General features: G+C 69.0%; 52 protein-coding genes (2 of these 52 running past the window's edge). 16 read left to right on the forward strand and 36 right to left on the reverse strand.

Translation table 11 applies throughout. The annotated features are described in order from the left end of the window. The 16 genes from DEFCA_RS0111280 to tilS all read right to left on the reverse strand — a co-directional run. Positions 1–324, reverse strand: the start of a protein-coding gene (locus tag DEFCA_RS0111280) for a rhomboid family intramembrane serine protease (protein WP_025323125.1). The gene continues 414 nt to the left of window position 1, outside the view; the window shows 324 of its 738 coding nt (coding positions 1–324); it begins with the start codon at positions 322–324; its stop codon lies beyond the left edge, outside the window. After that, on the reverse strand, positions 321–1,928 hold the full coding sequence (cimA, locus tag DEFCA_RS0111285; RefSeq protein ID WP_025323126.1) for a citramalate synthase: 1,608 nt from the start codon (positions 1,926–1,928) through the stop codon (positions 321–323). Before cimA ends, DEFCA_RS0111280 begins: the two co-directional genes overlap by 4 nt. 170 nt (positions 1,929–2,098) lie before the next feature. Beyond that, entirely contained in the window at positions 2,099–3,130 is a 1,032-nt protein-coding gene (locus DEFCA_RS0111290) for an IS630 family transposase (protein WP_025323127.1), read from the reverse strand. A gap of 742 nt (positions 3,131–3,872) precedes the next feature. Further along, complete coding sequence (locus DEFCA_RS0111295; RefSeq protein WP_025323128.1) at positions 3,873–5,108, reverse strand: aspartate kinase; 1,236 nt, start codon at positions 5,106–5,108, stop codon at positions 3,873–3,875. Between the two features lie 4 nt (positions 5,109–5,112). Beyond that, positions 5,113–6,516: a dihydrolipoyl dehydrogenase gene (gene lpdA / locus DEFCA_RS0111300; protein ID WP_025323129.1), complete on the reverse strand. Its 1,404-nt coding sequence runs from the start codon at positions 6,514–6,516 to the stop codon at positions 5,113–5,115. Then, positions 6,503–7,018 (reverse strand): tRNA (adenosine(37)-N6)-threonylcarbamoyltransferase complex ATPase subunit type 1 TsaE, encoded by a 516-nt coding sequence (gene tsaE, locus DEFCA_RS0111305; protein ID WP_025323130.1) that lies wholly within the window; start codon positions 7,016–7,018, stop codon positions 6,503–6,505. The genes lpdA and tsaE overlap by 14 nt, the downstream gene beginning before the upstream one ends. Beyond that, positions 7,015–7,470, reverse strand: coding sequence for a CBS domain-containing protein (locus tag DEFCA_RS0111310; protein ID WP_025323131.1), 456 nt, complete (start codon positions 7,468–7,470; stop codon positions 7,015–7,017). Before DEFCA_RS0111310 ends, tsaE begins: the two co-directional genes overlap by 4 nt. Before the next feature lie 242 nt (positions 7,471–7,712). After that, positions 7,713–9,317, reverse strand: a complete 1,605-nt coding sequence (locus DEFCA_RS0111315) for a bifunctional ADP-dependent NAD(P)H-hydrate dehydratase/NAD(P)H-hydrate epimerase (protein ID WP_051463239.1) — start codon at positions 9,315–9,317, stop codon at positions 7,713–7,715. A 28-nt stretch (positions 9,318–9,345) separates the two neighbouring features. After that, positions 9,346–9,762, reverse strand: coding sequence for a holo-ACP synthase (locus DEFCA_RS0111320; protein WP_025323133.1), 417 nt, complete (start codon positions 9,760–9,762; stop codon positions 9,346–9,348). After that, the gene (locus DEFCA_RS0111325; RefSeq protein WP_025323134.1) at positions 9,759–10,490 is read right to left on the reverse strand and encodes a pyridoxine 5'-phosphate synthase; all 732 of its coding nucleotides are present in this window, start codon (positions 10,488–10,490) and stop codon (positions 9,759–9,761) included. The genes DEFCA_RS0111320 and DEFCA_RS0111325 overlap by 4 nt, the downstream gene beginning before the upstream one ends. Continuing rightward, entirely contained in the window at positions 10,487–11,854 is a 1,368-nt protein-coding gene (glmM, locus tag DEFCA_RS0111330) for a phosphoglucosamine mutase (protein WP_025323135.1), read from the reverse strand. The genes DEFCA_RS0111325 and glmM overlap by 4 nt, the downstream gene beginning before the upstream one ends. Positions 11,855–11,931: 77 nt before the next feature. Continuing rightward, positions 11,932–12,903 carry a CdaR family protein gene (locus DEFCA_RS20710; protein WP_025323136.1) on the reverse strand — a complete coding sequence of 324 codons (972 nt, stop codon included), beginning with the start codon at positions 12,901–12,903 and terminating at the stop codon, positions 11,932–11,934. Beyond that, positions 12,900–13,712, reverse strand: a complete 813-nt coding sequence (gene cdaA / locus DEFCA_RS0111340) for a diadenylate cyclase CdaA (protein ID WP_025323137.1) — start codon at positions 13,710–13,712, stop codon at positions 12,900–12,902. Before cdaA ends, DEFCA_RS20710 begins: the two co-directional genes overlap by 4 nt. Before the next feature lie 4 nt (positions 13,713–13,716). Further along, positions 13,717–14,922 (reverse strand): dihydropteroate synthase, encoded by a 1,206-nt coding sequence (gene folP, locus DEFCA_RS0111345; RefSeq protein ID WP_025323138.1) that lies wholly within the window; start codon positions 14,920–14,922, stop codon positions 13,717–13,719. 346 nt (positions 14,923–15,268) lie between these two features. Further along, entirely contained in the window at positions 15,269–17,197 is a 1,929-nt protein-coding gene (gene ftsH / locus DEFCA_RS0111350) for an ATP-dependent zinc metalloprotease FtsH (protein WP_025323139.1), read from the reverse strand. A 73-nt stretch (positions 17,198–17,270) separates the two neighbouring features. After that, positions 17,271–18,647 carry a tRNA lysidine(34) synthetase TilS gene (tilS, locus tag DEFCA_RS24200; protein WP_025323140.1) on the reverse strand — a complete coding sequence of 459 codons (1,377 nt, stop codon included), beginning with the start codon at positions 18,645–18,647 and terminating at the stop codon, positions 17,271–17,273. 92 nt (positions 18,648–18,739) lie between these two features. Here tilS and DEFCA_RS0111360 point away from each other — a divergent pair, with 92 nt between their 5' ends. Then, the gene (locus DEFCA_RS0111360) at positions 18,740–19,024 is read left to right on the forward strand and encodes a PxxKW family cysteine-rich protein (protein WP_025323141.1); all 285 of its coding nucleotides are present in this window, start codon (positions 18,740–18,742) and stop codon (positions 19,022–19,024) included. Positions 19,025–19,093: 69 nt separating this feature from the next. On the opposite strand, the gene DEFCA_RS0111365 is transcribed toward DEFCA_RS0111360, so the two are convergent. From DEFCA_RS0111365 to panC, 4 genes are all read right to left on the reverse strand, one after another. Continuing rightward, a complete protein-coding gene (locus tag DEFCA_RS0111365) occupies positions 19,094–19,792 on the reverse strand; it encodes a DUF502 domain-containing protein (protein ID WP_245693468.1) in 699 nt (232 codons plus the stop codon). 65 nt (positions 19,793–19,857) lie between these two features. Next, entirely contained in the window at positions 19,858–21,069 is a 1,212-nt protein-coding gene (locus tag DEFCA_RS0111370) for an amidohydrolase family protein (RefSeq protein WP_025323143.1), read from the reverse strand. Positions 21,070–21,071: 2 nt separating this feature from the next. Next, entirely contained in the window at positions 21,072–21,434 is a 363-nt protein-coding gene (gene panD, locus DEFCA_RS0111375; protein WP_025323144.1) for an aspartate 1-decarboxylase, read from the reverse strand. Next, the gene (gene panC / locus DEFCA_RS0111380; protein WP_025323145.1) at positions 21,431–22,297 is read right to left on the reverse strand and encodes a pantoate--beta-alanine ligase; all 867 of its coding nucleotides are present in this window, start codon (positions 22,295–22,297) and stop codon (positions 21,431–21,433) included. The genes panD and panC overlap by 4 nt, the downstream gene beginning before the upstream one ends. Before the next feature lie 162 nt (positions 22,298–22,459). On the opposite strand from panC, the gene coaD reads away from it, so the two are divergent. The 3 genes from coaD to DEFCA_RS0111395 are packed head-to-tail and all read left to right on the forward strand — an operon-like array spanning position 22,460 to position 25,726. Then, complete coding sequence (coaD, locus tag DEFCA_RS24205; RefSeq protein ID WP_084319119.1) at positions 22,460–23,638, forward strand: pantetheine-phosphate adenylyltransferase; 1,179 nt, start codon at positions 22,460–22,462, stop codon at positions 23,636–23,638. Next, positions 23,635–24,831 (forward strand): pyridoxal phosphate-dependent aminotransferase, encoded by a 1,197-nt coding sequence (locus tag DEFCA_RS0111390; protein ID WP_025323147.1) that lies wholly within the window; start codon positions 23,635–23,637, stop codon positions 24,829–24,831. Before coaD ends, DEFCA_RS0111390 begins: the two co-directional genes overlap by 4 nt. 7 nt (positions 24,832–24,838) lie before the next feature. Next, entirely contained in the window at positions 24,839–25,726 is an 888-nt protein-coding gene (locus DEFCA_RS0111395) for an SEC-C domain-containing protein (protein ID WP_025323148.1), read from the forward strand. Positions 25,727–25,821: 95 nt separating this feature from the next. Here the strand turns inward: DEFCA_RS0111395 and DEFCA_RS0111400 are convergent, their stop codons facing one another. The 8 genes from DEFCA_RS0111400 to DEFCA_RS20725 form a co-directional block, all read right to left on the reverse strand. Continuing rightward, positions 25,822–26,247, reverse strand: a complete 426-nt coding sequence (locus DEFCA_RS0111400) for an NUDIX domain-containing protein (RefSeq protein WP_025323149.1) — start codon at positions 26,245–26,247, stop codon at positions 25,822–25,824. Beyond that, positions 26,244–27,935 carry a diguanylate cyclase domain-containing protein gene (locus tag DEFCA_RS0111405; protein ID WP_025323150.1) on the reverse strand — a complete coding sequence of 564 codons (1,692 nt, stop codon included), beginning with the start codon at positions 27,933–27,935 and terminating at the stop codon, positions 26,244–26,246. The genes DEFCA_RS0111400 and DEFCA_RS0111405 overlap by 4 nt, the downstream gene beginning before the upstream one ends. A 193-nt stretch (positions 27,936–28,128) precedes the next feature. Next, complete coding sequence (locus DEFCA_RS20715; protein ID WP_025323151.1) at positions 28,129–29,679, reverse strand: cytochrome c3 family protein; 1,551 nt, start codon at positions 29,677–29,679, stop codon at positions 28,129–28,131. 3 nt (positions 29,680–29,682) lie between these two features. After that, complete coding sequence (locus DEFCA_RS20720) at positions 29,683–30,258, reverse strand: TlpA family protein disulfide reductase (RefSeq protein ID WP_025323152.1); 576 nt, start codon at positions 30,256–30,258, stop codon at positions 29,683–29,685. Positions 30,259–30,288: 30 nt separating this feature from the next. Next, positions 30,289–31,182 (reverse strand): NHL repeat-containing protein, encoded by an 894-nt coding sequence (locus tag DEFCA_RS0111420; RefSeq protein WP_035802905.1) that lies wholly within the window; start codon positions 31,180–31,182, stop codon positions 30,289–30,291. Between the two features lie 76 nt (positions 31,183–31,258). Further along, the gene (locus DEFCA_RS19520) at positions 31,259–32,008 is read right to left on the reverse strand and encodes a hypothetical protein (protein ID WP_025323154.1); all 750 of its coding nucleotides are present in this window, start codon (positions 32,006–32,008) and stop codon (positions 31,259–31,261) included. A gap of 70 nt (positions 32,009–32,078) precedes the next feature. Further along, the gene (locus DEFCA_RS0111430; protein ID WP_169709553.1) at positions 32,079–33,902 is read right to left on the reverse strand and encodes a TonB-dependent receptor; all 1,824 of its coding nucleotides are present in this window, start codon (positions 33,900–33,902) and stop codon (positions 32,079–32,081) included. A 197-nt stretch (positions 33,903–34,099) separates the two neighbouring features. Next, complete coding sequence (locus DEFCA_RS20725; RefSeq protein ID WP_169709554.1) at positions 34,100–35,857, reverse strand: LysM peptidoglycan-binding domain-containing protein; 1,758 nt, start codon at positions 35,855–35,857, stop codon at positions 34,100–34,102. Between the two features lie 255 nt (positions 35,858–36,112). Between DEFCA_RS20725 and DEFCA_RS0111440 the strand changes: the two genes are divergently transcribed. The 9 genes from DEFCA_RS0111440 (at position 36,113) to DEFCA_RS22280 (ending at position 49,033) form a co-directional block, all read left to right on the forward strand. Beyond that, positions 36,113–38,002 (forward strand): GspE/PulE family protein, encoded by a 1,890-nt coding sequence (locus tag DEFCA_RS0111440; protein ID WP_025323157.1) that lies wholly within the window; start codon positions 36,113–36,115, stop codon positions 38,000–38,002. Beyond that, on the forward strand, positions 37,999–38,571 hold the full coding sequence (locus tag DEFCA_RS0111445; RefSeq protein ID WP_025323158.1) for a GspH/FimT family pseudopilin: 573 nt from the start codon (positions 37,999–38,001) through the stop codon (positions 38,569–38,571). The genes DEFCA_RS0111440 and DEFCA_RS0111445 overlap by 4 nt, the downstream gene beginning before the upstream one ends. After that, on the forward strand, positions 38,571–39,203 hold the full coding sequence (locus DEFCA_RS0111450; protein WP_025323159.1) for a choice-of-anchor X domain-containing protein: 633 nt from the start codon (positions 38,571–38,573) through the stop codon (positions 39,201–39,203). The genes DEFCA_RS0111445 and DEFCA_RS0111450 overlap by 1 nt, the downstream gene beginning before the upstream one ends. A 2-nt stretch (positions 39,204–39,205) precedes the next feature. Continuing rightward, complete coding sequence (locus DEFCA_RS0111455; protein WP_035802909.1) at positions 39,206–41,401, forward strand: PilX N-terminal domain-containing pilus assembly protein; 2,196 nt, start codon at positions 39,206–39,208, stop codon at positions 41,399–41,401. Positions 41,402–41,411: 10 nt separating this feature from the next. Continuing rightward, a complete protein-coding gene (locus DEFCA_RS24210) occupies positions 41,412–47,201 on the forward strand; it encodes an Ig-like domain-containing protein (RefSeq protein ID WP_025323161.1) in 5,790 nt (1,929 codons plus the stop codon). A 225-nt stretch (positions 47,202–47,426) separates the two neighbouring features. Then, positions 47,427–48,128, forward strand: coding sequence for a DUF72 domain-containing protein (locus tag DEFCA_RS0111465; RefSeq protein ID WP_245693469.1), 702 nt, complete (start codon positions 47,427–47,429; stop codon positions 48,126–48,128). A gap of 43 nt (positions 48,129–48,171) precedes the next feature. Continuing rightward, a complete protein-coding gene (locus DEFCA_RS24700) occupies positions 48,172–48,408 on the forward strand; it encodes a DUF2281 domain-containing protein (RefSeq protein WP_407919189.1) in 237 nt (78 codons plus the stop codon). Further along, positions 48,392–48,784: a PIN domain-containing protein gene (locus DEFCA_RS0111470; RefSeq protein ID WP_025323163.1), complete on the forward strand. Its 393-nt coding sequence runs from the start codon at positions 48,392–48,394 to the stop codon at positions 48,782–48,784. The genes DEFCA_RS24700 and DEFCA_RS0111470 overlap by 17 nt, the downstream gene beginning before the upstream one ends. Positions 48,785–48,865: 81 nt before the next feature. After that, positions 48,866–49,033 (forward strand): hypothetical protein, encoded by a 168-nt coding sequence (locus DEFCA_RS22280; protein ID WP_169709555.1) that lies wholly within the window; start codon positions 48,866–48,868, stop codon positions 49,031–49,033. Between the two features lie 80 nt (positions 49,034–49,113). Here DEFCA_RS22280 and DEFCA_RS0111480 read toward each other — a convergent pair whose 3' ends face one another. The 4 genes from DEFCA_RS0111480 to DEFCA_RS0111495 all read right to left on the reverse strand — a co-directional run bounded on the left by DEFCA_RS0111480 (position 49,114) and on the right by DEFCA_RS0111495 (position 51,917). Beyond that, entirely contained in the window at positions 49,114–50,421 is a 1,308-nt protein-coding gene (locus DEFCA_RS0111480; protein ID WP_025323164.1) for an ammonium transporter, read from the reverse strand. Between the two features lie 28 nt (positions 50,422–50,449). Continuing rightward, positions 50,450–50,788 carry a P-II family nitrogen regulator gene (locus DEFCA_RS0111485; RefSeq protein WP_025323165.1) on the reverse strand — a complete coding sequence of 113 codons (339 nt, stop codon included), beginning with the start codon at positions 50,786–50,788 and terminating at the stop codon, positions 50,450–50,452. Between the two features lie 211 nt (positions 50,789–50,999). After that, positions 51,000–51,410, reverse strand: coding sequence for a hypothetical protein (locus DEFCA_RS20730; RefSeq protein WP_025323166.1), 411 nt, complete (start codon positions 51,408–51,410; stop codon positions 51,000–51,002). A 93-nt stretch (positions 51,411–51,503) separates the two neighbouring features. Beyond that, the gene (locus DEFCA_RS0111495; protein WP_169709556.1) at positions 51,504–51,917 is read right to left on the reverse strand and encodes a hypothetical protein; all 414 of its coding nucleotides are present in this window, start codon (positions 51,915–51,917) and stop codon (positions 51,504–51,506) included. A gap of 407 nt (positions 51,918–52,324) precedes the next feature. Between DEFCA_RS0111495 and DEFCA_RS0111500 the strand changes: the two genes are divergently transcribed. After that, complete coding sequence (locus DEFCA_RS0111500) at positions 52,325–53,032, forward strand: Crp/Fnr family transcriptional regulator (protein ID WP_025323168.1); 708 nt, start codon at positions 52,325–52,327, stop codon at positions 53,030–53,032. Between the two features lie 13 nt (positions 53,033–53,045). Here DEFCA_RS0111500 and DEFCA_RS0111505 read toward each other — a convergent pair whose 3' ends face one another. The 3 genes from DEFCA_RS0111505 to DEFCA_RS0111515 are packed head-to-tail and all read right to left on the reverse strand — an operon-like array spanning position 53,046 to position 54,599. Beyond that, on the reverse strand, positions 53,046–53,330 hold the full coding sequence (locus DEFCA_RS0111505; protein ID WP_169709557.1) for a hypothetical protein: 285 nt from the start codon (positions 53,328–53,330) through the stop codon (positions 53,046–53,048). A 12-nt stretch (positions 53,331–53,342) separates the two neighbouring features. Beyond that, positions 53,343–54,038, reverse strand: a complete 696-nt coding sequence (locus DEFCA_RS20735; protein ID WP_025323170.1) for a glycine/sarcosine/betaine reductase selenoprotein B family protein — start codon at positions 54,036–54,038, stop codon at positions 53,343–53,345. A gap of 30 nt (positions 54,039–54,068) precedes the next feature. After that, positions 54,069–54,599, reverse strand: coding sequence for a carboxymuconolactone decarboxylase family protein (locus tag DEFCA_RS0111515; protein ID WP_025323171.1), 531 nt, complete (start codon positions 54,597–54,599; stop codon positions 54,069–54,071). Between the two features lie 311 nt (positions 54,600–54,910). Here DEFCA_RS0111515 and DEFCA_RS0111520 point away from each other — a divergent pair, with 311 nt between their 5' ends. Beyond that, the gene (locus DEFCA_RS0111520) at positions 54,911–55,192 is read left to right on the forward strand and encodes a DUF4398 domain-containing protein (RefSeq protein WP_025323172.1); all 282 of its coding nucleotides are present in this window, start codon (positions 54,911–54,913) and stop codon (positions 55,190–55,192) included. Further along, positions 55,189–56,526, forward strand: a complete 1,338-nt coding sequence (locus DEFCA_RS23405; protein ID WP_025323173.1) for an OmpA family protein — start codon at positions 55,189–55,191, stop codon at positions 56,524–56,526. Before DEFCA_RS0111520 ends, DEFCA_RS23405 begins: the two co-directional genes overlap by 4 nt. A gap of 131 nt (positions 56,527–56,657) precedes the next feature. Here DEFCA_RS23405 and DEFCA_RS0111530 read toward each other — a convergent pair whose 3' ends face one another. Next, positions 56,658–57,381, reverse strand: partial view of an efflux RND transporter permease subunit gene (locus DEFCA_RS0111530; RefSeq protein WP_025323174.1) — the final stretch only. 3,725 nt of this gene lie beyond the right edge of the window; only the last 724 of its 4,449 coding nucleotides appear in the window; its start codon lies beyond the right edge, outside the window; the stop codon is at positions 56,658–56,660.

The following is a 57,381-nucleotide window of genomic DNA, read 5'->3' on the forward strand; positions in this document are numbered from 1 at the left end:
GGCGAACCCGACGTGGCCGAACCAGTCCTCCACGTTGTCGCCGAAGATCCACAGGGTCCACATGTTGCCAAGGATGTGGAGGAACCCGCCGTGGATGAACATGGAGGAGAAGAAGGGGATCACCTGGGCCACGGGGCCGAAGTGGACCCGCACCAGGGGGTCCGAGTACCGGGCCGGCACCAGGCCGTAGTGCATGAAGAACCGCTGGAGCCCGGTGGGGCCGAGCCTCAGCTCGTACAGGAACACCAGGGCGTTGAGCGCGATGATGGCGTAGGTGACGTAGGGGGTGCGCCGATGGGGGATCGTGTCCCGAATGGGGATCACGGGTCACCTCCCCGGACGGGGGCCTGCACGAGCCGCCCGGACTCCTGCTCGCGCATCAGCTTGAACTCGATCGAGTCCACCAGGGCCTGCCACGACGCCTGGATGATGTTCTCGCTCACCCCCACGGTACCCCAGGTGTCGGTGCCGTCGGTGGACTCGATCAGCACCCGCACCTTGGACTCGGTGCCGCCGCCCGAGGTGAGCACCCGCACCTTGAAGTCCACCAGCCGCACCGTACGGATCACGGGGTAGAACTTCTCCAGGGCCTTTCGGAGAGCCGCGTCCAGGGCGTTGACCGGCCCATTGCCCAGGGCCGCCGTGTGCTCGCTCACCCCGTCCACCCGCACCAGGATGGTGGCCTCGGCGATCGGCTCCTCGTCCTCCTTTCGTTTCTCGTCGATCACCCGGAACCCCACCAGGTCGAAGAACTTCCGGTGGCGGCCCATGGTCTTCTTCAAGAGCACCTCGAAGCTGGCCTCGGCCCCCTCGTACTGGTACCCGGCTGCCTCCAGGCTCTTGACCCGGTCGAGCACCCGGCGGGCCAGCTCGCTGCCCTCCTCCAGGGGAATCCCCAGCTCCTGGGCCTTGGACAGCACGTTGGACCGGCCGGACAGGTCCGAGACCAGGACCCGCTGCACGTTGCCCACCAGGGACGGATCGATGTGCTCGTAGGTCAGGGGGTTGCGCCGCACCGCGGACACGTGCACCCCACCCTTGTGGGCGAACGCGCTGTCGCCCACGAACGGCTGGTGCTTGTCGTGCTGGAGGTTGGCCAGCTCGTCCACGAACCGTGACACCTGCCGGAGGTTGCGCAGCCGGTCCATGGACACGCACGACCGCCCCATCTTGAGGACCAGATTGGGGATGATGGAGATCAGGTTGGCGTTGCCGCAGCGCTCCCCGAACCCGTTCACCGTGCCCTGGACGTGGCTCACCCCCGCGGTCACGGCCGTGAGGCTGTTGGCCACGGCCAGCTCCCCGTCGTTGTGGCAGTGGATCCCGAGCACCGCATCGGCGAACCGGGCCCGCACCTCGCCCACGATCCGGCCCACCTCCCAGGGCATGGACCCGCCGTTGGTGTCGCACAGCACGACCACGTCGGCGCCGCCCCGCACGGCCGCCTCCAGGGTGTCCAGCGCGTAGCCGGGGTTCGCCTTGTACCCGTCGAAGAAGTGCTCGGCGTCGTACACCACCTCGCGGCCCTGGGACTTCAGGTAGGCCACCGAGTCCTCGATCAGCTCCAGGTTCTCCTCCAGGGAGATCCGCAGCGCCTCGTCCACGTGCAGGTCCCAGGACTTGCCGAACACCGTGACCACCGGGGTCTCGGCCTCCACCAGGGCCTGGATGTTCACGTCGTCCTCGGGCGCCACCCCGGGCCGGCGGGTGCTCCCGAACGCCGTGAGCTTGGCGGTGCGCAGCCGGAGCCGCCGGGCCTCCCGGAAGAACTGAATGTCCCTGGGGTTGGACCCGGGCCACCCGCCCTCGACGTAGTGGATGCCCAGCTCGTCGAGCTTCTCGGCGATGCGCAGCTTGTCCTCCACGGTGAACGAAATGTCCTCGGCCTGGGTCCCGTCGCGCAGCGTTGTGTCGTAGATCCGGATCATGGTCGTCCTTGCTGGGAGCCTCGGCTGGAAGGCGAATGACTTCGGTCGTCGGTCTTCGGTCTTCGGTCCACGGTCGTGGGCCGGGCTTTGGGCCCCCTGGGGGGCTCAAAGGCTAGAAAGCTGGAAAGCTAGCCCGCATTACTAATACCTACAAAAGTATTGCCAGTTCCCTACGCGGCGTATCGGCAACTTGGGGCCAGGAAAAACCCTCGAATCTTGTCTGGCATCCGCTGCAACGAGCGCAGGGCGGAGAGGACCCGAGCCTTCAGGTCCTCCTTCGATTGCACCAACTCACGGGCCACTCGCCGCTTCACCTGCGACCACACCAGTTCGTCTGGATTGAGTTCCGGCGAGTACGGCGGAAGGAAAAACAGCGTGATCTTCCCGTCCATCTCCTCCAACAACTCCCGAACCCTTTTGGCACGGTGAATCGCATGCCGATCCACGATCAGGAAGATCTTCTGCTCCACCCCGGCGGCCAACCGCCTCAAGAACGTGCAAAACACCTCCGCCGTCACCGTACCCTCGTGCACCATGAACCGAAACTCACCCCGAGGGCTCACGGCCGAGAGCATGTTCACCGAAAAGCGCTTCCCCGTCGCCTTCACCACCGGCGTGCGCCCCGCCTCCGCCCACGTGTGCCCCTTGTGGTAGTCCGACCGGATCCCAGACTCGTCCGCAAAGAAGATCAGGGCGTTCTCCTTGCGCGCCCGTTTGCGGATCTTCGGGTACTCCTCCTCCCGCCACTTCTCCACCAAGGCCGGGTTCTGCTGGTACGCCCGGTGAAGCGGCCTCTGCGGCGTGAACCCCAAGGCCCGCATCACCCGCCCCACCGAGACTTCGCTCAACCGAACCCCAAACTTCCAGCGGATCAACTCTCGAATCATGCCCAACGTCCACAGGGCAAACGGAAAGCTCATCTGCTGCGGGTTCTTGTCTCGGACCGTGTGGGCGATCCATGCCATCTGCGCCGCCGTCAGCTTCGGAGGTCGACCCGTCTTGGGCTTGTTTCGAAGCGCCTCCTCGCCCCCGTAATGGAAGCGCTCGATCCAGCGGTAGATCGTCCGCGGATTGATGTCCAGGGTCTTGGCGAGTTGCTCAGGGCTGACCCCTTCGCGCACCTGGCGCACCACCCGGATGCGCAAGGCTTCCTGAGCTTTTTTGTCGAGCGATCGGTTGTCTGTTCTCCGTTTACATTTCATGCGCTCATACTAGCACATCCGGCAATACTTTTGAAGGTCTTAGTATTCATGAGCGTTCGTCGCGAAACCGTCGAGTGTGCGTCAGATCGGGGCAAGCACGAGCGCCGAGGGGCGCAGGCGTACTGGACGGTACGTCGAGCCCCGAGGCGCGAGCACGCCCCGAGATGGCGTGCAATCGGCGGTTGCAGCAGAAGGCTTCATGAATAATGCGGGCTAGAAGGCCAAAAGGCGAAGAACCTCTTTTTCTCCATGGTGGTTGCCGGCCCCCCAGAGGGGCAAAGGGCCCCCGGGCTTTGACCGCCGGGTCGGAAGCCAGTTGGAAGTAGACAGGGAACGGATCCCGTCCTCTGACTTCTGTCACCTGAATTCTGGCAAAGGGCGGAACCGTCGTCCCCGGATACGCGTGCGGGCGGATACGCGATCCGCCCGCTCCGAGCCGTTCCTTCCGCCCCGCGGAATCATACCAACTTGAGTTCAACGCTATCGGACCCCTGAACGGTGGGGCAAGGGGCCTGGTGGAGCGCCGGGCGTGGCTCCTACCGTCGCTGCATTCGGCACTCAGCCGATGCCTGCTTCACGATGATCCCGAGAGTGCCTTGTCAGGGTTCGCTGTTCCAACGCCCAATGAGCACCAGGGCTGAGTGCCGAATGCAGCGTACGTCGGATGCTGCACTCACGCACGGCCGGAATCAGGCCTCTTGCCCCGGTCCCCGGATCATCTCTGTTTGAACGCAACTTGGATTCAGGCGTTCGCGCCGTTCTCCCGGTCGAGCCCGAACGCGCTGTGGAGCACCCGCACCGCGAGCTCGGTGTACTTCTCTTCGATCACACACGACACCTTGATCTCGGAGGTGGAGATCATCATCACGTTGATGCCCTCGCGGGACAGGGCCTCGAACATCTGGGCAGCCACGCCGGCGTGGCTGCGCATGCCCACGCCCACGATGGACACCTTGGCGATGCCCGTGTCCGCCTCGACGTGGGTGGCCCCCAGCTCCTCGGCCACCGGCTCGATCACGGCCAGGGCCCGCTTGAGATCGGCCTTGGGCACCGTGAAGGTCATGGAGGCCCGGTCCCCCTCCCCCACGTCCTGGACGATCATGTCCACCACGATGTTTCGCTCGGCCAGGGCACCGAAGATCTTGGCCGCGATGCCCGGCCGGTCGGGAACCCCCCGCACGCTCACCTTGGCCTCGTTGCGGTCGTAGGCCACCCCGGCCACCACCACCTGTTCCATCTCTTCGCTCTCCTCCACCACCCAGGTGCCCTCGTCGTCCGAGAACGAGGAGCGCACGTGAATCGGCACCCCGAACTTCTTGGCGAACTCCACCGACCGGATCTGGAGCACCTTGGCGCCCACGCTCGCCAGCTCGAGCATCTCGTCGTAGGAGATGCGCTTGAGCTTCCGGGCCCGCTCGCACACGTTGGGGTCGGTGGTGTACACCCCGTCCACGTCGGTGTAGATCTCACAGGCGTCGGCCCCCAGGGCCGCGGCCACGGCCACGGCGCTGGTGTCCGAGCCCCCGCGGCCCAGGGTGGTGATGTTGCCCGTGGCCGGATCCACCCCCTGGAACCCGGCCACCACCACCACCTTGCCCTGGTCCAGGGCCCTTCGCAACCCCTCGGTCTCCACCTGGGAGATCCGGGCCTTGGTGTGGGACGCGTCCGTGAGCACCCGGCACTGGAACCCGGTCATGGACACGGCCGGCACGCCCATGGCGTTCAGGGTGATGGCCAGCAGGGCGATGGTGACTTGCTCGCCCGTGGCCAGCAGCACGTCCAGCTCCCTCTCGTCGGGCAGCTCGGCCAGGTCGTGGGCCATCTGGAGCAGCCGGTCGGTGGTTCCGGCCATGGCCGACACCACCACGACCACGTCGTGCCCCTCCTCGCGATACCGGGCCACCCGCCGGGCCACGTTGCGGATGCGGTCGAGATCCCCGACCGACGTGCCGCCGTACTTCTGGACCACCAGCGCCATCGGTCTACTCCCGACGACGCCGCGCCATGCGGTGGATCGACAGCCCCATGGTGTCCTCGCTGGCCTCCAGCACCACCTCGCTGATCGTGGGGTGCACGTGGATCGTGGTCACGATGTCGCCCGGCGACGCCTCCATGCGCATGGCCACGGCCACCTCGCCCACGATGTCGGAGGCGTGGGCCCCCACGATGGTGGCCCCCAGGATCCGGCCCGTGTCCTCGTGGGACAGGATCTTGATGAACCCCTCGGGCTCGCCCATGCACAGGGCCTTGCCGCTGGCGCCGAAGGAGAACCGGCCCACCTTGTACGGCACGCCCTTCTCTTTGAGCTCGGCCTCCTTGGCCCCCACCGAGGCCACCTCGGGCCGGGTGAACACCGCGTAGGGCACGATGGAGTAGTCCATCCAGTACTTCTTGCCCAGGCTGTTGTGCATGGCCACCAGGGCCTCGCTCGTGGCCACGTGGGCCAGCTGGTACTGCCCCACCACGTCGCCCACCGCGTACACGCCGGGCACCGAGGTCTCCATCTCGTCGTTCACCACGATCCGGCCCCGGTCGTCCACCTCGACCCCCAGGTCCTCCAGGCCGATGCCGCTGCTGGCCGGGATCCGGCCCACCGCCACCACGGCGTAGTCGCCAACCACCGGGTCTCCGTCCTCCAATGCCACGGCCACCTCCTCGCCGCGGGTCTCGGCCCCGGCCACCCGCACGCCCGTGCGGATCTCCACGCCGAGGGTCTCCAGGCTCCGCCGGACCGTGCGGGACGCCTCCTTCTCCTCGGTGGCCAGGATCCGGTCCAGGGCCTCCAGCACGGTGACCCGGCTCCCGAACGCCGCGAAGATGTAAGCGAGCTCGCAGCCGATCACGCCCCCGCCCACGATCACCAGCCGCCGGGGCAGGGTCTCCAGGTCCCACACGGCGTCGGTGGTCAGGATCCGGTTCCCGTCGGGGGTCAGGCCGGGGAGCCCGGCCGGCCGGGATCCGGTGGCCACGATCACGTTGCGGGCCCGAACCACCCGGCTCGACCCGTCGGGCGAGCGCACCTGGATCGCGTCGGGCGCGGTCAGGGTGCCCCGGCCCTGGATCAGGTCGACCCCGTAGCCCTGGAGGAGCTTCTGAACCCCGCCGACCAGGGTGCCCACCACCCGGTTCTTCCGGGCCACGCACGCCCCCATGTCGAACCCCTCCAGGGAGGCGCGCACCCCGAACTCGGCGCCGTTTCGCACGGCGAGCACACGGGCGGCGCTCTCGTAGAACGCCTTGGAAGGGATGCACCCCCGGTTCAGGCAGGTGCCGCCCAGGCTCGCCTCCTCGACCACGCACACCTTGGCCCCCAACTGCCCCCCGCGAATCGCGGCCACATACCCGCCGGGCCCACCCCCGAGCACCGCCACATCATAGCTCTCCATCGACAACCTCCCTCCGCAGAAGCGCCGCCGCCCGGGCCGAGACCTCCCGGAGTACGGCCGTACTCGATGCCCCGGAGGCTGAGAACTCCAGGGTGCGTTCCGTTTCCCCCGGCCCCTGCCACCGCAGGCGGACCAAGAGCCGATCTTCCGGAAATTCCGTAAGAAAAAGGTCGGGCCATTCTACCACGCACACGTCGGCCCCATACAACACCTCGTCGAGCCCGGCGGCCGCCAGGTCCTCGGCCTGCCCCAGGCGGTACAGGTCCAGGTGGTGGAGCCGCAGCCGGCCCTCGTACACGTTGTGCAGGGTGAAGGTGGGGCTCGTGACCCGCTCCCACCGGGGGCACCCGAGCCCCCGGGCGATCCCCTTGGTCAGAACGGTCTTGCCGGCGCCCAGATCCCCGGACAGCCCCACCACCAGCCCGGGCACGGCCGCCCAGCCGATCGCCTCGCCCAGGTCGAGGGTTTCTTCGGGCCCCAGGGACCGGAACTCCGCCCTCATCCTCCGCCCATGGCCCGGATCACGTCCACCTTGCCGATCACGCCCACCACGTTGCCCTCGTCGTCCAGCACCGGCAGGGTGTGGATGTGGCGTTCCGCCATGATCTGGGCCACCTCCTCCACGGGGGTGTCCTCACCGACCGTGACCGGGTCGGAGGTCATGATCTCCTCCACCGTGGTGGCCGCCATGCGACGGAGCTCCTCCTCGAGCTTCCGGGAGCTGCCCAGGAAGATGACCGCGTCGAACAGGGCGATGGTGGTGGGGATGTGAAGGCGCTGGTTCTGGTGGATCAGGTCGCTCTCGGTCACCACGCCCCGGAGGGTTCCGTCGGCGTCCACCACCGGAAACCCGCTCACCCGGGTCTCGGTGAACAGCCGGGCCAGGTCTTTGAGGGACGTTTCGGGGGTCACCGTCCGGACCTCCCGGGTCATGATGTCACGGGCTCGCTTCATGGGGATCTCCGAGGAAAAGGCGGTCTTTGGTTGTTGGGAGAACGGTCTGGGGTCGTCGGTCGGGCCTTCGGCCCGCTGGAAGGCTCAAAGGCTGGAAAGCCAGAAGGCCGAAAGGCCCCAAAAACCTCTTTAGCATCTCTCAGCGCTGCGCCGGAGGCAGATCCCTTGCCCCCCGATGAAGCGGGCCTCCTTTGCCGCCGGGCTAATCGTTTTCCGGCTCGATCGTGGGGTCGACGGCTGCCTCACTTTGGGCACAACCCGGTCTCGGTCGTTCTGCCGAGGGCCGGGAAGAGCCGGTCGTCGGGCGGCGGGGCCGTGGGGGCACCGGGCAGGGCCTCCAGGGCCTCCGGCAGCCGGGAGGCCAGGTCCCCGGCCAGGCGCCCCTCCATGCCGGAGGCCGCGGCCAGGTCTCCGGCCACCGCATGAACCCAGGCTCCCAGCCGGGCCGCATCGAACGGCCCCAGGCCCCGGGCCAGGAACGCCCCCACCACGCCGGCCAGCACGTCGCCCGTTCCGGCCGTGGCCATGCCCGGGTTCCCGGCCGGCACGAGCCACACGCGCTCCCCCGGGGCCGTGACCAGGGTGGCCGCGCCCTTGAGCACCACGGTCGAGCCGGCGCGGCGGCACAGCTCCCGCGCGGCCCCGACACGGTCGGCCTGGATCTCGGCAGTGGAGGCCCCCAGGAGCCGGGCCGCCTCCCCCGGGTGGGGGGTCAGGACCCTTGCGGGCCCCAGCTCCGGCAGCCCCTCGGCCGCCAGCAGGTTCAGGGCGTCCGCGTCCAGCACGACGGGACACGCCGCAACGGCCAGGAGCGCCCGAAGGAGGGCCGATGCACCGGAAGACGTGCCCATGCCGGGCCCCACCACCCAGGCGTCCGGACGGCCCGCCGACACCGAGGCCCACGCCTCCTCCGGCCAGTCCGGGCCCTCCCCCACAGGGTGGGTCATCACCTCCAGGGGCAGCCGGGCCTCGATCCCCAGCCCGCCGGGCGCGGCCACGGTTGCCAGCCCCGCACCGGCCCGGAGCGCCCCCAGGGCGGCCAGCCCGGGTGCCCCGGTCTTGCCCCGGCTTCCGCCGACCACCCACACGTGGCCCATGCGCCCCTTGTGGGCGTCCGGGGGCCGCCGGAGCCTTCCGGCCAGGTCCTGGGCCTCCAGCGCCACCAGGTCGGCGTCGACCCGGTTCACCCCGGCCGGCGGGATGCCGATGTCCACCACCACCAGTTGCCCCCGGAGGGCCGCGCCGGGGAACAGGAAGTGCCCCCGCTTCGGCCAGGCGAAGGTCACCGTGACCGCGGCCTCCACCGCAGCGCCCCGCACGGCGCCCGTGTCCGAGTCGACCCCCGACGGGATGTCCACGCTCACCACCGGCGCCGGCGCCTCGTTCATCCAGGCCACTGCCCGGGCCGCCATCCCCCGCACCTCGGCCCGAAGCCCGGTGCCCAGCACCGCGTCCACCACCAGGGCGGCCGCCCCCACGATCCGGGCGGCCTCGGCCTCGCCCCCCTCCGACACCTCGACCATCCGCCCTCCGGATCCCCGGAGCGCCTCGAGGTGCACGGCCGCGTCTCCGCGGACCCGGTCCCGGCTCCCCAGCAGCAACGCGGTCACGTCCACCCCGCGGTTGCGGAGGCACCGGGCCACCACGAACCCGTCGCCCCCGTTGTTGCCCCGGCCGCACACCACGACCACCGGCCCCTGGCGCAGGCGTGGGCCGAACCGCTGCCACAGGGCGCGCACCACCCCCCGGCCCGCGGTCTCCATGAGCACCGGCCCGGGCACCCCCACCTCCCGGATCGTCCAGGCGTCGAGCGCCCCCATCTCCTCGGCCGTGAGCAGCTCGATCATGTCGGTCTCCGGTCGTCGGCCTGGGGCCTCAGGCCCCTGATCCCTGAACCCCGGGCCCCGCGTCCGCCTCCTCCCCCTCGAGCACCGCGAACGCCAGGGCCAGGCCAGCGTCGTGGGCGAGGCTCAGGTGCACCCGCCGCACCCCCAGCGCCAACGCCCGCTGGTGCGCCACGCCGTGGAGCCTCGCGGCCGGGGGACGGCCCCGGCCCCCCACCACCTCCACGTCGGTCCACCGGGCCCCCGAGGCCCATCCCGTGCCCAAGGCCTTGAGCACCGCCTCCTTGGCCGCGAACCGGGCCGCCAGGGACTCGGCCGGCAGGATCCCCCCGGGCCCCCGGCACTCGGCCGGGGTGAACACCCTGCGCAGGAACCGCTCGCCGTGGCGCTCCACGGCCCGGGCAATCCGGGCCACGGGCACCAGGTCCGTGCCGACCCCACGGATCACCGCCGGGCCGCCTCCTCGGCCAGGATCTCCTTCATCTCGGCCACGGCCGCCTTGAGACCCACGAAGATGGCCCGGCCCACGATGGCGTGGCCGATGTTGAGCTCCTCCACCTCCGGAATCCGGGCCACGGGCCGCACGTTGCGCACGTTGAGGCCGTGGCCCGCGTGCACGGCCAGGCCCTTGTCGGCGGCCAGGGCCGCGGCCCGCCGGAGCCGCTCCAGCTCCTGCTCTGCCGCGGGCGTGCCCCAGGCCTCGCAGAAGGCTCCGGTGTGCAGCTCCACGGCCCGGGCCCCCGTTCGGAAAGCCGCTTCCACCTGGCCGGGATCCGGGTCGATGAACAGGCTCACCCGGATCCCGGCCGCGGCCAGAGCCTCGACGGCCCGGCCCACGGTCTCCGGCTGGCCCGCCACGTCCAGCCCCCCCTCGGTCGTCACCTCCTCCCTCCGCTCCGGCACCAGGGTGGCCGAGTGGGGCCGGCGGTCGGTGGCGATGGCCACCATCTCGTCGGTCACGGCCATCTCCAGGTTCACGGGCACGCTGGCCGTGGCCAGCACCCGGTCCAAATCGTGGTCCTGGATGTGCCGCCGGTCCTCGCGCAGGTGCAGGGTGATCTGGTCGGCTCCCCCCAGCTCGGCCAGCACCACGGCCCACACCGGGTCCGGCTCCCGGATGCGCCGGGCCTGGCGCACGGTGGCCACGTGGTCGATGTTCACGCCCAGGCGGATCATGCCGCCTCCTCCTGCCCGATCTCCCGGTGCACGGCCTCGCAGATCTCGTCCGCCAGGGCGTGGATGCGATCCTCGTCGTCCCCCTCGACCATCACCCGGAGCTTGGGCTCGGTGCCCGAGTACCGCACCAGCACCCGGCCGTCCCGTCCCAGCTCCTCCTTCGCCGCCTCGATCGCCCGACGGGCGGCCGGCAGCTCGTCCACCGGCCGTTTCTCCCGCACCCGCACGTTCTTCAGCACCTGGGGCACGGCCTCCATCACCCGGGCCAGCTCGGACAGGGGCCGGCCGGTGCCCACCACCACCCCCAGGAGCTGGAGCGCGGCCAGCACCCCGTCGCCGGTGGTGGCGTGGTCCAGGAAGATCAAGTGCCCCGACTGCTCGCCCCCGAAGTTGTACCCGTCACGGCGCATCCGCTCCACCACGTACCGGTCGCCCACCTGGGTCCGCACCAGGTCCAGCCCCGCCTGGGCCAGGGACCGCTCCAGCCCCAGGTTGCTCATGACCGTGGCCACGACCGCCCCGCCCTTGAGCCGGCCCCGCTCCGCCAGGTCCCGGGCGCAGATGGCCATGATGTGGTCGCCGTCCACCTCGTTACCGTGCTCGTCCACCACGATCACCCGGTCCGCGTCGCCGTCCAGGGCGATGCCCAGATGGGCCCCCCGGGCCCGCACCTCGTCGGCCACGCACTCCGGGTGGAGGCTGCCGCACCCGGCGTTGATGTTGGTGCCGTCCGGCTGGACCCCGATGGGGATCACCTCGGCCCCCAGCTCCTCGAACACCGCCGGCGCCACCCGGTAGGCCGCGCCGTTGGCGCAGTCCACCACGATCCGGATCCCCTCGAGGGTGAGCTGGGACGGGAAGGTACCCTTCAGGTACACCACGTACCGGCCCACCGCGTCGTCCACCCGGAACGCCTTGCCCACCTCCTCCGCCGTGGGCCGCACGTGGTCGAGCTGGCCGTTGAACACATGGGCCTCGATCTCGGCCTCCACCTCGTCGGGCAGCTTGAACCCGTCGCGGTCGAAGAACTTGATGCCGTTGTCCTGGTACGGGTTGTGGGAGGCCGAGATCACCACCCCGGCGTCGGCCCGCATGCTCGAGGTGATGAACGCGATCCCCGGGGTGGGCAGGGGGCCCACCAGAAGGATGTCCACCCCCATGGAGCAGATGCCCGAGGCCAGGGCGTTCTCGAGCATGTAGCCGGAGAGCCGGGTGTCCTTGCCGATCACGATCCGGTGGCGCCCCTCTCTGCGCTCCTTGAACACGTGGGCCGCGGCCCGCCCCACCCGCACCATGGTCTCGCTCGTCATGGGCTCCACGTTGGCAACCCCGCGGATCCCGTCCGTTCCGAACAGCTTTCGCACCATCGCCCCATCCTCCTGGTAAAAGGCGGCCCTTGGTCGTTGGTTGCCGGTTGTTGGCGTCCGGGCGCCCCGGCGCTTCACTCGCTCGTGGGAGCCGCGTCTTTTTCTGCCGGCGTCGTCCCGGAGCCCGGGGTCGGCACCTCCGGCGGTTCCGGGGCCAGCCGCTCCACCGACTGGGGGTCCACCTCCACCACCTCGACGGTGGACGGGGCCTCCACGAACACCCGGACCACCCCCGTCCCCCCCGGCTCCGGGTACACCCGTAGATCGTCCGGCGACAGCTTCGACACGATCCGCAACGGTCCCCGCACCTTGACCCGAACCTCGGGCGGGACCACCCGCCCCCCGCCGGGGCCGACCTCCACCGGCACCCCCAGGAACTCCCGCTCGGCCACCACCTCCCGCACGGACACGGACACCCGCACCGTGGCCACGTCGACCGGCCGCACGGTGGGGTCCGGCAGCGCCAGGCCCACCGGCTGCACCACCCCGCCGGTGGCGCCGGTGATGTCCACGGGCTCGGTGGGGATCTCCTTGCGGTCGCGCAGGGCCCGCTCGGCCCCCTGAACCCTGACCTCGGCCGGCTCGACCTCGACCGAGGCCACCTCGAACCCCTCGGCCGGGGCCCCCCGGATCCGGGGCTTGACCCGGAGCACCTTCTCCACCTTGCGGTCGGCCTCGAGGGTCACCACCGAAGGGGAGATGTAGGTCACGTCCACGCCCCGGGGCAGGTTCAAACGGGAGGGCAGGATCTCGAAGGCGCTGATACCGGGTTGGATCCCGTCCAGGTTCAGGGTGACCCGCAGCTTGTCCGGATCGATCGCGGCCAGCAGGGTGCGCGGCCCGTTCACCCGGATCCGGATCGCCTCGGGCACCGGGCTCACGATCACCCGGTCGGCCGGCATGCCGGTGAGCTCCAGGGGCACCGTAAGGCTGATCTCGCTGCGTTTCTCCCCCACCACGAACATCCACAGGAGGATCGCGAAGCCCAGGGACACGAGCTTCAACCCCCAGTTCTCGGTGAACCAGGCCTGCCAGCGCAGGGTCATGGCCGAGCCTCCGCCCTTCTGGGCCGACCCCGCACCCGGTCGGCCCGGCCGGCCTCGCCCACCCGGAACAGGTTCAGGAGCACCTTGCGCAGGGTCGCGCCGTCCAGGTCGCGGGTGACCCGGCCGTTCAGGGCCAGCGAGATGGCGCCCCGCTCCTCGCTCACCACGATCACCACGGCGTCGGTCTCTTCGGTCAGGCCGATGGCGGCCCGGTGACGGGTGCCGAAATCCTTGTCCAGGTCGGAGCGGGTGGTCAGGGGCAGGAGGCACCCGGCCCACAGGATCCGGCGGCCCCGCACCACCACGGCGCCGTCGTGGATGGGGGAGTAGGGCAGGAAGATCGCCTGGAGGAGCTCCCGGGACACCCGGGCGTCGAGGGTGACCCCCTTCTCCACGTGGTCGTCCAAGCGGGTCTCCCGCTCCAGCACGATCAGGGCTCCGATGCGCTTGTTGGCCAGGCTCACGGCCGTGCGCATCAGCTCCTCGATCACCGCGGCCTCTTGGGCCCCTTCCCGGGTGCCCAGGAACGGGTTCATGCCCACGTGGGCCAGGGCCCGGCGGATCTCGTTCTGGAACAGGACGACCACCACGAGGATGATGGACGAGAGGAACGCGTTGAGCAGCCAGTGGAGGGTGAACAGCTCGAACACCTGGCTCGCCACGTAGGCCACCACCAGGATGGCCAACCCCACCAGGATCTGGAGTGCACGGGTGCCCTTGAGCAGAAGAAAGATCCGGTAGATCACGAAGGCCACTAGCAGGACGTCCACCACGTCCTGCACCCGGATCCCGCCCAAGAGGCCTCCCACGCCCTTACTCCTCCGTGGCCCGGCCCGCCGCCCACGCCAGGTCGGCCGCCCGCCGGGTCGCCCGCACGTCGTGGACCCGCAGGATCCGGGCCCCGTTCCACACCGCCACCACGGCCGCGGCCAGGGATCCCTCGAGGCGGTCCTTGGGGTCCTCGATCCCCAGGGTCCTGCCGATGAACGACTTACGGCTGGCCCCCACCAACACGGGGCACCCCAGGGACCGGAACTCCGCCAGGCGCCGGAGCAGCACCAGGTTCTGCTCGGCGCTCTTGCCGAACCCGATCCCCGGATCCACCCACACCCGCGCCCGGTCCACCCCTGCCTCCACGGCCCGGTCCACGCTCTCCTCCAGGGCCCGGAAGATCTCGCCCACCAGGTCCGCGTACCGGGTGTCCGACTGCATGGTGCGCGGATCCCCCCGCATGTGCATCACCACGAGCCCGGCTCCCAGGCCGGCCACGGTCCCGGCCATGGCCGGATCCATGCGCAGCCCGCTCACGTCGTTCACCAGGGCGGCCCCTGCCTCCACGGCCCTCCGGGCCACCCCCGCCTTGTAGGTGTCCACCGAGATCGGCACCCCCACCCGGTGTGCCAGGTGCTCGATCACCGGCACCACCCGGCGCTCCTCCTCCTCAAGGGGAACCGGCGGCGCGCCGGGCCGGGTGCTCTCGCCGCCCACGTCCAACAGATCGGCCCCCTCCTCCACCATCTGAAGGGCCCGGTCCAGGGCGGCCTCCCGGTCGAAGTAGTCCCCCCCGTCCGAGAACGAGTCGGGGGTCACGTTCAGGATGCCCATGACCAGGGGCCGGCCGTCGAGGCGCAGCACTCCGCCGTGCCACCGGAACTCCCGGGGCTCCTCCCGGCCCAGCAGCTCCTGGAGCTCGGCCGCCAGGGCCTTGAGGCCGAACGGTTGGGGCCGGAGCTTCCGGACCAGCCGCCGAACCTGCTTCCGGGTGCCCAGGATGAGGGCGTCGGACCGGTCGACCGAAGCGTTCACCACCCCCCGGGCCACGGCCGCGTCCGCGCCCAGGGACAACATCTCCTGCTTGAGGATGTTGGCCGCCGGCGCCTTGAGCCCCTCGACCCGGATCGCCAGGAACCCGGCCTTGTCGATCATTCGGGCCACCCCGGCCGCGTCCGCCCCGATCCGCTCCAGCTCGGCCCGGGCCCGCTCGGGCTCGGAAAGGTCCATCACGCGAAGGTGGTACACGCTGCTGCTCCGCGATTCAGGCTTCTGCCCTTTCGAGGCTAGAAAGCTCGAAGGCTAGAAGGCTGGAAAGCTGAAAGGCTAGAAGGCTAGGAGGCTAGGAGGCTTGAAAACCTCTTTCATCTCCTAAGCGATTCCAGCAGGCCTACGTCACAGCGTCATGGTCCGGGGGCATGGGTTTCAGGGGCCAGAATTCAGCGGACAGTGGACAGGGGGAGGCTGCTCGTTGTCTCGAGTGGATCCATTCCCGCGGTCAATCCCACGGACCGCTTTGTTCGGGATTTCCTGTCTTCTGTCCTCTGAAATCCGACTTCTGAGCCCCCTGCCCCGCCGCCGAGAGCTCATGCCCTCACCCGAACAGCTCGACCTGGCGTGGGTCCTTCCCCGGGGTGTCGGACCGGACGTCCTTGGTCTCCGCACCCGAGTGCTCCTCCCCGGTGCCGCCGCCCCCTTCCGGGTCGTCTCCCCCCGGCACCTCCCCGAGGATCTTCTGGATCTCATCGGCCACCAGCACCTCCCGCTCCAGCAGGGCCGTGGCAAGGGCGTCGAGCCGGTCGCGGTTGTCGGCCAGCAGCCTCCGAGCCCGTTCCAGGTTCTCGCGGACGATCCGCTTCACCTCGGAGTCGATCTCCTCGGCCGTGCGCTCCGAGTAGTCCCGGTGGGCGGCGAGCTCCTTGCCCAGGAAGATCTGCTCCTCCTCCCGGCCGAAGGTGAGGGGACCCAGCCGGTCGCTCATGCCCCACTTGCACACCATGCGCCGGGCGATCTCCGAGGCCTTCTCGATGTCGTCCCCGGCCCCGGTGGTCAGGTGCCCCACCGACAGCTCCTCGGCGGCCCGGCCGCCCAGGAACACGGCGATCCGGTCCATCAGGTACTCCCGGGTGTAGGTGTGGCGCTCGTCGATGGGCAGCTGCTGGGTCACCCCCAGGGCCCGGCCGCGGGGGATGATGGACACCTTGTAGATCGGGTCGGCGTTCGGAAGCAGCATGGCCACCAGCGCGTGGCCGGCCTCGTGGTAGGCGGTGTTCCGCCGCTCCTCGTCCGACAGCACCAGGCTCCGGCGCTCGGCGCCCATCAGCACCTTGTCCTTGGCCTTCTCGAAGTCCTCCATGCCGACCCGGTCCTTGTCCTGGCGGGCCGCGGCCAGGGCCGCCTCGTTGACCAGGTTCTCGAGGTCGGCCCCGCTGAACCCCGGGGTTCCTCGGGCCAGGGTCTGCAGGTCCACGTCGTCGGCCAGGGGCACGCCCTTCACGTGGACCTTGAGGATCCCCTCGCGGCCGCGCACGTCGGGCCGGGGGATCACGATCTGCCGGTCGAACCGGCCCGGCCGCAGCAGGGCCGGGTCGAGCACGTCGGGCCGGTTCGTGGCGGCGATCAGGATCACCCCCTCGGACGACTCGAACCCGTCCATCTCGACCAGGAGCTGGTTTAGGGTCTGCTCGCGCTCGTCGTGGCCCCCGCCCAGCCCCGCCCCCCGGTGGCGGCCCACCGCGTCGATCTCGTCGATGAAGATGATGCAGGGGGCGTGCTTCTTGGCCTGCACGAACAGGTCTCGCACCCGGCTCGCGCCCACGCCCACGAACATCTCGACGAAGTCAGATCCCGAGATGGAGAAGAACGGCACCCCTGCCTCGCCCGCGATCGCCTTGGCCAGCAGGGTCTTCCCGGTCCCCGGCGGCCCCATGAGCAGAACCCCCTTGGGGATCCGGCCCCCCAGCTTGGTGAACTTCTTGGGGTTCTTGAGGAACTCGATGATCTCCTCGACCTCCTCCTTGGCCTCGTCGATCCCGGCCACATCGGCGAAGGTCACCTTGGTCTCGTCGGGGGTGAGCATGCGGGCCCGGCTCTTGCCGAAGCTCAGCGCCTTGCCGCCGCCCGCCTGCATCTGGCGCATGAAGAAGATCCACACCCCGATCAGCAGCAGCATGGGGAACCACGAGATCAGGATGGTCACGTACCACGGCGACTCCTTCTCCGGCTTGGCCGTGATGGCCACCCCGTTTTTCCGCAGGATCCGCACCAGGTCCGGGTCGTCGGGCCGGTAGGTACGGAACGCGGTGCGGTCGGTCATGACGCCCTGGATCTCCCGGCCCTGGAGCACCACCTCGCTCACCTGACCGGCCTCCACCGCCTCGAGGAAGTCCGAGTAGGTCACCGCCCGCTGCACGGGCTGGTTGCCGGGGAACATCTGGAACAGGAGAAGAAGCACCAACAAGATGAGCAGCCACAGGGCCATGTTGCGGAAAAACGGCCTCTGAGGCCGGGAAGCGATCGACATCCGGTACGACTCCGCTCGGTCTGGAAGAAAGGAGAAACGGGCTGGAAGGAAAAGGGAAACTTAGCACATCGGTTCACCAGGCAACAACGGATTTCCGCCCGCCGGCCCCCGAAGCAGGGCTCCCGTCCCCCGGACCACCGGCCCGAAACGCGACCCACGAGGGCCCCTCGTCCGGCCCCACCGCGACGCCGGGTCCGATGAGACCGAAGCTCCCCCCGCGGTCGGTGACCACCCAGATCCGATCCCGCCGCCACCGGGGAATGCGGGCCTCCATGAGCACGTCCTTCACCTTGACCCAACGGCCCGAGCGCAGGATCCGGTCCCCGGCCCGTCGGGGCCGCAGCCCCAATCCCCCCGCGCCCCGCCCGTGGGGCACGGCGATCCACCCGTCCGGAGCCGGCTCGCCCGTGCCCCACTCCAGCCGACCCAGGCCCGGCACGTCCAACCGATCGCCGGGCTCCGACAGGTGGACCTCGGGGGCCGGGGGCCCCGGGTCCCGCGCCAGGAACCACAGGTCCTCCCCGCTTCGGCACACCCGCAACGGCCCCGGCACCGGGGCCTGCCGGTGGGGCCCAGGGGGTCCGAGCAGCCCGTCCACGGCCTCGAGGTGCGCCAGGTCGAGCCGCGCCGGATCGCCGCCCAATCGCTCCCACAGCGCCAGGTACGCGCGGAACCGGACCGCCTCGGGCCAGGCCCCCACGTCCGAGACCCGCAGCCTCGCCCCCTCGGGCTCCACCACCACGGCGCGGTCCAGGGCCCGGCGGGCCCACGCCGTCAGGGCCTCCTCGTCCCGTCGGATCAGAAGGGCGGCCCGCACCAGGGCCCGCTTCGCCCCGGGGTGGATCCGCTCGAGCAGGGGAAGGACCTCATGGCGGATCCGGCTGCGGGAAAAACGGGGGCACGCGTTGGACGGGTCGTCCCGCCACGCCCAGCCCCGGCCCCGGGCCAACGCCTCCAGGTCGGCCCGCCACACCCCCAGGAAGGGGCGCACGAACGGAGGGCTCCACTCGGCCATGGCCGCCAGGCCCCGGGGGCCCGCACCCCGGATCAGCCGGAACAAGACGGTCTCGGCCTGGTCGTCGGCGTGGTGGGCCAGGGCCACGGCCCCGAGGCCCCGGCGGGCCCGCACCGCCTCCAGGAACGTCCGGCGTTCCCGCCGGGCCCAGGCGTGGAGGTTTCCGGTGCGGCCGGTCGGATCCAGCCGGGTCGAGTGGAACCGCACCCCCAGCTCCTCGGCGAGGCGCCGGCAGAACGCCTCGTCGCGGGCCGACTCCGGCCGCAGGCCGTGGTCCACGTGGGCGAGCTCCACCCGACCCAGCCCGCGGGTCGCCAGCTCCGCCGCGACCCGGGCCAGGCACACCGAGTCCACCCCCCCGGACACGGCCACCACGAGCCCCTTCCCCCACAGGCCGTGGCGACGGAGCACCCGCTCGGCCCCGTGGGCCACCATCGTTGACAAGTTCTCAGCGTCCGGAGTAGAGTTTCGCACTTTCGGGAATCCGCCGGCCCGGCCGGCCGCGAGCGTAGAGGAGGAACACCGCCATGTCGTGCCAGACGATCAAGAAGGACAAGGACTGCTTCTTCTGGGGTGCCGAGGGGTGCACCTTCCCCGGGGGCCAGTGCCGTCCCGTGGTGGAGAAGTGCGAGGGGTGCGGTCGGATCGAGGAGTGGCCCACCGGCAAGTACTGCTCCGCCTACCCCGCCCCTCAGAAGCAATGGGCCCTGGGCCTGTGCAACATGGCCACCCACATCAAGATCGAGGAGGAGCAGACCCAGAAGATGCTCAACCCCCTCAAGGCCAGCAAGCGGAAGGCCGCGGGGCGTTAGTACGAGTACAGACGCGACCGCCCCCCGGCCGGAGGCAGGTCCCTTGCCCCTACCTCCGAGGAGTCGCGTCTATTTTGTCGCCGGGTCAATAAAATCTGCGGACGCGGCCCGCCCCCCGGGGCGGGCCTTCGTTTCCAAGGGCTCCCAACCCACCATGCCCGCGCTCATGATCAGCTTGAACGCCTGCTCCACGCTGATCTGGAGGGGCACGGCGTCCTCCTCGGGCACCAGCAGGTAGTAGCCCGAGGTCGGGTTCGGGGTGGTGGGCACGAACACGTTCAGGACCTTCTGGGGGGTGCGGTTCTGGACCTCGCCCCGGCTGACCCCGGTGACGAACCCGATGCTGTAGATCCCCTTGCGGGGGTACTCCACCAAAACCACCCGGTGGAACCGGTCGGAGCGGGCGTCGATGAGCTGCTCCAGGAACTGCTTCACCGCCTGGTACAGGGTGCGGACCACGGGGATCCGGTCCAGCACCCGCTCGTAGGTGCGGACCACGCTGTGGCCCAGAAGGTTGGCGCTCAGGAACCCCACCACCTGGATGAACAACAGGGTCAGGATCACCCCCAGCCCCGGGATCCGGAACCCCAGGTAGGTCTCGGGCAGGAACCGCTGGGGCACCAGCTCCAGGAACCGGTCGGCCCAGTGCACGATGGCCGCCACCACGTAGAAGGTGAGCCCCAGGGGCACGATCACGACGAACCCGGCGATGAAGTTCCGCCGGATCCGGTCCCGCACGTACCGGATGACCCGCCCGATCCAGCCCACGACGCCTCCTCACCCCCATCCCCGAATCGAACTCATCCGGCGGCGATCAAACAGGAGCCCCCCAGTCATCCGGGGCGCGGGACCTGCTTCCGGCCCGGCACGGATCTCCCGCCGAGCCACATCCCCACCACCTGCCGATCCGCCAACACCGCCTCCCAGGGGTCCGGCCCCCGGGCGCGGACCGCCAATATATCAGCACCTGCGCCCGGCGCGAAACAGGCCGCCCCCCCGCCCAGGCCGAGGACCCCGGCCCCGCCGCGGGTGGCCGTCTCCAGGGCCTCCCGGGGGGTCCACCCGTAGTCCTCCACGGCCGCGGCCGCGTCGGCCCACAGGTCCAGGCTGCCCGACGACAACACGCTGTCGGTGCCCAGACCGACGGGCACGCCGGCGTCCAGAAGATCCCGGCCGGGGGCCGGCCGGTCCGACAAGCGACGGTTGCTCCGAGGGCACAGGACCACCCCGGCCCCGGCCCGGGCCACCAGGGCCACGTGCTCGGCCTCCAGGTGGACCGCGTGGACCAGGACCGTACCCGGCCGCAGGGCGCCGGCGGCGCGGAGCCACTCCACCGGATGGCGGCCCGGCGGCGGGGGCGGAGCGATGCCCAGGGCGGCGTACAGCTCGTCTCGGATCGGCCCGGTTCCGGTCAGGCAGAACTCGATCTCGTCCGGCGACTCGGCCACGTGCACCATGAGCCGCCGGCGGGCCAGGGCCCGGCGCAGCCCCTCGGCGCACACCGTGTAGGGCGAGTGCGGGGACACGCCCCAGAGGTGGGGGCGGCACCCCTCCTCCAGCTCCTCCACCGCGGCCCACGCCCTCTCCACCCCGTCGGGCGACGCCGCGATCAGCTCGGGGTACGCGAGGATCCGGGGGCCCCCCTCGGGATACCCTGGCACGGCGTCGGGCCGAGTCACCACGTCGGCCACCCACCCCTGCCCCCCTCGGGCGCACGCCCGGGCGGCCTCGGCCACGGCGGGTCCCCAGCGGCCGGGGGCGGCCGACCTCTTCCGCGCCACCACCTGGAGCACCCACCGGGCGAACCCGCCGGGGCCGGCGGGCGGGACCAGGCCCCATAGCTCCAGGTGGGCGTGGGCGTTCACCAGCGGCGGCATCAGGGCGCACCCGGGCAGATCCACCCGCTCGGCCCCCGCGGCGATGGGAGCCACCTCGGCCAACCTCCCCACCGCACGGATTACCGGCCCCTCCACGAGAACGGCCCCACCCTCGAGGGCGGGGCCGTTCATGGTCAGGACCCACGACGCGGTGTAGAGCCGGGCCACGGTCAGGCCGCCTTCTGGGAGGCGATGCGGTTGGCCGCGTCCACGAACACCAGGTGCGGCTTCCAGGCCGCCACCTCGTCCTCGGGGACCTGGGCGTAGGCGCAGATGATGACCAGGTCCCCGGGCGAGGCCTTGTGGGCCGCGGCCCCGTTCAGCCGGATCTCCCCCTCCCCCCGGGTGCCCGGGATGGCGTAGGTCTGGAACCGCTCGCCGTTGGCGATGTTGTAAATCCAGACCTCCTCGTAGGGCACGATGTCCGCCGCCTCCAGGAGCACCGGATCGATCGTCACGCTGCCCTCGTAGTGGAGGTCCGCACCGGTCACCGTGGCCCGGTGGATCTTTCCTTTCAGCATGGAACGGGTCATTTCGCACCTCCGGCATCTTCCCCCGCCACCACCACACGGTTATCGATGAGTCGCGTGTCGCCGGCGAACGCCGCCACCGCCACCACGGCCCGGGGCACCACCGTCTCCACCGGCTCCAGGGTCTCCGGGTGTCGAACCTCCACATAGTCGATCCGGAGGCCGGCCCCGGCGATGATCCCCTCGACCTCGTCCGCGATCCGTGCCGCCTCCACCACCCCCGAAGAAGCCAGCGCCTGGGCCCGGCCCAGCGCCCGGGAGATCGACAGCGCCTGGCGCCGCTCCTCCGGGCTCAGGTAGGTGTTGCGGCTCGACAGGGCCAGCCCGTCGGGCTCCCGGACCGTGGCCACCCCTTCGATGCGCACCGGCACGTCCAGGTCGCGCACCATCCGCCGCACCACCTGGAGCTGCTGGTAGTCCTTCTCGCCGAACACCGCCACGTCCGGCTCCACGGCGTGAAACAGCTTCAGCACCACCGTGGCCACCCCCCGAAAGTGTCCGGGCCGCGACGCCCCGCACAGCGGCCTCGACACCTCCTCCACGGTCACGTAGGTCTGATACCCCGGGGGATACAGCTCCGCCGGGGCGGGCGCGAACACCGCGTCCACCCCGGCCTCTTCGCACATCCTGCGGTCCCGCTCGGGGTCCCGGGGGTAGCGGTCGAAATCCTCGCCGGGGCCGAACTGGGTGGGGTTCACGAAGATCGACACCACCACCCGGTCCGCGCACTCCCGGGCCCGGGCCACCAGGGCCATGTGACCTCGGTGGAGGTACCCCATGGTGGGCACCAGCCCCACGGTCTCGCCCCGGGCCCGGCGTCCGCGGGACCAGGCGCGCATCGCTTCTACGGTCTCGAACCACTCCATGGAACGGCTCCCACGGCGCGCACGCCGTTTCCCGGACAAACAAAAGCGCCCACCGGCAGACCGGGGGCGCCAAGCCGCAGCGGTGCGGCGAAACGACGGTTCTCCTCCCTCCGGGCGGCCCGAAGGGCACATCGCGCTGGCGTTCTCCCGTCCCGGTCCGTCATGCGGATCCAAGCGGTGGCGCTTTTGCTATCATATCCGCACGACGCGTGTCAACGCCCGGCAGGAGGCAACTTTCGTTTGAAACGCGCAAGCTTGCCAGGAGCTTCGGTCTCCGATCGTGGGTCCCCGGTCGTTGGTGGGGGCCTTCGGCCCGCGGCATGCCCAAGCTTCCTGGTGGACGCCATGCTCGGCAACGTGGCCCGGGACCTTCGGCTTCTGGGGTACGACGCCGAGTTCCGGCCCGAGCTGCCCGATCCGGCCCTCCTCGGCCTGGCCCAGAGGCAGGGGCGGATCCTCGTGACCCGGGACCGCGCCCTACACCGCCGGGCCCGGGGGGTGCGGTGCGTGCTGGTGACCGCGGCCGACCCCCGCCGCCAGACCGCCGAGGTGCTCCGGGCCCTGCCCCCCCACCGCCCACCCCGGCCGTGGACCCGGTGCCTGGTGTGCAACGGCCGACTCGAGCCCGCCCACCGGGACCAGGTGCTCCAGCGGGTACCCGACCACGTGGCGGTGGCCCACGACCGCTTCCTCGCGTGCTCGGGCTGCGGCCGGGTCTACTGGCCCGGCAGCCACACCGCCCGGCTGGGGGCGCGGCTTCGAGCCCTCGCCGCCTTTACAGGCTCTTGGCGCTCCAGTATAAAGCAGGGCTCTCCCACAGGAGGCGACGTCGTGAGCGAATCGGTTGCCGTCTATCCCGGAAGTTTCGATCCCATCACCAACGGCCACGTGGACATCATCCAACGAACGGCCGAGGTGTTCGACCGGGTCGTGGTGCTCGTGGCCGTGAACCGGGACAAGCGCACCCTGTTCTCGGTGGACGAGCGGATGGGCCTGATCGGCCAGGTGTTCACGGACCATCCCCGGGTGGAGGTGGACGCGTTCCAAGGGCTGCTGGTGGAGTACATGCGCCGCAACGGCTACCGGGTGGTGGTGCGCGGGCTGCGGGCCGTCAGCGATTTCGAGTACGAGTTCCAGATGGCCCTGATGAACCGGAAGATCTACCCCTCGGTGGACACATTCTTCCTGGCGGCCCGGGAGAACTACAGCTATGTGAGCTCCCGGATCCTGAAAGAGGTGTTCGAGCTGGGTGGTTGCATCAAGGACCTGGCCCCCCCCGTCGTCATCGAGGCGCTCCAGGCCAAGTACGGGCGCTCCCCCACGAACGGAGGTGAACGGTGAGACTCAGTTCCCGCGCTCGCATGCTGAAACCCTCGCCCACCCTGGCCATCACGGCCAAGGCCAAGCAGCTCCGGGCCCAGGGGATCGACGTGATCGGGTTCGGCGCAGGCGAACCCGACTTCGACACCCCGGCCCACGCGGTGCGCGCCGCGGTCGAGGCCCTCGAGGCGGGCGAGACCCGGTACACCCCGGCCGGTGGAACCGCCGAGCTCAAGCAGGCCGTGTGCCGGAGGATCGCCGGCGACTACGGGATGGAGTACGGACCGACCGAGGTCACCGTGTCGTGCGGGGCCAAGCACACCCTGTACAACCTGTTCCAGGTGCTCCTGGACCCCGGCGACGAGGTGATCGTGCCGGCGCCCTACTGGGTGAGCTACCCCGAGCAGGTCCGGCTCGCGGGGGGCAGCCCGGTGGTGATTCCCACGCGGGAGGCCGACGGGTTCCGGATGCAACCCGAGGCCCTGGAGGCGGCCCTCACCCCCCGCACCCGGGCCGTGGTGATCAACAGCCCCTCCAACCCCACGGGGGCCCTGTACCGGGCCGAGCACCTGGAAGCGTTGGCCGATGTGATCCGCGGCCGGGACCTGGTGGTGGTGAGCGACGACATCTACCACCGACTGGTGTACGGAGACGAGCGGTTCGTCAGCATCCTGGAGGTGGCCCCGGATCTGCGCGACCGCACGGTGATCGTGAACGGGGTGAGCAAGACCTACGCCATGACCGGCTGGCGCATCGGGTATGCGGCCGGACCGGCCGAGGTGATCCGGGCCATGGAGGCCCTCCAGAGCCAGTCCACCTCGAACCCCACGAGCTTCGCCCAGAAGGGCGCCGTGGCCGCCCTGATCGGGGACCAGGCCTGCGTGGAGGAGATGCGCCGGGCGTTCGCGCGGCGCAGGGACCTGATCGTGGAGGCCCTGAACCGCATCCCGGGCGTGACCTGCCGCCGGCCCGAGGGAGCGTTCTACGTGTTCCCCAACGTGTCGGGCCTGTTCGGCCGCCGGTGGGGCGACCGGGGGATCGGGGCCCCTGCGGACCTGGCCGCGTTCCTGCTGGACGAGGCCCGGGTGGCGGTGGTGCCCGGCGAGGCGTTCGGCTCGTCCGAGCACCTGCGGATGTCGTACGCCACGTCCGAGGACGCCATCCGGGAGGGGGTGGGCCGGTTCGCCGAGGCCGTGGGCCGCCTGTCGACCTGACATCGCGATGGACACCCCCCGGTTCCGGAGCCTCACCGACGACGAACTCGTCGACCTACTGTACACGGCGGCGGACCGGCTTCCCCGCGAGGCGGTCGACGAGTTTCTCCGCCGCTCCCGGCGTCTGCTGCCCCGGCTCGCCGAGATCGTGTCCGACAAGCGCGCCTGGACCCAGCAGCTTCCCGAGTGGTGGGCCGTGGTCCACGCCACCTACATCCTGGGCGCCATGGAGAACGAAGAGGCGCTGATCCCCCTGCTCACCGCCCTGCGGTGGGCCGACGCGTTCGACTGCGACTGGGTCACCGAGGACCTGCCCAGCATGTTCGGCCGGATCGCCGAAGCGGCATACGGCCCCCTCATGGCCGTGGTCCACGACCCCACGGCCGGCCCCGGGGCCCGATCGGTGGCATTGGCATCCACCGTGGCCGCAGCCCTCGCAGCCCCCCGGCGCCAGGCCGAGGTGCTCGAAACCGCGGCCCGGATCCTGGCCGATCCGGCCGAACCGCTGTACCTGCGGCAGACCGCGGCCAACATCCTGGTGGACCTGAAGTCGAGCCAGCACCGGGATCTCCTGCTGGCCTTCGGCCGCGAGGAGGCGGCCCGCCACCGGGACGATCCCGAGTACCAGGGGGTGTTCTACGACTGGGAGGTGGACGAGCTCCTGTCCGACCGGTCCGGCAACGCGGGTCTCGACTACTACCGGAGGGACTGGCTCGTGTTCTACGAGCCGGAGGAGATCGAGAAACGCCAGGAGCGGTGGCGGCGTGAGGAGCAGGAGGCTGCGGAGCGCGAGGAACCCCCACCCGAGCGACCGGCCCGGCCGGACCTGGGCGCGCCGTGCCCCTGCGGCTCGGGCCGGCCCTTCGGCCACTGCTGTTACCTGCGAATGCATTAGAAAGGCTGGGAAGCCCCTCCGCTAGAGACTAGAAATTAGAGAAATCTGAGGGGCCAGGAGACCGACGACCGGCGACCGTAGACCGACGACCGAAGTTACAAGCCTTCCAGCCGGGGGCGTTCCCCCGTGGCCAGGTAGCGGCGCACGTCGGCCAGGATTCGGCCGTGGTCGAAGCACAGGGGTGGCAGGGCGTCCCACGGCCAGATCCGGGCCTGCCGGGCGTCGCTGCCCCCCAGGGGGGTGCCCTCCGCCCGGGCCAGGTACACCGTGGTGATCGTGTGGCGGCGGGGGTCCCGGCGGGGGTTGGAGTAGGTGAAGAACTGCTCCCGGAGCCGGACCTCCAGCCCGGTCTCCTCCCGGGCCTCCCGCACCGCAGCCTGCTCGAGTGACTCGCCCTCCTCCACGAATCCCCCCGGCAGAGCCCACCCCAGCGGGGGATTGCGGCGTTCCACCAGCACCACCCCCTCCTCCCGGAGGATCACCACGTCGACGGTGGGCAACGGGTTTCGGTACCGGCTCACCCCTGGGCTTCCTTGGTGCGTTCGTTGACGGCCGCGAAGAACTCCTCGGCGTTCGCCCCCTCCGCCCGACGGTACTCCCCCCACCCCGCGGCGAACCGCAACCGGCCCTCCGGCAGCGCCTCCTCGCCCGGGTAGGACTCCTCCTCGAGGGCCGCCAGCAGGTCGGCCGCCCGCTCCCGTGCGGTCTCGGCGTCGGCCCCCGGCATCAGCACGGCAAAGGTGGACCCGAAGCACCGGCCGATCACGTCCTTGGGCATGCTGCGCTCCCGGATGATCTCGGCCACCCGCCGTAGCACCTCGTCGCCGTGCTTGTGGCCCAGGCGCTCGTTGTACTGGGCGAAGTTGTCGATCCGGACCACCAACAGACCCAACGCGGTGCCGGCCAGCCGGGCCCGGTCGATCTCGCCCTGCAGCAGCTTCTTGAAGTGGAAGAAGGTGAACAGCTGGGTCAGGTGGTCCGTGACCTCCAGCTCGTCGGCGTAGAGCTTGAGCTGCTGGTACAGCCGGGCGTTCTCGATCGCCACCGCCGCCTGGCTGGTGAACAGCTCCACGGTCTCGATCACCTCCGGCGGGATCGGCCGCTTGCTGATCTGGTTGTCCACCGCCACCACCCCCACGCAGTCGCTCTCGACGATCATGGGGATCACGATGAAACTGCGGCTGCGCAGCGCGCGGATCTCGTCATAGGGGGGCTGCAGCCGCAGGTCGGGGGGCAGCTCCCGCGCGTTCTCCACCCGGTAGGTGCGTTTCTGCAGGAACGCCTGGGCGATCACCCCACCCCCCGGCCCCAGGGGCAGGCGAATCTCCTCCGGCGACTCGTCCTGGTTGCCGAACGCGCCCTTGCACTCCAGCACCGTGCGCTCCGGGTTGGGGAGGAACAGGAAGATTCGGTCGAGCCCCAGCACCTCGTGGGCCGCCCCCAGAATGGTCCGGATCCGGTCCTCCAGGGCCAGCGTCCGCTGCATGCCCACCGAGACCTCGTGGAGCTTTCTGAGGTTGCGGTTCGCCGCCTCCACCCGGGCCAGCAGGTCCAACCGCTCCCGGTAGAACGGCTTGATCACGAACGAGATGGACAGGGCCGTGCTAAGCAGAATGGACAACCCCAGCACCCCGCAGGTCAACAGCACGTACTTCTTGAGGCTCGCCGCCACGCTGCTCGAGGAGGCGTAGGGCTCGTCCACCGCCACCACCCACCCCCGGTCCCGGAGCACCCGGAACGCCACCATCCGGGGCTCCCCGAACAGGGTGGCCAACCCAATGCCCTCTTCGTAGTCCCCCACCGCCTCGGCGAGCCGGAGCCGGTTCCCCCGCCCCCGTTCCCCGAGGGTCTCCAGGGGCTTGCGGGCGGCCAACAGCTCCACCTCGAGCCCCCCCAGGTCCTGGGCGTCCCCCATGGCCGCGGGGGCCGCGATCACCCGCCCCTGCCGGTCGAGCACCCACGCCGAGCCGGCCCGGCGCAGCCGGTTGCGCAACACCACCCGCGACAGGTCGGACTCCGCCGTGGACGCCCCCGCCACCTCCTCCACGATCCGAGCCAACTCGGAGGCCTCGGCCCGCAGCCGGGCCTTCACCTCGTCCTCGCTCAGCTTCGTGACCACCGCGCCCACCACCAGCGCGGCCAGGGCCACGATGGCGGCGGACACGAGGATCAGCCGGACGCCCAAGCCCGTGGGAACCTTTTCGGCCATGGTTATTCCCTTCCCAGTAACTTCGGTCGTCGGTCTACGGTCAACGGTCCTCGGTCTGGGGCCTTCGGCCCGCTGGGCAGCCAGGGGGCCTTGAGCCTGATGGAGCGTGTGCCACCTAACGGGCCAGGCTACCCGGAATTTCTCTAGTTTCTAGTTTCTAGTCTCTCGCTTCTGCCTCGCGGCCCACCAGGGCTCACATCTGGTGGCATCCGGCACAGCCCCCCGGGACCGTGGCCATCCGGTCGCTGTCCGAGCCGTGGGGGTCGTGGCAGGTCAAGCAGGTCAGGTTCCCGTTCGGATCCAGCCGCATGCCCGGCACGAGGAACTTGGGCGGACGACCCACCGGGTGTTTGTGACGGGCCAAGGTCTCGTCGTCGTGGCACCGTCGGCACAGGGCCTCGCCCACGCCCTTCAAGAAATACTTGGGGTTGTCCGACGAATGGGGATCGTGGCATCCGGAGCAGTTGCCCTCGGCAAACGGCTTGTGGAGCACGAACCGGTTCATCTTCTCCTTCATGTTCTCGTGGCAGGACAGGCACAGGTCCCCCTGGGGGAGCCGCAGCTGGAACTTGAACGGCGAACCGTGGGGGCTGTGGCACACCGTGCAAAACCCCATCGCCACCGGCCCGTGTACGTTGGTCCGGGTGAACTGGGCCCGAATGTCGTCGTGGCAGGTGAAGCACAGGTCGGCCCCCTGGTTCAACAGGTCGTACTTGTGCGGCTTGCTCGTGAAGTCGTGGCAGGGGCTGCAGCCTCCGACCGGAATCGGACCGTGGACCCAGGTCTGGTCGGTCAGGTATCCGTGGCACCGCAGGCAGAACGTGGTGATCACCGCCACCTCGCCCCCGCCCTCGGGCTCCATCTGGTGACACCGCCGGCACCGGTCCTCGTGGTCCGAGGTGTGGAACTGGAACTCGGGGAACGGCGACTGGAGCCCCTCTCCCATCATCGGCTCCCGAAACAGCACGATCGCCAGGTTTCCCTGTCCCCCGTCCTCCTCGGGGTATCGGATCTCGATGTAGTTGGACCCCAGGCTCAACGGGGTGCGAACCCAGAACATCTTGCCGTAGTTCTTGGCCTCCCTCTCGCTTCCCCCGTTCAACCGCAGGATGAACGGCCCCTTGCGCCCTCCCGTCAGCCCGACCACCGAGATGGAGTCCTGGTAGGTCTTGGTGAAGTTGTCCGGCGTCAACAGCACCACGTTCTCCGCCGCCCCACCCATCTGGCCCGCGGTGGCCCCCTCCTCCACCACCCGGCGTACGGCCTCCTCCAGCTCGTTCCAACGGCCCTCGTTGTACCCCACCACGGTCTGGACGATCTCGCCGTTGCGGTCGACCAACACGTAGGTGGGCAGCGTCGTCACCTGGAAGGCGCGGCTGATCTTGAGGTTCAGATCCAGCACCACGGGGAACGACAGCATGTCCTTGAACTGGCCGTAGAACCGCCGCACCCGGGCCACGTTGTAGGTGTCCAGGTTGATCCCCACCACCCGAAGCTTGTCGGCCCCGTGACGGTTCTGCAGATTGACCAGGCGCGGGAGGGACTGCACGCAGCTGGAGCAGTAGATGGAGCCGAAGTCCAGCAGGATGGGAACCCTGCCCAGGTAGTCCCGGAGGTCAAACGTCTCACCGGGCAGCGTCATTCCTGTGAAAGGCTGCACTTTCTCGGCCGAAAACGCGGGCGTTCCCGCGGCCACGAGCAGCCCCAGGCACACCCACCCGACGGAACGACGCCACCGGCCCATCGATCACCGCCCCAGGGCTTTCCGGATCTCGTTCTCCAGCACTTCCTTGTCCGTGAGGCCCACCTCGGCAAAGGCGATCTTGCCGTCGCGGCCCACCAGGTACAGGGTGGGGGTGCCGGCCACACCGTAGGGGTCGGCCACCACGAAGGATTCGTCCGGGGCCAGTTTGTCGATGAACACCCGGAACTTGTACCCCTGCTGCTTCACGAGGCCCACGATGCTCTTCTTCATCGGCTCGCCGTCCAGGGCCACGGCGATCACCTCGAACCCCTTGTCCCGATACTCCTCGTAGAGCCGTTCGATCAACGGCATCTCGGCCTTGCACGGCTCGCAGAAGATCGACCAGAACACCAGCAGGTGCACCTTCTGTGGGACCTCTTTCGAGAGCTGAAACGAGCGGCCCTCGATGTCCTCCAACGTGAAGTCCGGGGCCTTGTCCCCGGGCTTGAGCATCTCGATGTCCCCGATCATGGGGATATCGAGGGGGGTCATCTTCTTCTGTTCCGCGATCGCGCCAGAGCTCCAAAGCGCCACCGCCCCGATCACGACGAGCAGAGTCTGCAGGGATTTCCGTGCCATGGTCCCCTCTCCCTATCCCATCCGTACGGTTCACTGCCGTTCGAACTTGAGTACGCGCCGGCCGGCCCGGTCCGCCACGTACACGTCCCAGTTCCGCAGTACGAAAAGCCCCGCCGGCTCGAACGCCTCCCCCTCGGCCGGCAGGATCTCGGCTATCTTCTCCCCCCGCCGGTCCAGGACCCAAATCTTTCCGGTGGCGCGGTCCGAAAGGAACATCCGGTAGAACGTGGGCTCCACCACGACATCCTCGACCTGCGCCCCCTCGGGAAGCCACGACGAGAGATCGAGGGTCTCCTCCCACTCTCCGTCCAGGTCGAACCGCTCCAGACGCCGCCATCCCCGGCTCAGCACCCACAGGCCGCCGCGGCCTTCCGGAGTGTAGGCCACGATCACCGGCTTGCCCAGGTGGTCACGCCGCCTCCCGGTGCGGCGGTCCCACGAGGCCAGGAACGTGCCGTCGGGCCGGAACACCTGGACCCGTTCGTTGCCCGGGTCCGCCACGTAAAGACGGCCGCGGCGGTCGAACGTTACGTCGGCCGGGTGCCGAAACCGTCCGTCGCCCCCCCCCAGGCTGCCCAGAACGAAGGCCTCGTTCCCGGCCTCGTCCACCACCACCAGCCGGTGGTTGCCCGTGTCCACCACCCACAGTCGACCGTCCGGCCCCCGGGCCAGGCGCTGGGGCCTCCGCAGACGCAGATCCCCGGAGCCCCGGCTTCCCCCGAAGGTCCCCTGCCACCGTCCCGATCGGGCGAACCGCACCAACGCTTCCCGCTTTCGGTCCAGCACGGTCACGGTGCCGTCCCGATCCACGTCCACGTCCACGGGCTCGCGCAGCTCGTTGCGACCCCGGCCGTGCTCGCCGAACCCCTCAGCCGCCCTCCAGGACATCACCCGGGCCGAAGCCCATCCCCCCCAAACGATCACGAGGAGTCCGAGGGTGGCTCCCAAGCGAAGACGCCCCCGCGATGTATGACGCATGCCCGGGCACCCCCTCGGCGGCCTACTTCGGCTTCACCTTGAGGAGGATCTCTTCCGTCTGCTTCTCTGGGGCCATCTCGGTCTCGGCGGGCTTTGCCTCCTCGGCCGCCGGTGCGCCCTCTTCTCCGGCCAGCTCCCGGGCCTTGGCCGCTTCCAGCATACGCTGGACCTCGGCCTCCCGAGCCTTGCGGAACTCGGAGTCCAGGCGGGCGACCAACCGGGCCACCCCCCGGGCCGCCACGGCGTTGGGGGACGGCCCCTGGTTCACCCCGAGGATCTCGCCCAGGGTCGTGCTGGACTTGGCATAGGTCCGGCCGCTCCACAGGATGTCCCCGTTCTCGGTGTCCACCATGTTGACCTGGAGCGCGAACTCCACGATCTCCGAGTTCTCCTCCCGGCCGTACACCAGGAGGTCGCCCAGGATCAAGGCCTGGGCCTGGAGCTCCTCACCGATCTTGCGCACGATCTCCCGATCGAGCCCCTCGGTGTTCCGCAGCTTGAGCTTCTTCATGAGCTCGTTCACGTACCGGGGCTCCTCCACCTGTTCGAAGGTGCCGCGGTTCAAGAGCTCTTGCAAAAACAGGTTTTCCGCAATCTTGGGCGCCTGCGCCCCCTCCACCACGCTGTCGAAGGGCAGCACCGCAACCTTCTTGATATTACCGTACTGGCGTTGGCCGGTGGGGGGCTTGACGTAGGTCTTCACCGACGCCCCCGCGCATCCCATCATGGTGGCCAGCACGATCGCGCCTGCCGCCCACAGTGTCCGACGCATGATGTCTCCTCCTCGTCTCATGGGGTCCTCGGATTCCTTCGTCTCACGCCGAGGAACTGGCGTCACCTTATCAGAACTGCCCCTGCACCTCAATCAGGTACCGGTGGGTGTCCCGCCGGTCCCCTTCGAGCTGTTGATCCAGCTCCCACTCAAAATTCACGGACAACAACCCCTCCAAGAACTCCGCCGACAGGGTGATCTGATGGTTCCGGGTGTCCTCCGCCTCGCTCTTCTTATCGAGCTGATACTCATAGCTCAGATCGTACTGATCAAAGATCGTCCAGTCGTAGGAGGCCGAGTACGTATAGTCGACCGTGGGACCCTGATCATCTTCGCTCTCGTCCGATGCCTTGCGCGTCAAACTGAGCTCCAAGCCCATTCCATCGAAAAAATCCGTAAAAGAGAGGGTCACATCGGTGTCGTCGTCCCGCCGAATCGTCGACTTTCCTTCCGCCGGGTCCGTATGCGTCCGGGTGTACGTGTGATCGAGGCTCAGCGTCGTCACATCGCCCAGGGTGAGCTCGTACTGGATGCCCACCTCCCACTGCCGCTCCACGTCTACCGTATCGGTCAGGAGATCCTCGTCCTCGGTGTAGGTGTAGTCCGGGGTGAGGGTGAGATTGGGCAGTCCCTCGTACGACAGGGTGAACTCCAGGTCCCAGTTGCGCTCGTTGGTGCTTCGCTCGCCGTTCTCGGTGGTCTGGTTCCAGGTCCGGGTGACGGTGAAGGCGACCTGATCGTTCCAGAACGAGCTGTCCAACTGGATCTCCCAGGTATCGTCCAGGGTGTCGTCGGTGGCCTGGGTCGGGTCCGCGAACCACTCGATCTGGTCGCTGCGATCGAACGAGGGAGAGATCGTGATGTTTTCGAGGGGGCTGAAGTCCAGGGCCGCCGAGTAGTCCCGCGTGATCGAGTAGGAACCGGGCTCGGCCCCCCGGGTGTCCTTGCGCTCGTCCGAGTAGTCCAGATCGATGTCGATCGTGTCCGTGAGGGACCGGCCGTAGGAGATCTCCCCGGTCCAGGTGTCGGTGACCTCCACCGGCGCCGCCTGCTCCAGGTCCTTGTCCCAATCGATCTCCCGGTCGAGGCTCAGCTCCAGATCGTCCAGCGGATCGAACGTGATCTGGGCCTGAACGTTGTTCTTCAGGCTGTCGTCACGCTGCAGCACGTCCCCGTCGTCGGAGAGCGTCAGGGACTGCTGGCGCTCGTTGGTCCACTGGGCCTCCAGCTTGAACCGGTCGCCGAACTCCCGGTCGAACGAGATGTCCACGCTGTAGTCCCGGTCTTCCGTGTCCGAGTCGGGGTTGATCTGGTCGTCGGTGGTGTCCCTGCGGACATCGAACGACAGATCGAGCAGGTCCCACAACGCGTAATCGAGGCTGGCCTCCCGCGAGGTGTCCACCGTCTGGGTCACCCCCCCCTCTTTGGAGAGGTCGCGTTGGAAACTCAGCTTGAGGTCGGGTAGGGCCTCGCCCGCGGGCTCCATGGTGAGCTCGGCCTGCCAGGAGTCGTCCCGGGTCGTCTCCACCTCGGGGTCGTGGGAGGACTTCTCGGAGGTTTCCCAACTCCCCGTGAGGGTCCACCAAGGCCCCTGCAGCTCCATCTCCACGGAGGGCTGGACCTCGCGGGTGTCGTAGTCGGGTTCGTTGATCTCGTCGGTGATGTCGAGACCGAGGTCGAGGGTGAAGGTGAGGGTGGGATGGATCTGGAGCTCGTAGGAGATGGAGTAGGACTGGTCCACCGTCTCGGTGGTGTCGCTCCCCTCCGCCGTCACGTCGGTTCGGCGCTCGTCCGAGACGGAGGCGTCCACGGACCAGGTCGCGGCACGGGAGACTCCCGGGGCCAGGGCGGCCAGGCACACAAGTGCAATCGCGGAAAGCCGGGGCTGGGGCATGCGTCCCGCCTGTCCCTCCAAGACAAGAGCGTGGCCGACCCAGCGGCCACGAGGTCCGTTGCGCTCCGAGCCCGCTCGCGGGGCCGGCCCCAAAAGGGAAAAGGAATGAAATGAACTCGCCCCAGGCCACCCCACATGGCCAAAAGTCCGGCGTTTTCTAGCAGAACGGTCCGGTTTGTGTCAACGAGGACATGGGCCTACCCCCCCGAACCCGACACCGGCACCCGAAGCTCGTCGCCGGGCCGCAACACATGGTCCGGCCGCAGGCCGTTGACCCGAAGAAGCGTCTCCAGGTCGACACCGTACCGGCGGGCGATGCCCCACAGGGTGTCGCCGGGCTCCACCACGTGTACGGTCCCCCCCTTGGCGACCGCCACCGGCTCCACCCGGAGCACCTGCCCGGGCCGCAGCACGCCCCGCCTGGGAAGGCCGTTCCACCGTTGCAACCGGGCCACGGTGGTGCCGAACCGGCGGGCGATGCCCCATAGGGTGTCGCCCGGTCGCACCCGATACTCCCCCATCCGAACTGGGGTATCGACCCGACGCCCGCGGGACTTGACCGCCCTTCCCCTTGGGACCGGGATCACCAGGTGCTGGCCGGGCCTGAGCCGGCGGGCGGACCGGACCCGGTTCAGGTCCCGGATCGCCGCCACCCGGGTGCCGAACCGCCGGGCGATGCCCCACAGGGTGTCGCCCGGTTCCACCCGGTACCGCTGGAAGGACAGCCGCCGGTCCGGCGGCAGCCGCTCCAGGGCGGCGGCCACCAACTCGCCCTTCCCCACCGGCACCCTCACGGGGTAGGCCGAAGATCCCGGCGGGGTGCAGCCGCGCAACAACGCAGGGTTCAACCCCTCGACCACGCGGCGGTCCACGGCCGCCAACCTCGCCACGGTGCCCACGTCCACCGGGGAGTCCACGAGAACGGTGTCGTAGACCCAAGGATCCGCCTCCCGCTTCCACGTGAGACCGTAGGCCTCGGGGTTTCTCGCGATGGCCACCGCGGCATAGAACTTGGGTACGTACCGGCACGTCTCCGACCGCAGCCCTCCGGCCGCCAAAAGCCCCCAGAAATCGGAGACGTTGCACCGGCGCAACGCCCGCCCCACCGCACCCGGCCCCGCGTTGTACGCGGCCAAGGCCAGGTTCCAGTCCTCGAACAGGGCGTAGAGCTCCTTCAGGTGTCGGGCGGCCGCCCGGGTCGCGAGCTCCGGGTCCAGGCGCTCGTCCACCCACCAGTCCACCCGCAGCCCGCTGGCCCGCGCGGTGGACTCGATGAACTGCCACATCCCCACCGCCCCTGCGGGTGAGCGGGCGTCGGGCTTGAAGTGGCTCTCCACCAGCGCCAGGTACGCCAACTCCTCGGGCAGCCCTTCGTCGCGCAGCACCCGGCGGATCATCGGGAGGTACCGCTCCCCCCGCTGGAACGCGAGGGTCAGGGTCCTGCGCCGGGGGCCCGAGAACTCCTCGAGCAGCGAGGTCACGGCCGGGTGATCGGGGATCGGAAGCCCCTCGGGCTCCTCTCGGGCCTGGTTGGTTTCCTCCGGCGCGGGGGAGCGGGGCTCCGGCGCCTCGGCAACCGGCTTCCGGGCCTCGTCCGGGACCGTCGCCGGAACGGGCGGGGGCGGAGGCTGGGCCGGCACGGCCGGCCGCTCCCCCTCCGTGCTCCCCTCGCGGCCCGCCCCGTCGGCGGGGGGGAGGGGTCCGACCGGTGGAGACGCATCGGCGGACGCCGGCGGCGGCTCGGGTTCGGGGGAGTCGGCAGGGATGGGGGCCACCGGCTCCGGGCGCGGCGGCGCAGGCCCGGCCGGCGCGGGGGCGGCGATCCCGGCACCCGGAGTCTCGGCGGCGGGCGGGGCCGAGCGCACCTGCGCCTCTTTGACGCCGGGTGCCACCGCACAGGCCCCGAGCCCCGTGGCCATCAGGGCCGTCCCCAGAAGCACTCCCAATCGCCTCAACGGCAGACTCCTTTCCTCGTCGTGGTCGACCAACTCCGTTGGTGCGCCTTGAGTTTTTCGGCCGGTGGGCCGATCCGGTTGGTACCTCGGAAGCGGGTCCTCGACACGATCCGGGGGGAACGGGAACGGGGGCCCCGCCGAACGAAGCCCCCCACCGGGGAGCCCCCGTCCACTGGAACCCGAGGGGAAGGGCCGGTAGCATGGCGGTTCCTACTTAGCAGACCCCCCTCTTCCGGGACAAGGAGAAAGCCCATCTTGCACGATCCGTGCACACCCGATCCCGACGTCCCCTTCCGGGGCGTCCTGGACGTGGATTTCCTTGCCCGCGTGTGCCTGCGCCGCGGCCTCCTGACGGAGTCGCAGGCCCGGTTCGTGCGGGAACGGGCCGGCATCCAGGCCGCGGCCCTCCGGCGCAGGGTGGGACCGGACCTCGCCTCGGACCCGGTGGAGCTCTTGCTGTCGTTCGAGCTGAAGCCCCCCGGCTCCGACTCCCCCCTCGACGCCGACCAGGTGCTGGCCGCGCTGGCCGATGCGGCGCGGGTGCCCAGGATCCAGATCGACCCGCTGAAGCTCGACGCGGCAGCCATCGTGCGGTCGCTGCCCAGGGCGTTCGCCCGGCGGCACGCCGTGCTGGTGCTCGACCCCGGGGCCGATCCGGTGCCGGTGGCGGTGGCCGATCCGTTCGATGTGGCCGCGCTGGAGACGGTGCGCCAACGGCTGGGCAAGCCCTTGCAGCCCAGGGTCGCGGCCCGGCGCGAGATCCTGCACCTGATCCGGGAGATCTACGGGTTCCAGACCTCCGTGGCCGCGGCCGAGCGGGACCTGGGGGAGCTGCACGATCTCCAGAACCTGGAGCAGTTCTTCCGGATGCGGCCCGAGACCGACCTGGACTCGACCGACAGCCACATTGTGCGCGCCGTGGACCACCTGCTGCGGTACGCCCTGGACCAGCGCGCCAGCGACATCCACATCGAGCCCAAGCGGGAGCAGTCGGCGGTGCGGCTGCGCATCGACGGGGTGCTGCACACCGTGCACCGGTTCTCCCGGCGGATCCACAGCGCCATCGTGTCGCGGATCAAGACCCTGGCTCGGATGGACATCGCCGAGAAGCGCCTTCCCCAGGACGGCCGGATCAAGACCGAGCACGAGGGGCGGTCCGTGGAGCTGCGGGTGTCCACCCTGCCCGTGGCGTTCGGCGAGAAGCTGGTGCTCCGGATCTTCGACCCCCAGATCCACGAGAACGACCTTCCCGACCTGGGCCTCCAGGGAGCCGACCTCGAGGCGGTGGAGGGGTTCCTGGACCGCCCCCACGGGCTGGTGTTGGTCACCGGCCCCACCGGATCCGGGAAGACCACCACCCTGTACGCGGCCCTGCGCCGGCTGGCCACCGAGGCCCGCAACGTCTCCACGGTGGAGGACCCCATCGAGAACGTGGTGGAGGCGTTCAACCAGGTGGGCGTGCAGCCCCAGATCGGGCTCACCTTCGCCTCGGCCCTCCGCACCCTTCTGCGGCAGGATCCGGACGTGATCATGGTGGGGGAGATCCGCGACGGGGAGACCGCCCGGATGGCGATCCAGGCCTCGCTGACCGGCCACCTGGTGCTGTCGACGGTTCACACCAACGACGCGCCGAGCGCCGTGAGCCGGCTCCTCGACATGGGGGTGGAGCCCTACCTCCTCTCGTCCACCCTGCTCGGCGTATTGGCCCAACGCCTGGTGCGCACCCCCTGTCCCCACTGCAGCCGCCAGGAGCCCCTTCTGCCGGCCCATGCCGAGGCCCTGCGGCTGCCGCCCAACACGCTGGAACGCCGGGGCAGGGGCTGCCCCCGGTGCCGCCGAACCGGCTACCTGGGCCGCACCGGCGTGTACGAGGTGCTTCGGATCACACCGGAGCTGGCCGAGGCGATCCACCAGGCCCGGCCCACCGCCCACCTCGGGGCATTGGCCCGGACCGCGGGGATGCGCACCCTTCGCCAGGCCGGAGTCGCCCTGGTGCTCGAGGGCCGGACCACCGCCCTCGAGGTGCTGGCGGTGACCCCGCCGAGCCCCGAAGACCCGTTCGTGACGCCTTCGGTGAAACGGAACGCGGCTTGCAGCGTATCCGAGGGGAACCACCCCACGGCTCGGGGAGGAACAACGCCATGAGGGCTCACCGCCGCCGGGGATTCACCCTGGTGGAGCTCATGATCACCATCGCAGTGATCGGCATCCTGGGGCTGGTCGTGACCCCGGGGATCCTCACCTACATCCCCCAGTACCGCGTAAACCGGGCCGCCAAGGCCCTGGCCACCGAGATGAACCTGGCCCGCATGCGGGCCATCGCCAAGAACCGCATCCACTACGTGGTGTTCGCGGCCGGCTCGGACCAGACGGTCAAGGTGTACGAGGAATCCACCAACGACACGTCCTGGTCCACCTCGGACACCTTGGTGAAGACCGTCGCCCTGGCGACCGAGTTCCCGAACGTGCGCCTCGATTACAATTCCGTGACCGGCCTGGACGGAACCACCCTCACGTCCGCCGTGACGTTTCCGAGCGGCCGCGCCGTGTTCCTGCCCAACGGCCTGCTGTCCACCCCCGGTGCCTTCTACCTGATGCCCGCCGGCGACAAAGACACCCGGAACGACCGCCTGCGGGCGGTGGAGGTGGGCCGCGCCGGTCAGGTCACGCTGTACCGGTACGACACGGCCTCGTCGTCGTGGGAGGAGATGTGATGCGGGCCCGGTCGGACGTCCGGACGGTGGGCCGTCGGGACGGGGGGTTCACCCTGGTCGAGACGCTGGTGGCGTTGGTGGTGCTGGCCGTGGGGCTTCTGGCGATCGCCAAGATGAGCATCACCTACGTACGGGCCAACTCCTACAGCCATCTGCTCTCCGAGGCCACCGTGGCGGCCCAGGAGAAGATGGAGCAGCTGCGCTCCTACGCCGCCTCGGAGCGGGGCGACCGATTCAGCGTGTTCGACTTCGACTACCTGATCAGCACCGACCCCGCGTTCACGTCGGTGGAGGACCCGCCGGGCAGCGGCACCTCCAAGACGGTGCCAGGCCTCTTGTCCGGATCCAATGGCGGATCCCCCGTCACCACCACCGGCGGCACGGTGTACGAGGTCCTGTACGACGACGGCAATCACGGCGACGGCGCGGCCGGCGACGGGGTGTACGGCGCCACCGACACGGTCACGATCGAAGGGACGGGGTTCACGATCGCTCGGACGTGGACCGTCGAACCCATCCCGATCAACGGCCAGACCAACTTCGCCCGCGTCACCGTGGAGTGCTCGTGGACCGACCGTTTCGGCCAGACCCGCACCGTGCACCTGGAGTCGCTGGTCCACCGGAGGCAATGAAGATGATCCCGCGAGGTTACGGAGAACACCGGCCGGGCACTCGGCACGGGCCGGCAGGCCGACACGCCATCGCGAACCGCCGACGCTCGAACCGGGGCACCGTGCTCGTGGCCGCCATGGTGATCCTGGCACTCCTGTCGCTGCTGGGGGCGGGCAGCCTCCTGAACGCCACCCTCGACACCCAGCTCGCCCGCAACCAGGCAACCAGCAAGGAGGCGTTCTACGCGGCCGAGGCGGCCCTGGAGGTGGGGGTGGGCCGGGTCATGGCGGCCTTCCGGGACGAGCTGCGGCCCTACACCCCGGGGACCACGGCCGACTGGACCGAGCCGTCCACGGCAGGCGGAGACCCCTACGACAACCCGTTCAACGGGTTCACCACCGAGTTCAAGATCACGAACTCCCTCGACCCCAACAACCCCGGCGCAGAGCCTGACCCGTTCCTGTTCACCACGGTCGAGAACAACCAGCAGATCATCCACTTTGCGTACGAGTACCAGGTGGAGGCCCGGGCCACCAGCGCCCTGGGCAGCGAGAGCATGGCCGAGACCGTGCGGGTGCTGGAGACCCCGCTGGTGCAGTACTACATCTTCTTCGAGGACGACCTCTCCTGGCACAACGGTCCCACCATGAACTCGTGGGGAAGGGTCCACACCAACGGGAACCTCTACTTTGCACCGGGGAGCGGCGGGATCTGGTTCCGGGACTATGACAACGCCGGGGCGGCCGCGCCCCACATCCTGACGGTGCACGGTGAGATCTACTCCGGAAAGTACCTGTTCGAAGGCAACACCATCGGCACGCGCTCGTCCGGGCCGGTGCGGGTGCGGGTGAGGAACCTGACCTCACCCCCAACCATACCGGTGACGACGGGGGACTGCGAGCAGATCAACACCAGCATCACGGCCACGAACGCCGGGGTCCAGGAGGCCCGCTTCGTGGACGCCAACGGCACCTACCACGTTCGCGTGGGCGTGGACCGGATGCCGAGCGCCTCGTACCAGACCCTCGCCCGCGACGGGTTCTACGAGGCCGCCGCCGACGACCCCAAGAAGCCCGACGTGGATGGCATAAAGATCGTGGTCGAGGGGGGCGCCCTGAAGATCTACTTCACCCCGAACGGCGGCGTGCAGGAGGACGTGACCGACCTGGTGCACAACTACTGGGTGGACGCCCTGGGGAACCCGGTGAACTTCGGAGCCTGGTCCACAGGGGCCAAGACCATGGCCGACGGCAACGTGGCGACCACCGTCACCCAGCTTCAGCCGGGAACCATGGTGTACTCGCCCGAGGCCCCCGTGACCACCGACGACACCGGGGCCGGATCGTACGACGGCACCCGGGGCAACATGAACCCCTGGTACCCCTGCATCCTCGAGCGTCGGGACCCCCGCGAGAACAAAGAGGTGGACTTCACCGTGATCGACCTGCAGAGGCTCGAGCTCTGGTACCGGGACTACCTGGACTGGTCGGACAACGGCTCGTTCGACGGCAGCGTGGATCCGTTTGCCGACGGCCGGAGCCTGCTCATCTACGTCTCGCGCTCCCTCTCCGGCGGCGGGTTCGCCTCGGGCACCGGGGCGGGGAACCTCCAGGCCGTGAAGATTATCGGGTCCCGGGCGGGCCGCACCCGCACCACCAACGACCGGCAGGACGGATCCTCCCCCACCCTGGTGACCCGCACCAGCGTTGTCACCGACAACCCCGTGTATTTGGACGGCGACCTGAACGTAGCGAGCCCAGGAGGGTCGGACGCCCCTGCCGGCCCGGGGGGGTTGGCCATCGTGAGCGATGCCGTGACCCTTCTCTCCAACAACTGGGGGCCCAGCCACAACGGCCAGACCGGGGGCACCTATACGAAAAACTCCGCATCGAACTCGGCTTTTAACGCGGCCCTGTTCACCGGCCGGTTCAACTTCCGCTCGGGCGGATCCGGCGAGGAAGCCGGGATCCACAACTTCCCTCGGTTCATCGAGAGCTGGTCGGGACGCGAGTGCCACATCACCGGATGCCTGATCAATCTGTGGTTCAGCCAGCAGGCCACGGCCGAGTTCCGGTGCTGCGGCACAGGCACCGGCGACGTGTACACCCCCCCGCAGAGGTTTTTCGGGTGGGACGTGAACTTTCAGAGCCAGGACTACTGGCCTCCCTACGTGCCGAGCATCTACAGCGTGGAACGCGCATCCTGGCGCGAGGATTAGGAGGACCGTCATGCGGTACCGGCGCGGGTTCACCCTGGTGGAACTGCTGGTCACGATGGCCGTGGCCCTGATCCTGATGGCGGGGCTGTACCAGTTCTTCGTGAGCCAGCAGCGCAGCTACTCCACCCAGGACGAGGTGCTCCGGCTGCAACAGGAGGCCCGGATGGCCGAGGACCTCATGGTCAAGGCCATCCAGCAGACCGGCGCGTTCGCGCCGTCGCTCGGGACCACGGTGTCGCTGCGGGGCCAGGTGATCCTGGCCGCCTCGGACCACTACCTGACGCTCCAGTACGACGACCCCTACCGTGACGCGGACAAAGGGGTGATCACCGCCCCTGAGATCGTGACCTACGCGGTGTCCAAGCCCTCGGGCTCGGCGACGGAGCGGGTGGGCGACGACCCCACGGTGGCCAAGGCCAGCCGGACCGTGCGGGTGTTCTTCGACGCGGACGGCGACGGCGAGGTGGAGGCCTCGGAGGCCTTCGACCTTGCGATTCCCCTCGCCCTTTCCGGGCCGCCGTACACGTTGTACCGGGTGACGCCGGACGACAACGGCACGCCGACGTTCGAGGCCGTGGCCGCCCGGGTCGAGAACCTGGTGCTGCGCTACTACGATCACAACGGCAACCCGCTGCCCCGCGACCCCACGACCGGGGCGGCCGTGGACCCGCCCTACGTGCTCGACGAAACCGAGCGGGCCCAGGTGCGAACGATCGAGATCGAGCTAACCCTGAGGACCCGCAACGACGATCCCCGTTACTCGGCCTCGTTCGTGTACCCGGCCGGCACGGTGGGCTCCTACGACACCTCGGGCGACCCCAGCTCCACCGACGTCACGGTCACCGACGGCTACCGCCGCCGCACCTTCACCACCCGGGTCTCCCCCCGCAACCTCTCGGCCAACACCTGCGGCCGGATCACAGTGAACGCCTCCCCTGCAAACCCCCAATGCCCGGCCTCTTCTACGGTAAAGGTCAACGTGGCAGATCAGTACGGCGACCCCGTAGCCGGCACCACGGTGACCTTGAGCCTGCCCTCCGGCTCCGGGGCATCCTTCATTAGCGGCGGGTCGGCCGTCTCGACCACGGCGACCACCGACACCAATGGTGACGTCTCGGCCACCGTGTACTACACCGGCACAGCCAGGGTGATCCCGGTGTCGGCGCAGGCCGTTGTGGACTGCCGGCCCAGCGGCCCCGCCAATTTCACTCTCATCGGGTCGGTACCCATCGAGTTCCAACCCGGCGACCCGGTGCGGGTGGAACTCACCGAGATCCCCCACGGCCCGGCCCACGCCACCTACCTGGACACCTCTGACGCCTCCTGCTCGGCGGCCGGATCGTTCACGTTCAAAGCCCAGGCCTACGATGCCTGCGACAACGAGGTAGACCCGCTCCCCGGGCTTTCTTTCCAGACCGCTGACGGCACCGGCTCGGCCTTCGGTTCGGTCAGTCCGTCCGCGTTCTCCTCAACCGGGGAGACCTTCACCGTGCAACTGCCCGCCTCCGGCCCGTACGGGGCTCCCCAAGACGCGAGCGGCTACTTCCACCAGTTCGTGCAAGCCGCCGGCACGCCTTCATGGCTCACCGGCGGCATCACAGCCACGGACGATCAGGGGCACACGCTGGGGTTTCCTTTCAGCGCGACCGTGCGTCCCTGGCCGCCGGCGAGCCTGGGCGCCCTCTCCGGGAACATCGCGGGCACCACCCATACCGACTGCCCGAGCCCGGCCGTGGCCGACACCTTTCGGGTGTACGACTGCTACCAGAACCCGATCTACTCCCTGGGCGGCGGGTACCAGGTGACCCCAACCCTCACCAACGACGCCTCGGGTCCCTCGGACCAGGGCTCGGTCTCGCCGACGTCCATCACCACGGCCGCGACCCCACCCGATTACGAGGTGACCTATACCCCACCAAACTGCACCCTGGGCCCCCAGGCGGGCAAGCAGGTGACTCCCCAGATTACCCTTACCCTGGAAAACGGAGGTACGCCCAAAGCCACCCTGGGCCCCACGAACCTGACGCTGGAGGCCTGCGTGGACTGCCAGCTCACAGCGAGCCCGGCCACCATGACCCAATGTTCCGGCTCCACCACCATTACGGTGTCGGGGTGCAACAAAGACGGTCAGCCGGTGCGGCTGACCGTTTCGAGCACCGGGGGCGATGCCTCGTTCAGCTCGTCTGGCATCGTGACCCAGACCACGGTGACACTGAGCGGGACTGCCCCCTCCACCGCCTCGGCCGACCTGTACCTGGGCAACGCCCAAAACGGCGACATCCTCACCGTGACCGCGGAGTATCTCGACCCCTCGACCGGCGACGTACTCGGCACCTGCGGGCCGGTGACGATCCCCGTCTCGAGCGCATGTGTGGACCTGAGGGTGTTCCCCGACAACACGTACACCACTGAGGTGGGCAACCTGCCGGGGCAGGTGAGCTGCATCTCCAATATCGACGCCCTGTACTTCGAGGTGGAGGACTGCCAGTGGCAGCCCCTCAGGCTCTACAAGGCTGTGCGGGTGTATGCATTGGCGGATACGAACGGGGACGGCAACGCCGACTACCTTGATCAAGAAGAGGTCGATCTCGATCCGTTCCCGGCCACTGCCACCCCCCCCCTGTACTTTCGCTCGGTCCTGGGGCTGCCCCTCCAGCCGAACCCCACGCCCACCGTGCTCGACGGAGTCCTCACCTACCCGTCAGGCAAAACCGTGCAGATCCTGGCCGCATACCGGGATCCCAACGATCCCGTGGGCGACGACTACTGGCGGAACCTGAACGCGCCAGTGCCGTCTTCGTTCTTGTCGAGCCTTTCGAGCGCGCTGAGGCAGTGCGAGAAGTACTTCACCCTAACGGTGCCCTTGCCCATCTGCTTCCCGAACGCGGTCACCTCTGGTGGCGGGGGCATCTGGCACGGGAACTTCAAGATCCATTGGGGAGACGTTGTGGTCCGAGGGGACGTGAAGCTGGCCCCCACCCCCAAGTTCCTCCTCAAAGAGTCCACCGCCCCCTTGAATGGAAGTCCATACACAGGCACCGGCAACCGAGACCGATTCTTCGACCTCTATGTGGGCAAGAACTACGATGGCTCAGGGGGGAACTACATCGAAAACAGCGGCGTCCCGGTCCCCAACAGCGATCCGTCCACGATCGACCGACCTTTCATCTCGGGGGGGGAAGGCGCATCTTTGGGGACGAGCTACGGAAACTACTTCCGGAACCTCTCTTACGAAAAGATCAGCGAGATGCTTCGGGAGCTCGATTACGACACCATGAAGACCCTGGCCCAGGACCGGGGGGTGTACTGGTACACGCTCCCCACAGGCCAGCTTCGCAACCCCGTCACCGGAGACGTGGTTGCCGATCTCGACACGCTCCTGGACATGCCCGGTCCGGGGCTTCCGGGCGCGTACCACGATGGAGAGTTCATCTTCGTCGACACCTTCGGAACAACAACGACGCCCCCCTCGACCACGGGGGTGGACATCGACAGCACGCCCTTGAGTTCGCTTCCGAGCTTTCAAATTAGGAACATCTACACCGAGGGGATCATCTACATCGCGGGCTCCCTAGACTTTAAAGGGGGAGGAGGGGGGTTCAACCTGAACGTCACGACCCCTCCGGAGTACGACACGCGCTACGACCACAACGACCCGGCGGCCACTTTCACGGCAGGGGACCTCCCCATCCGCCCCGATCCGGCCCAAACCCAGCAAGCCGTGACGCTGTCCTCCATCAACGTGAACGGCGGGATCTACTTGGACGGCGAGGCCCTTTTCTCTGGCAACCCATCGATCTTCGGCGCCATAACGGCCGAGCGGGGGTATCAAGGCAACGGGACCCCCGAGATCTGGTACAACTACACCCTGAACCAGAGCGGGGAGAACGAGTCCCTGTGCATCGCCTGCTGCACCCTCGAGATCTCACCGTCCGCCGTCCAAGTGCCTCTTGGGGGCGCCACCACCCTTGCGGCTGTTTCCGCGGCCGGCACGGTGCAATGGGTGAGCGAGAATCCCACCGTGGCGTCGGTGGACTCCTCGGGGATTGTCACGGCCAACGCCATCGGCGTGACCCGGGTCAAGGCCGTGGACACCAACAATTGCTTTGCCTGGGCAACGGTGGAGGTGACGGATCCGTGCACGCTCATGCGGATCAGCCCCCAGAACCCGTCGATCACAACGGGCGGAACCGAGTCGTTCAGCGTGGTGAACGCACCGGTCGGAGTGAGTATCGTGTGGGGATCCAGCGATCCCACCGTAGCCACAATCGATCCCGCCACGGGCCTGGCCACCGGGATCGGCGGCGGCACGACCGTCATTACCGCCCAGGACACGAGCGGAACCTGTCCCGATTGGACCGGCACCGTGGGCGGGTTCGCGGACGACGAGACCCTTCTGACCGTGAACTGCGGGCTCGCCATCTCGTCCGCACCCTCATCGGTGAACGTGGGCGACGACATCGTGCTCACCGCCACAGGCGGCTACGGCACGGTGACATGGACTCCGGACAATCCAACGTTGGTGACGCCGGGGTCGGCAACGGGCGACTCGGCCACGTTCACTGCGGATGCCGCCGGCACGGTGACGTTCACCGCCAAAGACTCGGCGGCGTGTGAAGACACAGTGAGCGTTGAGATCGTCTCCACGTGTCCGAGCCACACCGTGGCGACCACGATCCCCTCGGACGGTGCTTACTACGGGGTCTACACCCCAAACGGGAAAACTCTCACCTGGAGGGCGATCCCCGACGACAACGACGGATCTGCCGACTCGCTGGACAACATCGACCGGCTGGAGTTCGTCATCAAAGATCCAAGCGGCACGGTGATCCACACACAGACCGAAAGCCAGGACTGGTACTGTGGATTTGGCGGCAACGGCCCGTGCAACACCAAGGACGTGAGCACATGGGCGCAAGGAACCTACACGTTGGAAGTCACTGCTTACACTAAGGCATCTCACCCTTGCGGGGTGAGCACGGTCAGCGACTCGATCCAGATCAAAGTCGATAATAGCCCCATCGAGGTCGGACGGATCTCCGGCCTCACCGACTCCTGGCAAACCGTGACATTTAGCCGCCCGTTTTCGGATCCGGTGGTGGTGGCGAAGCCCCTGAGCCTCAACGACGGCGATCCAGCCACCGTGAGAATCCGAAACGTCACCTCCACCGGGTTCGAGATCCGCGTCGAGGAGTACGAGTATCAAGACGGAACCCACGGCGGGGAAACCGTGAGTTACCTGGTGGTGGCAAGGGGCCGCCACACCCTGCCGGACGGCACCGTGGTCGAAGCTGGTACCAGCTCGGCGCCCGGGGACGGCACTTGGACCTCAGTTTCGTTTGCTTCCGCGTTCCCTTCGACGCCCGTGGTGGCTACCTCGGTGATCACTGTGAATGAGGCCGACACCGTGGTCACCCGGAACAGGAACGTAGGCACTAGCGGTTTCGACGTCCGACTTCAGGAGGAGGAAGCGCTGCGCTACAACCATGCGGCCGAGACCGTGGCCTGGGTGGCGTGGGAACCCGGCTCCGGGACGGCCTGGGGCATCCGGTACGAGGTGGGCACCACGGGCGACTCGGTGACCGACGGCTTCACCACGGTGTCCTTCGCCACCTCGTTCACCGGCCCTCCCTTTCTCATCGCCGACATGCAGACCCAGGACGGAGGCGACACCGCGAACCTGAGGTACCAGAACCTCACGGCCACCTCATTCCAGGTGCAGGTGGACGAGGAAGAGTCCCAAAACCCCGAGACCAATCACATCACCGAGGTGGTGGGGTACATGGCCTTCGAGCCGTGAGCCGCTGCGGGCCGGTTCGACGCGCCCGGGCTCCCCGAGGGCCCGGGCGCTTTTCGTTCCCGGACCGGACTGGACGAACGACGCGGAGCCGTTAAACGTTTTCGGACTTCTGGTGCATGCCTTGCGAGACGGGATCCCCGTCTTCGGCGAGGCGAATGCAGGCTCCGAAAGGAACACGAGACACGAATGGGGAACCGGCCCGTTGTGGGATGCTCTGGCTTTCCCGTGGCCCGCGCCCGCTACTGGGAGCGGTTCCGGGCCGTGGAGGTGCAGCAGACCTTTTACCGCCCCCCACGGATCGCTACGTTGGAACGCTGGCGGGCCGAGGCGCCCGCCGAGGCCGTGTTCGCCCTCAAGGCCTGGCAGGTGGTGACCCACCCGGCCACGAGCCCCACGTACCGGCGGCTGGCACGGCCCGTGGCGCCGGACCGGCGGGACCGGTACGGGTTCTTTCAGCCCACCGAGGAGGTGGCCGGGGGGTGGAACGTGACCCGGGAGGCAGCCCTCGCCCTCGGCGCAGTCGCTGTGCTGTTCCAGTGCCCGGCCTCGTTCCGCCCCACCCCGGAGAACGTCGAGAACCTCCGGCGATTCTTCCGGGGCATCGGCCCCCAGCCGTTCCTCCTGGCCTGGGAGCCCCGGGGCCCCTGGCCCCGGGAGCTCGTGGGGGAACTTTGCCAGGACCTGGGGCTCGTCCACGCCGTGGACCCCTTTGGAGCCGACCCGACCACGCCCGACCCCGTCTATCTCCGGCTCCACGGCCGGGGCGGGTACCGGTACCGATACTCCGACGGGGAACTTCGGGAGCTCGCCACGCGCCTGCGCGGCCGCACGGGGTTCGTGTTCTTCAACAACGACCACATGTGGGAGGACGCCCGGCGGTTTCTCCAAGCGTCTGCCGGGGTTGCCGGAGGTGGGGGCCGAGGATAAGATGGCCTTGGATTGCGGCCCATCCTTCATCTTGGGGGTTCCGATGGGTGCAGTACGAAGGGAGATCGACCGCCTCCTGGAGGGGCTTCCGCCGGAGCAGCAGGAGGAAGTGTTGCGATTCGTCCGGCGGTTGACGACGGCGCGCCCCTCTCCGGGGTCCACCAGACCCTCGTTTTCCTGGGCCGGGGCATTGAAGGCGACGGACCGGGGGAAGACCTCGGTGGAACTGCAACACGAGGCCCTGGTTGTCCGGTTGGGAACGCATGGAACTCCTTCTTGACACCAACATCTTTCTAGAGGTGTTCCTGGACCAGGCTCATGCCGCGGACGCCCGACGCATTCTGACAACGGGGGACCACACCCGGTGGATGACCGACTTCTCCCTGCACTCGATCGGGGTGCTTCTGTTCCGCCGCAGCCTCCAGGGCGTGTTCGGGGAGTTCGTGAAAGACATCATCTCCCCGGGAGTCGTGCGGATCGTTTCTCTGCCGGAGGACCAGGTCCCGAACCTCTGCGCTGCTTCCCGGCGGTTCGGGTTGGATTTTGACGACGCCTACCAGTACGCTACAGCCCGCTGGCTCAACCTTTCGCTCGTGAGCTTCGATTCCGACTTCGATCGCACCAACCTGCCTCGGTTGGATCCTTCGCACATCTGAGAAAATGGATCTCGAGTTCACACCCTGACGCGCCGATCAGGAAGACCGGCGGCGTATCCCCATTTTGCACGCGAGGAGACCATGGCACGAGAGAGGAAGACGAAACCGTCGGAGGCCGGGGAGGCTTACGTGAAGAAGCTGAACTTCGCCCGCAAGATCCACGAGAAGCTCGACGACGGGGCCCTTTTGGCCCTGTGCGAGTACTACGGGGATGACGACGGAGAGGACTGCGAGAACGACGCCTGTTAGGAAACACCCTCCCCATTTGCGAGAACGGCCGCCTCGGAATCGGGGCGGCCGTTCTTCGCGTGAGACGGGGGGGGGAACGTTCACAGATCGTACCCGCGCTCCTCGTGCAGGGCCAGGTCGAGCCCCTGGACCTCGGCTTCCTCGTCCACCCGCAGGCCGCAGATGGCGTCGATCACCTTGAGGATCACGAAGGTCGCCACGGCGGTGTACGCGAACGTGGCCACCACGCCCACGGCCTGCACCCCCAGCTGCCCACCCACCGAGTCGATGCCCTGGGCGAACCCGAGGCCGCTGAACACCCCCAGGCTGGGGGACGCGAACACGCCGGCCAGCAGGGTCCCAAGCATGCCGCCCACGCCGTGCACCGGGAACACGTCGAGGGAGTCGTCGATCTGGAACCGCTGCTTCACGAGCATGGTGGCGTTGAAACAGATCAATCCCGCCAGAATTCCGATCACCAGCGCCCCCATCGGCCCCACGAACCCCGAGGCTGGGGTGATCGTGCCCAGCCCCGCCACCATGCCGGTCACCACGCCCAGGATGCTGGGCTTTCCGAACTTGCGCCACTCGCACACCATCCAGGTGAGCGCCCCGGCCGAGGCCGACATGTGGGTGGCCACCAGGGCCATGCCGGCGTTGGCGTTGGCCGCCAACGCGCTGCCCGCGTTGAACCCGTACCACCCCACCCAGAGCATGCCGGCGCCGGCCACGGTCAGGGTCATGTTGTGGGGCGGCATGGGGGTGTCGGGGAACCCCTTGCGGCGACCGATCACCAGGGCACAGACCAGCGCGGCCGCCCCGGCGGTGGCGTGGACCACGGTGCCCCCCGCAAAGTCCAGGAGCCCCATCTGGCCCAGCCAGCCTCCGCCCCACACCCAGTGGGTGATGGGGGCGTACACCACGGTCACCCACAGCACGGTGAACCACAGCACCGCCGAGAACTTGGTGCGCTCGGCGAACGCCCCGATCACCAGGCCCGGGGTGATGATGGCGAAGGTGAGCTGGAACATCGCGAACACGGTCTCCGGGATGGTCCCGCTCACGTTGTCGAGCCCCACCGAGGCGAACAGGACCTTGCCCAGCCCGCCGACCACGCCTCCCAGGTCCGGGCCGAACGCCAGGCTGTAGCCGTACACGAGCCACAGCACCGAGACCACGCCGCTGATCGCAAAGCACTGCATGAGCACGGACAGGACGTTCTTGCTGCGAACCAGCCCCCCGTAGAACAGGGCCAGCCCCGGCAGGGTCATGAACAGGACCAGAGCGGTCGAGACCAGGATCCAGGCCGTGTCGCCCGTATCGGTTCCCTGGGCCGCCCAGGCCGGGGCGGCGGCGAGAACCAGGAGCAGGGCCGAAGCCAACGCGCGAATGTGCCGTCGAAAAACCATGGGAACCACTCCTCCCTCGGGGACAGGACTACAGGGCCTCGGGGCCGGACTCGCCGGTCCGGATCCGCACCACCTCTTCCAGGTTGGTCACGAAGATCTTTCCGTCGCCGATCTTGCCCGTGCGGGCGGCCCGGGTGATGGCGTCGATGACCCGGGGCACGAGCTCGGCGTCCACGGCGATGTCCAGGCGGACCTTGGGCACGAAGTCCACCACGTATTCGGCTCCCCGGTAGTGCTCCTTGTGCCCCTTCTGCCGGCCGTACCCCTTGACCTCGGTCACGGTGAGCCCCTTCACGCCGATGTCGGACAGGGCTTCGCGCACGTCGTCGAGCTTGAACGGCTTGATCACGGCGATGACGAGTTTCATGGCACCTCCTCTGGCAAGAAGTCACAAAGACGTCTCAGATCGGACATGTGGGCTACATTTTTGTCGTACATGTGCGCGCAACACCCCCCTTTCCCCACGGTGGGCCGAGGGGGGGGCGTTGTCTCTGCAGGGTACGTGCCAGGGGGGACGGACGGGGCGGGGCGTACCAAGCAGCGAGGCCCGGTGCTCAGCACCGGGCCTCTGGGATCCATCAGGCAGGGGCGTGGTTGCCGCCCCCTTCGGCGGCACGGGGCAGCGGTGCCCGGCCGGAAGGGGTCTCGGGGCGGGGGGAGGAATCCACCTCACTTGCGCTCTCCACCCGCCACTCCACACCCTGGGAGAACTCGGCCAGGCGGCGGATTACCTTGCGGGCCTCGCCCGGATGGAGGCCGATGGCCACCGCCACATCGGTAAAATACTCCGACTCGAGCCAGGCCCGAGCTTCCTGCCGGCGAGCCGGGTCGGCTGCCGGATCCGCGTAGGCGTCGCGTACGGCGTGCTCGATCACGGCGAGCCACAGCTTCTGTTCGGGGGACGGGTCGGGTACCTGCCTGCGCAAAAGGCGCATGGCCCATGTGGCTGCGCGCCGGGGATCCATGGTGCTCCGGGCCTCAGTGCTCACGGCTGTTCCTCCTTTGGGGACACAACATTGTATCATACTTCCCCTACATTAGAGGAGGATGAAACCGCGATGAGGAACTTCTGAAAACTTTTCTCAAGGGCGATTCTCCAAACCGCCGTCCCGAAGGGGAATCACGACCCGGTCCACCCGGCGATCCCCGACCTTCACCTCTGCCTCTCCCCGCAACTCCCGCCGACCGTTCCCGGCGGGGAGCGAGCCGCTCGCCACGAGCCGGTAGATCCCTGGGGGGAGTCGAACGGCGAACGATCCGTGATAGCCGCTGCGGGCTTGGGCCACGGGCCCGACCTCTTCCTGCCCCGGCCGGTACACCTGGATCCCCACCTCCTCGACCCCCATGCCACGGAACACGGTCTTCCCCGACACGGTGACCTTGCCGGATCCCGGAGACCCGCAGCCCACTGCAACCGCCAGCAGAAACCACCCCGCCCACCGGAACCATGCCGGACACGCCTCCCCTTGATTCCCGGTCCACCACACTAGGAACATCCCCCTTTCTAGGGAACCCCGGCCCTGGATACCGTCCCCCCCCACACCGCAACGAGCGCACCGCCAGGGGAAACGCCACCGTCCGTTATGGTACCACCCCTTGCGGCCCCCGGAAGCCTCTTCAGGTACCGCAAAGGCTCCGTCCTCGGCACCGGAACCGAGGCCGTCCCCCAACTCCGGCACCTCCGACAACGCAACGGCCGGGTGAGAAGGGAGGTGCAACCCAGCCGAGGGCACCGAAACAAGCTTGTCGGGGGAGACGGAAGGGGGGAAGATCTTAGCCTCACACCCCCTTCGCCCGGGATGCAATGCCGAAGAGGCGGGGTCGTGCCCAGCGCGTGTGGGAATCCGGGAGGTTTTCAAGCCTCCCAGCGTCCTAGCGGAAGCTACATGGAAGGAGACCCGTTATGACCGAACCCAGGTGCCTCTGCGAACGCCTCGCCGGTCCTGGGCTCCACCCCCGGTGCATCGGGCAGGTCTGGTTGTTCGAGGGACTCGACCCCGAGGCCCGGCAGATGGTGGCCCGCCACCTGGAGCGACGGCGCCTGGAGCCGGGTCAGGTGCTGTTTCGCCAGGGGGACCGGGCCGACACCATGTACCTTCTGAAAGCAGGGGCCGTGAAGCTGTGGAAGGTCACCGAGGACGGTCGGGTTCTCACCCTCGACATCCGGCACGCCGGCGACCTGCTGGGAGAGAGCGTGTTCCTGGAGGAGGAAGGGGAGTACCCCGTCTCGGCCACGTGCCTCGAGCCCATGTTCGTCTGCGGGGTGGCCAAGGACCGGTTCGAGCGGTTGGTGGAGGAGAACCCCCGGATCGGCCTGAGGGTGATCCGAAACCTGGCCCGGCGTATCGAGCAGTTGCGGAGCAAGCTGGAGGCCCTGTCGGAGCCCATGCTGGAGGAGCGGATGTACCGGGTTCTCGTGAACGTGGCCCGGGAGGTGGGAACGCGGGGGAAAGGGGGTTGGGTGATCCCTTTCCCCCTCACCCACGAGGAGATCGCGTTTCTGGTGGGAGCCCATAGGGTCAGCGTGACCCGTGCCCTGGCCCGGCTCCGGTCCGCAGGCCGGGTTCGGGCCGAGGGCAGGAATCTGTTCGTGGCCGAGGGGCCCCCGTGAGGGAGGAACGGGCTCAATCCTTCCCCGCGAGGCCGGGACCGGGACGATAGGGCTCATCGAACTCCCGGACCATCCCGCCCTCCGACGCGGTCTCCAACAGCTCCAACGCGGCCCGTACCACCGCGGCCTGCCGCTCCCGGTCGCCGGGCGCACCCAGGGGCCGCCCCACCGGGTTCGGCGTCAGGAGAACCCGCGGCAGCTGCATCTCCCGGGCCACCTTCTCGAACGCCTTCACGTACACGGCCACGGTGGGGATGCCAGCCTCTTCCAGGGTGCGGGCGACGTGTCCCACGGACACGTGGCACACCGGTCAGACCGGCACCAGAAGCACCGCGGCCACCCCCTCGTCCCGGAGGAGCCCGGCCCACCGGGGAGCATGGTCTCTTAGCAGGCGGAGCTGGGAGCAGGCACCCACGAACGAGTAGAAGGTTCCGGCCCGTCGCCCGATCGCGCCCTCGGCCTCCAGCTCCCGCAGCCGGTCCACCGGGAACACCACGTTGGGGTCGGCCTGGGCGGCCCGCACGTCGTAGCCGCCGTGGCGCACCCGCAGACGCTCGGCCGGCACGTCGGCCGGGATCCGGCTCAGCGTGGGCGGCGCCTTCAGAAACTCCTTGATCCGACGGCAGGCCTCCTCCTGGGTCATGCCCTTCACCCCGAACGGCTCGGGATCGTCGTCCTCGACGAAATGCCCGCTCGAGGTCAAGAGCCCCACCACGGATTCCCGCACGGGTTTCTCGAGGGGTGCGAACGGAGCGTCTTCGTACGTCCATCTCCCACCCCCCTCTCCTGCATAGGCCCGAGCCTGCCACTCCACGGCCAGCCGGACGAGACGTCCGGCATCGCCGTCGTCCACGGTGCGCCCCAGGTTCTCCAGGAGCTCCCGAAAGAACTCCGCGGCGTCCTCGTTGGACAGGTTTTTCAAAAACTTGAACGCCAGGTCGCTTCGGGAACCGTAGAAGAACGAGTTTTTGAACGCCTCGAAGGTCTCCGTCACAGGCTCGGGCATGGGGCTGCTCCTTTCGGGCCTCAAGGGCATTCAGAAGTCCACATCCACCTGGAGGGCGTCCAGGAACTTGTTGAACGCCACAAACACCTCCATCACCCCCAGGGCCTCCACGATCTCGGCGTCGGAGGCTCCCGCGGCACGGGCTGCCTCGAACAGGGCCTCGGGTATTCGATGGGGGTCGGTGTTGGCCTGCCGGGCCAAGCGGATCAACGCCTTCTCCCTGGGCGAGAACTCCGCTCCGTCCGGGTCGTCCAAGATGCGGGCCACCTCGTCCTCCGGGACGCCGACAGCCCGCAGGGCCGCGGTGTGGGCGGCCACGCAGTACGGGCAGGCGTTGTCCTTCGACACGAGCACGGCGATCGCCTCCTTGACCTTGCGCGACAGCACACCGCCCATCATGACGGCCTTGACCTTCTCCCAGTTCGCCCGGAGGAGCGCCGGGACATGGGCCTGGGTCCGAAACAGGTTCGGCACCATCCCGAACGTTTCTCGGATCTCGGCGAACACGGTATGAACATCGGGGGATGCGTCCGTAGGATCGATCGGCGGCACGCGGGGCATGGCAGCACCTCCTCTTACGGTCCGAGAAGAATCGACCAGGATGACCGGCTGCCAGACTACACCCCACGGGGAAGCAGGAATGTAGCCCCCGCTACCCTCCCCAAGCCTGCAAAGCCGGGAAACCCGATTAGGAGGACTCTGTGGGTTTCCGGCCGCCTCGACTTCCTTCCACTCCCGCAGATGGCGTTCGAGCCAACAGACACCGCGCCGTTTCTTGACCCTTTCGAAAAGCCCGCTAGGTTCTTCCCGGTCGGAGATGAGTGGCCGGGACGTTTGCGCACTGCCTGCAAAAAGGGGAAGGAGGAGGTCTCATGGGATGGAAACCTTACGTGGCCGTTGCAGCGGCCCTGGTGCTGCTGGGCGGGTGCTCCACCCTGAACACCTTGGAGCAGGCCCACACAACCCTGGAGCGGGCTAAGGAGGCCGGAGCCGAGGTCAAGGCTCCTTACGCATTCCACAAAGCCCAGTCCTTCTTGGAGATGGCCGAGCACGAGAAGGACGAGTTCGACTGGCGGGCGGCATCCGAATGGGCAAAGGTGGCCCTGGACAGCGCTCGTCAAGCCCTGGACGGGGCGAAGGGAGGGTCGAAATGAGACGCCGCTGGACCTTCTGGATTCCTACCCTTCTGGTCCTCGTGACGGCATACGGGTGCGGGGCGGTTCGCCCTTTGACCAAGGCGGACGCGGACCGGGCTCGAGCCATCCAGGCCCGGATCGAGGAGGCCCGCCAGATGGGGGCCGAGGAGTGCGCTCCTCGGGAACTGGCCGAAGCCGAGGCACGGGTCGAGTACGCGCGGCACGAGGCCCGCGAGTTCCACGATCGGGCCAAGGTGGACGCGTTGTTCGAGTCGGCCCGGAACGCGGCTGACGAGCTTCTGGGCAAGACACGCCGGTGCGTGGCAGCCCGCAAACCTCCGCCGCCCCCGCCCGATAGCGACCGGGACGGAGTGCCCGATGCCCAAGACCGCTGCCCGGGCACACCCCGGAACGTGACCGTGGACGCCCGGGGGTGTCCACCTGACACGGACGGGGACGGCGTGGCCGATTACCTGGACCGATGCCCCGGTACTCCCCGCAACGTGGCCGTGGACGCCAAAGGGTGCCCCACCGACTCCGACGGCGACGGCGTGGCCGATTATCAGGATCAGTGCCCCGGCACGCTCCCAAATGTGCCGGTGGATGCCCGTGGGTGCCCGCCCGACTCCGACGCAGACGGGGTGGCCGACCACGAGGACCGTTGCCCCGGCACACCCCGAGGCGCGCCCGTGGACCGTGCGGGTTGTCTCAAGGACTCGGACGGCGACGGCCTGGCGGACTGGGACGAGACCCAGAAGTACGCCACCAACCCCAACGATCCGGACTCGGACGACGACGGGCTCCGGGACGGCGACGAGGTGCGACGCTACCAAACCGATCCCAACGACCCGGACACCGACGGGGACGGCCTCACCGATGGCAGCGAGGTGACCGAGCACCGCACCGACCCCAAGAGGGCCGACACGGACGGGGGCTCGGTGCCAGACGGCGTGGAGGTGAGGGTGGCCGGCACGAATCCCCTGGACCCGGCCGACGACGTGAAGGAGGTCAAGACCGTCGAGCTCAACATCCAGTTCGACTTCGACTCGGCAGAGATCCGCCGGGCCGATCACGCCCAACTGGAGGAGGTCGCCCGGTTCCTGAAGGAGAACCCGGGGTTGACGCTCACGGTCCAGGGACACACCGACAACGTGGGGGCACCCGAGTACAATCGGCGGCTGTCCCTTCGCCGGGCCCAGGCCGTGGTGCGGTTCCTGAACGAGCGCTACGGGATCCCCCTGGACCGCATGGAGGCCGAGGGGTACGGTGCCACGCGGCCCATCGCATCGAACGAAACAGAGGAGGGACGGGCCAAGAACCGAAGGGTGTATGCCGTTCTCAAGGCGGAGTAACCCTCCGGTTCGCATCCATGGAGCCACGCGGCGCTCGAGCCTCCCGCCGGGGCCCCCGGCCACGTCCACAAGGCTATGGCTGATGCAAAAGACTGGGTACCGGGGGGCAGGCGGTCCCGACGGGAGGCCGCTCAGGGCCGAGGGGGCTCCGGAGCACCGAGGCTACCCCCGGCCAGGGCCACCTGGAGCCGGGCGATCTCCGCCTCTCTGCGTGCCTGCCGAAGGAGGGCCCGGGCCTCGAGCAGGGCCGCCTCGGCGTCCAGCACGTCGTTGATCACCCCTTTGCCCGCGCGGTACTTGAGCTTCTCGACCCGCAGCGCCTCCTCGGCCTCCCTCACCTCGGTGCGGACGGCCTCGATCCGGGCCCGGGCTCCTTCCAGAAGGGCCCGGGCCTGCGTCTCCTCCCGCCGTGCCTGGAGGAGCAACTTCTCCCGCTCGGCGCGGGCCTCCACGGCCCGGGCCCGGCTCTGCCGGATGCGGCTCCTGCGAAGCCCCCCGTCGAGCCAGGGGAATGTGATCCGAAGGCCCACGACCGCGTCGTCCTCCCACGGACCGTCTGCGCCCCCGGGGGTCAGGGGGGTGGGATCCGGGGCCCCGTACAGGGCATAGGAGGCCTGGACCTCCACGCGGGGGTAGAGCCGTTTCCGGGCCGCCTCGGCTTCGGCCTCGGCAGCCCGGGCCTCGGCCTCGGCGGCACGCAGGTCGGGCCGGTCCGGTTTCGGCCCTACGGGTGGGGGCGCCCCCACCTCCCGCGGATCTTCGTGGGCCAGCGGGGGAATCTCCGCGCCCTGCCACCCCATGGCCTCCCCCAGGGCGGCCATCAGGGCCTTGCGCTGGGCCTCCAGGTCGGCGATG

Origin of the sequence: Deferrisoma camini S3R1, from assembly GCF_000526155.1 — a bacterium.
In the GTDB taxonomy this organism is placed as follows: domain Bacteria; phylum Desulfobacterota; class Deferrisomatia; order Deferrisomatales; family Deferrisomataceae; genus Deferrisoma; species Deferrisoma camini.

Bases quoted from the DNA above. Each gene is read 5' to 3' on its own strand.
- cimA (WP_025323126.1), bottom strand. From the start codon at position 1,928: ATGATCCGGATCTACGACACAACGCTGCGCGACGGGACCCAGGCCGAG.
- DEFCA_RS0111290 (WP_025323127.1), bottom strand. From the start codon at position 3,130: ATGAAATGTAAACGGAGAACAGACAACCGATCGCTCGACAAAAAAGCT.
- DEFCA_RS0111295 (WP_025323128.1), bottom strand. From the start codon at position 5,108: ATGGCGCTGGTGGTCCAGAAGTACGGCGGCACGTCGGTCGGGGATCTC.
- lpdA (WP_025323129.1), bottom strand. From the start codon at position 6,516: ATGGAGAGCTATGATGTGGCGGTGCTCGGGGGTGGGCCCGGCGGGTAT.
- tsaE (WP_025323130.1), bottom strand. From the start codon at position 7,018: ATGAGGGCGGAGTTCCGGTCCCTGGGGCCCGAAGAAACCCTCGACCTG.
- DEFCA_RS0111310 (WP_025323131.1), bottom strand. From the start codon at position 7,470: ATGAAGCGAGCCCGTGACATCATGACCCGGGAGGTCCGGACGGTGACC.
- DEFCA_RS0111315 (WP_051463239.1), bottom strand. From the start codon at position 9,317: ATGATCGAGCTGCTCACGGCCGAGGAGATGGGGGCGCTCGACGCCTGG.
- DEFCA_RS0111325 (WP_025323134.1), bottom strand. From the start codon at position 10,490: ATGATCCGCCTGGGCGTGAACATCGACCACGTGGCCACCGTGCGCCAG.
- DEFCA_RS20710 (WP_025323136.1), bottom strand. From the start codon at position 12,903: ATGACCCTGCGCTGGCAGGCCTGGTTCACCGAGAACTGGGGGTTGAAG.
- ftsH (WP_025323139.1), bottom strand. From the start codon at position 17,197: ATGTCGATCGCTTCCCGGCCTCAGAGGCCGTTTTTCCGCAACATGGCC.
- tilS (WP_025323140.1), bottom strand. From the start codon at position 18,647: ATGGTGGCCCACGGGGCCGAGCGGGTGCTCCGTCGCCACGGCCTGTGG.
- DEFCA_RS0111360 (WP_025323141.1), top strand. From the start codon at position 18,740: ATGTCGTGCCAGACGATCAAGAAGGACAAGGACTGCTTCTTCTGGGGT.
- panD (WP_025323144.1), bottom strand. From the start codon at position 21,434: ATGACCCGTTCCATGCTGAAAGGAAAGATCCACCGGGCCACGGTGACC.
- panC (WP_025323145.1), bottom strand. From the start codon at position 22,297: ATGGAGTGGTTCGAGACCGTAGAAGCGATGCGCGCCTGGTCCCGCGGA.
- coaD (WP_084319119.1), top strand. From the start codon at position 22,460: ATGCGGATCCAAGCGGTGGCGCTTTTGCTATCATATCCGCACGACGCG.
- DEFCA_RS0111395 (WP_025323148.1), top strand. From the start codon at position 24,839: ATGGACACCCCCCGGTTCCGGAGCCTCACCGACGACGAACTCGTCGAC.
- DEFCA_RS0111405 (WP_025323150.1), bottom strand. From the start codon at position 27,935: ATGGCCGAAAAGGTTCCCACGGGCTTGGGCGTCCGGCTGATCCTCGTG.
- DEFCA_RS20715 (WP_025323151.1), bottom strand. From the start codon at position 29,679: ATGGGCCGGTGGCGTCGTTCCGTCGGGTGGGTGTGCCTGGGGCTGCTC.
- DEFCA_RS20720 (WP_025323152.1), bottom strand. From the start codon at position 30,258: ATGGCACGGAAATCCCTGCAGACTCTGCTCGTCGTGATCGGGGCGGTG.
- DEFCA_RS19520 (WP_025323154.1), bottom strand. From the start codon at position 32,008: ATGCGTCGGACACTGTGGGCGGCAGGCGCGATCGTGCTGGCCACCATG.
- DEFCA_RS0111430 (WP_169709553.1), bottom strand. From the start codon at position 33,902: ATGCCCCAGCCCCGGCTTTCCGCGATTGCACTTGTGTGCCTGGCCGCC.
- DEFCA_RS0111445 (WP_025323158.1), top strand. From the start codon at position 37,999: ATGAGGGCTCACCGCCGCCGGGGATTCACCCTGGTGGAGCTCATGATC.
- DEFCA_RS0111450 (WP_025323159.1), top strand. From the start codon at position 38,571: ATGCGGGCCCGGTCGGACGTCCGGACGGTGGGCCGTCGGGACGGGGGG.
- DEFCA_RS0111455 (WP_035802909.1), top strand. From the start codon at position 39,206: ATGATCCCGCGAGGTTACGGAGAACACCGGCCGGGCACTCGGCACGGG.
- DEFCA_RS24210 (WP_025323161.1), top strand. From the start codon at position 41,412: ATGCGGTACCGGCGCGGGTTCACCCTGGTGGAACTGCTGGTCACGATG.
- DEFCA_RS24700 (WP_407919189.1), top strand. From the start codon at position 48,172: ATGGGTGCAGTACGAAGGGAGATCGACCGCCTCCTGGAGGGGCTTCCG.
- DEFCA_RS0111470 (WP_025323163.1), top strand. From the start codon at position 48,392: ATGGAACTCCTTCTTGACACCAACATCTTTCTAGAGGTGTTCCTGGAC.
- DEFCA_RS22280 (WP_169709555.1), top strand. From the start codon at position 48,866: ATGGCACGAGAGAGGAAGACGAAACCGTCGGAGGCCGGGGAGGCTTAC.
- DEFCA_RS0111480 (WP_025323164.1), bottom strand. From the start codon at position 50,421: ATGGTTTTTCGACGGCACATTCGCGCGTTGGCTTCGGCCCTGCTCCTG.
- DEFCA_RS0111485 (WP_025323165.1), bottom strand. From the start codon at position 50,788: ATGAAACTCGTCATCGCCGTGATCAAGCCGTTCAAGCTCGACGACGTG.
- DEFCA_RS0111495 (WP_169709556.1), bottom strand. From the start codon at position 51,917: ATGTTCCTAGTGTGGTGGACCGGGAATCAAGGGGAGGCGTGTCCGGCA.
- DEFCA_RS0111500 (WP_025323168.1), top strand. From the start codon at position 52,325: ATGACCGAACCCAGGTGCCTCTGCGAACGCCTCGCCGGTCCTGGGCTC.
- DEFCA_RS20735 (WP_025323170.1), bottom strand. From the start codon at position 54,038: ATGCCCGAGCCTGTGACGGAGACCTTCGAGGCGTTCAAAAACTCGTTC.
- DEFCA_RS0111515 (WP_025323171.1), bottom strand. From the start codon at position 54,599: ATGCCCCGCGTGCCGCCGATCGATCCTACGGACGCATCCCCCGATGTT.
- DEFCA_RS0111520 (WP_025323172.1), top strand. From the start codon at position 54,911: ATGGGATGGAAACCTTACGTGGCCGTTGCAGCGGCCCTGGTGCTGCTG.
- DEFCA_RS23405 (WP_025323173.1), top strand. From the start codon at position 55,189: ATGAGACGCCGCTGGACCTTCTGGATTCCTACCCTTCTGGTCCTCGTG.